This is a genomic window from Pseudomonas sp. GW822-FHT07A10 (assembly GCF_058798795.1).
This window is the reverse complement of sequence record NZ_JBXAKV010000020.1, coordinates 56,756-111,278: the sequence shown is the minus strand read 5'-3', so window position 1 is coordinate 111,278 and position 54,523 is coordinate 56,756. Positions and strand designations below refer to the sequence as shown.

Sequence of the window (54,523 nt, the reverse complement as noted above, 5' to 3'; positions counted from 1 at the left end):
AGGATTTCGATACGGCCAAGCTTTTCAGCGAAAAACATCTACTAAAAGCTTGACCGTGAACAGAGTATCTACAGGTTATGTGTTGGCCGTGAGGTCCGCGCATCCCTGTAGGAGCGAGGCTTGCCCGCGAAGGCGTCGTCACATTCAACACATTCGTTGACTGACATTCCGCTATCGCGGGCAAACCCGCTCCCACAGGATTTTGTGTGGTGCTTAAGATCTGCGCGCCCCCCTACCAACGCACGCCGCCACCTCCTTCGAAAGTAGCATTCGGTCACCGCGCCCTCCGTGCATTAATGGCTCTACCGGAATCGTCCGGCACAAGAAGAGGAATGACCCATGTGGCATAAACCCGCGTTTACCGATCTGCGCATTGGCTTCGAAGTGACGATGTATTTCGCCAACCGTTGATTGATCGCCCGGTCAGCCGTCACGTTGGCCGGGCCTGCTTTCTGGAGCCTGCCATGCACATCCGCGTTCTCGGTTCCGCCGCCGGCGGCGGTTTTCCGCAATGGAACTGCAACTGCCGCCAGTGCGCGGCGATGCGTCACGGCAACCTGCGTGCGCAACGCCGTACGCAGTCGTCCATTGCCCTGAGCGACGACGGTGTGGAATGGATACTCTGCAATGCTTCACCAGACATCCGCGCCCAACTCGAAAGCTTCCCGACGCTGCAACCGGCCCGCCGCGTGCGTGACACGGCGATTGCCGGCGTGGTCCTGCTGGACAGTCAGATCGACCATTGCACCGGCCTGTTGAGCCTGCGCGAAGGCTGCCCGCATTCGGTCTGGTGCACCGAGCGGGTGCATGAAGACCTGAGCAGCGGCTTCCCGTTGTTCACCATGCTCAAGCACTGGAACGGTGGTTTGCAGTGGCAACCGATCGAACTGGACCGTGAGCCGTTCAGCATCGCAGCCTGCCAACACCTGCAATTTCGCGCCATTCCATTGGTCAGCAACGCACCGCCGTATTCCCCCAACCGTGGCAACCCGCAGCCGGGGGACACCATCGGCCTGTTCATCGAAGACCTGCGCAACGGTGCATCGGTGTTCTATGCGCCGGGTCTGGGGCAGGTCGACGCCGAGGTATTGAGCTGGATGCAGCGCGCCGATTGCCTGCTGCTGGACGGCACGCTGTGGCGCGACGATGAAATGCGCGTATGCGAAGTCGGCCAGAGCCTGGGCCGCGAAATGGGCCACCTGCCGCAAAGCGGTCCCGGCGGGATGCTCGAAGTGCTGGAGGGCTTCAATCGCCAGCGCAAGGTGCTGATCCACATCAACAACACCAACCCGATCCTCGACGAAGACTCGGCCGAGCGGGCGTTGCTGGAACGGCGGGGGATTGAAGTGGCTTATGACGGCATGAGTATTGAGCTGTAGCGGATGGCCTCATCGCAGAACCCAACGGTTATTCCCCGGAGAACCGCAATGACTGACACTCCCATGACCCCCACTGAATTCGAAGCGGCCCTGCGCGCCAAAGGCGCCTATTACCACATCCACCACCCATTCCACCAAGCCATGTACGCCGGGCGCGCCACCCGCGAGCAGATCCAGGGTTGGGTCGCCAATCGCTTCTACTATCAGGTGAACATTCCCCTGAAGGACGCGGCAATCCTCGCCAACTGCCCGGACCGTGACGTGCGCCGGGAATGGCTGCAACGGATTCTCGACCATGACGGAGTCCCCGGCAGCGAAGGCGGCATCGAAGCCTGGTTGCGTCTGGGCGAAGCGGTGGGGCTGGATCGCGAACAAATTCTCTCGCAAGAGTTGGTGCTGCCGGGTGTGCGATTTGCCGTGGACGCCTACGTCAATTTCGCCCGCCGTGCTTGTTGGCAGGAAGCGGCCAGCAGTTCGCTGACCGAACTGTTCGCACCGCAGATCCATCAGTCTCGGCTCGACGCCTGGCCCAGCCATTACCCATGGATCGACCCGGCCGGTTACGACTATTTCCGTACGCGGCTGAGCCAGGCCCGGCGTGATGTCGAGCATGGTTTGCGCATCACCCTGGCGCATTACGTCACGGTCGAGGGCCAGCAGCGCATGCTGGAGATTCTGCAGTTCAAGCTTGATGTGCTGTGGAGCATGCTCGACGCGATGAGCATGGCCTATGAGCTGGACCGCCCGCCGTATCACACCGTCACCACCGATCGGGTCTGGCACCGGGGGATCGCCCTGTGAACGCGATCGAGCAGCAACCCGGCCCACCGTTGTGGCTGTTGGCGGAGCTGACCTATCGCTGCCCGCTGCAATGCCCGTATTGCTCCAACCCATTGGATTTCGCCCAACAGGGTGAGGAGTTGAGCACAGAAGAGTGGATCAGGGTGTTTCGCGAAGCCAGGGAGATGGGCGCCGCGCAACTGGGCTTTTCCGGTGGCGAGCCGTTGGTGCGCCAGGACTTGGCCGAGCTGATCAAGGCCGCGCGGGACATGGGTTACTACACCAACCTGATCACCTCGGGTATCGGCCTGACCGAACAGAAGGTCCGCGACTTCAAGGTCGCCGGGCTGGACCACATCCAGATCAGCTTTCAGGCCGCCGACGAAGCGGTCAACAACATGCTCGCTGGATCACGCAAGGCCTTCGCCCAGAAACTGGCCATGGCCCGAGCGGTAAAAGCCCAGGGCTACCCGATGGTGCTGAACTTCGTCACCCATCGGCACAACATCGACCAGATCGCGCAGATCATCGAACTGTGCCTGGAGCTGGAGGCGGATTTCGTCGAGTTGGCGACCTGCCAGTTCTATGGCTGGGCCGAACTCAACCGCGTCGGCCTGTTGCCGACCCGCGAACAATTACAGCGCGCCGAGCGCATCACCAACGACTATCGCCAGCGGCTTGAGGCCGAGGGCCACCCGTGCAAGTTGATCTTCGTCACCCCGGACTACTACGAAGAGCGCCCCAAGACCTGCATGAATGGCTGGGCCAACCTGTTTCTCGACATCACCCCGGACGGCACGGCGCTGCCTTGCCACAGCGCTCGCCAGTTACCGGTGCAGTTCCCCAATGTGCGCGAGCACAGCGTCGAACACATCTGGAACGACTCCTTCGGCTTCAATCGTTTTCGCGGCGATGACTGGATGAAAGAGCCGTGCCGTTCCTGCGATGAAAAACATAAGGACTTGGGCGGCTGCCGCTGCCAGGCATTCATGCTCACGGGGGACGCGAGCAACGCCGACCCGGTGTGCAGCAAGTCGCCGCACCACAGCGTCATCCTCAAGGCCCGGGACGAAGCCGATGCGCCGGGGCTGGGCATGGAACACCTGACCTTGCGCAATGAAAAGGCTTCGCGGCTGATCTATCGCGGATAAATTGCGAACGCGAAGCCCCCACCCCCGGTAGTTGCTACCCATTGGTCTGATTGCATTCGCAGCCGGATGCTTTAGTGTTGGCTTTACCTTTCAAAACAATAAAAACAGGCTTTCCAATGAGCCAGAATCTCAGTCAACTGCGTAAATTCGTTTCACCTGAAATCATCTTCGGTGCCGGCTGTCGGCATAACGTCGGCAACTACGCCAAGACTTTCGGTGCCCGCAAGGTGCTGGTGGTCAGCGACCCCGGGGTGATCGCCGCCGGTTGGGTCGCCGATGTCGAGGCCAGCCTGCAAGCCCAGGGCATCGATTACTTTGTGTACAGCGACGTTTCGCCCAACCCGCGGATCGAGGAAGTGATGCTCGGCGCCGAGCTGTACCGGGAGAATCACTGCGATGTGATCGTCGCGGTCGGCGGCGGCAGCCCGATGGATTGCGGCAAGGGCATCGGCATCGTCGTCGCCCACGGGCGCAACATCCTTGAATTCGAGGGCGTGGACACCCTGCGCATGCCCAGCCCGCCGCTGATTCTGATCCCGACCACCGCCGGCACGTCGGCCGATGTGTCGCAGTTCGTGATCATCTCCAATCAGCAAGAACGCATGAAATTCTCCATCGTCAGCAAGGCTGCGGTGCCGGACGTGTCGCTGATCGACCCGGAAACCACCTTGAGCATGGACCCGTTCCTGTCGGCCTGTACCGGCATCGACGCGTTGGTCCACGCCATCGAGGCCTTCGTTTCCACCGGCCACGGGCCGCTCACCGATCCCCATGCGCTGGAGGCGATGCGGCTGATCAACGGCAATCTGGTACAAATGATCGCCAACCCCGGCGATATCGCCCTGCGGGAAAAGATCATGCTCGGCAGCATGCAGGCCGGGCTGGCGTTTTCCAACGCGATTCTTGGCGCGGTGCACGCCATGTCCCACAGCCTCGGTGGATTCCTCGATCTGCCTCACGGTTTGTGCAACGCGGTGCTGGTGGAACACGTGGTGGCGTTCAACTACAGCTCGGCGCCGGAGCGCTTCAAGGTGATCGCCGAGACCTTCGGCATCGATTGTCGCGGCCTGAACCACCGGCAGATCTGCGGACGTCTGGTCGACCACTTGATCGCCCTCAAGCATGCCATCGGCTTCCACGAAACCCTGGGGCTGCACGGGGTCAGCACGGCAGACATTCCGTTCCTGTCGCAACATGCCATGGATGACCCCTGCATCCTTACCAACCCGCGCGAGTCCAGTCAGCGCGACGTCGAGGTCGTCTATGGCGAAGCCCTCTGACGAACAGCAACGGGCGCTGACCGGGTTACTCGGGCTGGGCAATCACTCGGCGCGCAAGAGTCATTACCCGGAACTGGCCGCGCGCCTGGATGAACTGGAGGCCGAGCGCAATCGCTACAAATGGTTGTTCGAAAACGCCGTGCACGGAATCTTCCAGGCCAGCCTGCAGGAAGGCATGCGCGCCGCCAACCCGGCGCTGGCGCGGATGCTTGGCTATCAGGACCCGCAGGAGGTGCTGTTTTCCCTGACGGACCTGGCGGGCACGCTGTTCGTCGGCGGCGCGCAAGAGCTGGAAGGCATCGGCGAAGTCCTCCAGCGTGAGCGCAGCCTGCTGGGCTATGAAACCCAGCTGCGGCGCAAGGACGGCACTGTCCTCGACGTGTTGATGAACCTGCTGCTCAAACCGGATCAGGAAGGCCTGGTGGAGGGGTTCGTCGCCGACATCACCGAACGAAAACAGGCCCAGGAGCGCTTGCAACAGCTCAATGATCAACTGGAGCAACGGGTCACCGCGCGCACCAATGAGTTGCTGGAAGCCGCCGAAGCCTTGCGCGACGCCCGTGATGCCGCCGAAGCGGCCAATCGCAGCAAGGACAAATACCTCGCCGCCGCCAGCCACGACTTGCTGCAACCGCTCAACGCCGCGCGTTTGTTGATCTCGACCTTGCGCGAACGGCATTTGCCCGACGTCGAACAGGTGCTGGTGGAGCGCACCCATCAGGCACTGGAAGGGGCCGAAGACCTGCTCACCGACCTGCTGGATATTTCCCGGCTCGATCAGGCTGCGGTGAAACCGGACATCGCCCTGTACCGCCTCGATGAATTGTTCGCGCCACTGGTCTCGGAGTTTCAGTCGGTGGCCGCGGCGACCGGGTTGAACCTGCGGGTGCACATGGGTGATTACGCGATTCATACCGACTTGCGCCTGATGACCCGCATTCTGCGCAACTTCCTCAGCAATGCCTGCCGCTACACCGACGACGGCAGCATCCTGCTGGGTGCCCGGCGCCGGGGCGACGTACTGCGAATCGAAGTCTGGGACACCGGGCGCGGGATCCCGGCGGATCGTCTCGATTCGATCTTCCTTGAATTTAACCAACTGGACGTTGGCCGCGCCGCCGATCGCAAGGGCGTGGGCCTGGGACTGGCGATTGTCGAACGCATCGCCAAGATCCTCGATTACCGGATTCAGGTGCATTCACTGCCGGGGCGCGGTTCGATGTTCAGCATCGAGGTGCCGATATCCCATGAGATTCCACTGCCGATCAGTCAGGCCGCACCGCAGCCGAGTACCGGCAACCCGTTGCCGGGCCGGCGCCTGTTGGTGCTGGACAACGAAGTCAGCATCCTTGAAAGCATGAGCGCGCTGCTCGGGCAGTGGGGCTGCGAGGTGGTTACCGCCACCGATGAGGCCACCGCGCTGGCGGCCTTGCAAGGGCAGGCGCCGGAACTGATTCTGGCGGACTACCACCTCGATCACGGGGTGGTGGGCTGTGAAGTGGTCCGGCATCTGCGCGAGCATTTCAGCCGGACGATACCGGCGGTGATCATCACCGCCGACCGCACCGATCAGTGTCGACGCTCGTTGCAGCGACTCGACGCGCCATTGCTGAACAAACCGGTGAAGCCCGGCAAGTTGCGTGCAGTGTTGAGTCAGTTGTTGGCGTAGCGAGCCGTTGAAAAGATCGCAGTCTGCGATCTTTTCATTCCAGTTTTGGCGGTGACTTGGCTCAGTGGTTGTACGCCGCCTCGGTGTTATCGATCAGCGGGTTCTTTTCGGTCAGCACGATCTGGGCAATCTGATCCTTGCGCATGAAGCTGACTTTCGGATGGGACTTGGCGTAATGGATAAAGCGCTCCACCGCCTCGATCATCGCCGGGGTGCCACCGATACGATCATGCAGGCTCACCGACATCATCCGCCGCCGGTTGGCGCCTTCGGCGTACAGGCGGTCGAATTCCAGCACCAATTGCCGGTAGAACTGTTGCGCCGAGAAGTGCCGGCCTTCAATCAACACGATATCGTTGTTGCGCAGGGTGTAAGGCACTACGGCGAATTTCTTGCCACGAACCAGCGTCACAAACGGCTCGTCGCGGCTGACGTCATCGATGTGATAGGTGAAGTTCAGATCCTGCAGCACTTTCAGGGTATTGGGGCTGCGCCGCAGCCAATTGGCGTTGTAGCCCACCGAGCGCTGGCCGGTGAGTTTCTGCACCGCCTCGACGCCGTCGCCGATGAAGGCCTTCTCTTGCTCGTAGCTCATGTTGTAGGAGTCGGCCCAGCGCATGCCATGGGCGGCGACTTCATGGCCACGGTCGGCGATCGCCCGCACCAGTTCGGGGTGTTTCAACGCCGCTTCGCCCACCACATGGGACGTGACCTTGATGCCGTTGCGGTCCCACAGGTCGAGCATCCGCCACAGGCCTTCCTTGTAGCCGTAGTCGAACCAGGTCTGTGCCGGCATGTCCGGGTAACCCTTGGGCAATGGAGTGCCGGAGAACGGACTTTCGGCACCGTCGGGCTGGCCGCCGGTTTCGAATTGCATGGAGAACGAAATCACCAGTTGCGAGCCATCCGGCCACGGGCGTTCCTGGGCGAACGCGAGGGACGGTAGCAGCAGGGCGGCGGCCAGCAGATTTTTCAGCCAGCGGGGGGAGCGTTGCCAATGGGCGGTGGTCATAGGGGGCACCTTTTGAGTTGAACAGTGCCGTGAGGGTGTCATTTGGCGCACCCCGGAAAAATCCGCCGCGAGCGAGAAGACTTTTAAACAGAATTTACGAATCCCGCCGAATACACAGTCCAGTGTGGGAGAAGTCCTGTGGCGAGGGGGCTTGCCCCCGTTGGGGCGCGAAGCGGCCCCTATTTTTTCCTGCATGTCGAGTTGTCTGAATTGCGACTGCTTCGCAGCCGAACGGGGGCAAGCCCCCTCGCCACAGGCTCGTGTTTGCAAGGGTGTGTTCTCCCCGTGATTTTGCGGCAAACTGACAACACTCCTTGAACCAAGGCCATCGAATGAATCACTACACCCCGCGCGACTGGCAGCCCCACGAGCGGCCCAGCCTGCCCGGATCGCCCTCGACGCCGTTGCACTCCAACCCCAGGCGGCTGGCCTACGCGCTGGTGGGTGTGTTGGTGGCATTGACCGGTGGTCTCGGCAACTCGCTGGTGGTCGCCAACCTTCCGTACCTGCAAGGCGCGCTGGGCGCGACCACCGCCGAGATGGCCTGGCTGCCGGCGGCCTTTGTCATGACCAACGTGTCGATGAACCTGCTGCTGGTGAAGTTTCGTCAGCAGTTCGGCCTGCGGGCGTTCACCGAAGTGTTCCTGATGCTCTATGCGCTGGTGACCTTCGGCCATTTGTTCGTCAACGACCTGAGTTCGGCGATCGCCGTGCGCGCGGCCCACGGCATGGTCGGCGCAGCGCTGAGTTCGTTGGGCCTGTATTACATGATCCAGGCCTTCCCGGCGAAATGGCGGATGAAGGCGCTGGTATTGGGCCTCGGCACCTCGCAACTGGCCTTGCCCATGGCGCGGTTGTTCTCCGAAGACCTGTTGCAAATCGCCGAATGGCGCGGGCTGTACCTGTTCGAACTGGGCATGGCGCTGTTGTCTTTGGGCTGCGTTTTTCTACTGAAACTGCCGCCGGGTGACCGTTTCAAGACCTTCGAAAAACTCGACTTCCTGACCTTCGCCATCCTCGCCAGTGGCGTGGCCTTGCTCTGCGCGGTGTTGTCTTTGGGGCGGATCGACTGGTGGCTCGAGGCGCAGTGGATCGGAGTGGCCTCGGCGGCTTCGATCGTGTTGATCCTCACGGGCCTGGCCATCGAGCACAATCGCAGCAACCCGATGCTGATGACCCGCTGGCTCGGCAGCGGGGCGATGATTCGCCTGGCCCTGGCGGTGATCCTGATCCGCATGGTGACGTCGGAGCAGTCCACCGGCGCGGTGGGGTTCATGCAAGCGCTGAACATGAGCAGTCAGCAGCTGCACAGCCTGTATGTGGTGATGTTGATCGGCAGTATCGCTGGCCTTGCCACCAGCGCCCTGACCATCGACCCCAAGCACCTGATCATGCCGCTGAACATCTCCTTGGCGCTGATGGCGGTCGGTTCGGTGATGGACAGTTATTCGAACAACCTGACCCGCCCGGAAAACCTGTATTTCAGTCAGTTTCTGCTGGCCTTCGGCGGGACGTTTTTCCTCGGGCCGACCATGGTCTACGGCATGCGCAACGTGCTGTCCAGCCCGCGCAACCTGGTGAGTTTCTCGGTGCTGTTCGGTATCTGCCAGAACCTCGGTGGCCTGATTGGCGCGGCACTGCTGGGGACGTTCCAGATCGCGCGCGAGAAGTTTCATTCCAGTCACATCGTCGAGCAGCTGACGTTGCTCGACCCGCGTGTGGCGGCGCGGGTCCAGAGCGGCGGCAACGCGGTCGGCTCGATAATTGCCGACCCGAGCCTGCGCAACCTGCAGGGCATCCGTAGCCTGGCCGTCGCCGCCACCCGCGAGGCCAATATCCTGGCCTACAACGACGTGTTCATGCTGATTGCCGTGATCGCGGTGCTGACCATGATCTGGATTTCCATTCGCGCCCTGTGGCTGATGAGCACTACCCAAGCCGTCGCCCCGGCGCCTGCCACTCCAACCAAACAATCCAGCGGTGCCACTTCTTCATGACCGAACCGACCACCACGACCACCAACACTATTGCCGCCACCCCCGAAGGCGTGACGCCGCCATCCTCGCCGGGCTCTGAACCGCGCTCGCTGGGGGTGCGGATCATCTCGTCCCTGGGCTTTGCGGCGATTGCTCTCGTCGGTGTACTGATCGTGTTGTACGCCTGGCAACTGCCACCGTTCAGCAGCGCGGTCGAGACTACGGAAAACGCCCTGGTGCGCGGGCAGGTGACGATCATCGGCCCGCAACTCAGCGGTTACGTGTACGAAGTGCCGGTGCAGGATTTCCAGTTCGTGAAGGCCGGCGATTTGCTGGTGCGTCTCGACGACCGCATCTACAAGCAGCGTCTCGATCAGTCCCTGGCGCAACTGGCGGTGCAGAAAGCCGCGCTGGCCAACGTGGTGCAGCAACGCAACAGCGCCGAGGCGACCATCAAGTTGCGTCAGGCCGCCGTCGCCGACGCCCAGGCGCAGTTGCGCAAAAGTGAAGCGGATTTGCGCCGCAACAAAGAGCTGGTCGGTGATGGCTCGGTGTCGAAACGCGAGCTGGACGTAACCCTGGCCGCCAACGCCCAGACCGTTGCCGCCGTGGCGCAAGCCCAGGCCAATCTGGACATCGCCCGCCAGGATCTGCAAACGGTGATCGTCAATCGCGGCTCGCTGGAAGCGGCGGTGGCCAGTGCTGAGGCGGCGGTGCAACTGGCGCGGATCGACCTGTCGAACACCCGCGTGGTGGCGCCGCGCGACGGTCAACTCGGGCAGATTGGCGTGCGCCTCGGCGCCTACGTCAACTCCGGGGCGCAGCTGATGGCGTTGGTGCCGAACCAGTTGTGGGTGATCGCCAACATGAAGGAAACCCAGATGGACAACGTGCGGGTCGGCCAGCCGGTGAGCTTCACCGTCGATGCGCTGAACCACCAGAAATTCCACGGGCGGGTGCAGCGGATTTCACCGGCCACAGGCTCCGAGTTCAGCTTGTTGCAGGCTGACAATGCCACTGGCAACTTCGTCAAGATTGCCCAGCGAGTGCCGGTGCGGATCAGCGTCGATGCCGATCAGGAGCAGAGTGAGCGGCTGCGGCCGGGGATGTCGGTGGTGGTGAGTATTGATACCGCTGCCGAAGGGGATCCCAGTACCCCTGACTAACGCATAACTCTTGTGGGGGGTGACCTGTGGCGAGGGGGCTTGCCCCCGTTTGAGTGCGTAGCACTCACAGGATTTTTGGTACAACAGAAACTTTGGGGCTGCTTCGCAACCCAACGGGGGCAAGCCCCCTCGCCACAGGGGGCTCCTACAGGTGGGGTGTGTTTCAGTTGGCGATCATCGGGGGCAGGGTGCCCAGCAGTGAAACCGCTGCTACCGCGCCGATCCCCAGTATCCATTCCAGCATGACGCTGGTGCGCAACAGCCCCGGACGCTGCTGGCAATCCTTGACCCGCAACCGATTGAACAGCGCCAACCCCAGCATCGCGATCACCAGCACAGCCTTGATCAACAGAATCAGCGCAAACCCGGACAGCAACGGTGTCGGCCAGAACACGCCGGTCAGTACACGCACGTTGATCAGGCCGGTCATCACCAACCCCGCCACCAACGCGTAACCGATCCCGCTGAAGCGTTGCAGTATTGCGCTCAAGGGATGATCGTCCGGTTGGCGCAGGATCATCACCAGCAACATCAACCCACCGAGCCAGGCGCCGACGCATGTCAGGTGAACAATCTGGTTGAGGATCAGCAGCCGGCCTTGCAGGCCATCGAGCATGGCGCCATGACCGACCGGGGCCAGGGTCGCCAGCAGCAGGCTGGCAAGGCTGATGCGCCAGGCCATGTTGGAACGCCAGGGCGTCAACAACAATGCCACGAGCAACAGATTGAGCAGCAGATGCCAGCGCCACACCTGACCGAAAAAGGTATTGCTCAGCACCAGGCCTAGCGTCGCCGGGTCGAATGCCGCCTCCGGGGAACTGGCCATGCTGGCGGTGATCTGCAGCAACCAGCCGACGCCGCTGAGCAACGCCACCACGCTGAGCCAGTGGGTCACTCGCGCCAGGGCCGTATCCAGCAACACCGTTTCGCGGCCCAACAGCAAAGGCCTGAACACCCAGGCCCCGAACAACATCAGCACCACGGTGAAATGCAGGAAGCGGCACAGCACCAGCGCATCGGTCATGAATTACTGACCCACCTTGAAGCGGTAGGCGCCTTCACTTTTATGGGTGTCGACCGACACGGCGTGCCATTCGACTTTGTAATCGCCTGCGGCCAACGGCGCTGCCGGGGTGACGACCAGGGTTTTCTTGTCGCTGCCTTCGGTGACGAGGCTTTTTACCGGTACGTCGGCACCGTCCTTGCTGATTTTCACTTTGGTGAACGTTGCTTCAACCCCTTCGGAAAACACCAGGCGCAGTTCCGTTGGCGCCTGCACGGTGCTGTCGGCCGCCGGGGTCTGGCTTTTCAGATGGGCGTGGGCAAACACCGATGAGGCGGCGAGCAGCGAGCCGAGCAGGGCAGCGGTGGTCAGGGCGTTCTTGATCAGCATCGTGAAGACCTCAGCGGCAGGTTCAAAGTGGCGGGCAGTTTACCTGCCGCAGGGCCGCTGTACGAAGTTTCGTTTTCCCCTGTCGCCGCGACGTAGAGCGGATGCTAGTCTTGAGCAACGCTGTTGTCAGGGAGCCCTCATGGGCAATCACAAGATCGAGATTCGTCGCAGTAACGTCGAAAAAATCCTGTTGGCGGCCGAAAAGGTCTTCGCCGAAAAAGGCTTCGGCAGCACCGCGATGGCCGACATCGCCGCCGAAGTGCAACTGCCGCGCTCCAACCTGCATTACTACTTCAGCACCAAGAGCGAGCTGTACAGCGCGGTGCTCCTGGGTTTGCTGGAGGTCTGGAAGCAGGACGCCCTGTGCTTCGAGATGTTCGACGACCCGCGCGTGGTGCTCAGCAGCTACATCCGCGCCAAGATGAACCATTCCCGCAGCCGGCCGTACGGTTCGAAAGTCTGGGCCAACGAAATCATCCACGGCGCGCCGACCCTCGGTGAGAAGCTGGACGCGAGTCTGTACGACTGGGCCAAGATGAAGGAAGCGAAAATTCGCCAGTGGGTGGAAGACAAACGCATCCTGCCGGTGGAGCCTTCCAGCCTGTTGTACATGATCTGGGCCTCGACCCAGCACTACGCCGACTTCGATCATCAGGTGAACATCCTGAATGATCATCAGCCGTTGTCGGACATGCAGTTCGAACGGGCGGTGCAGACGGTGACCAGTGTGATCTTGCGCGGGATCGGGTTGGAGCCGTAACCAGATCATTCCCACGCAGAGCGTGGGAATGATCGGCGATCAAACCACAACGTGATACGGATTGCGGGGATCATGGTTCCAATCCAGAAACGGCTTGCCCGTATCCACCGGCACCATCTCGATGCAATCCTGCACCGGACAAGTGATCTGGCACAGGTTGCAGCCCACGCACTCCTCATCGATCACTTGATATTTATGCGTGCCATCGGCCTGTTTGAGGCTGGCAATCGCCTGGTGCGAGGTGTCTTCGCAAGCGATGTGGCAGCGACCGCAACCGATGCACGCCTCCTGATCGATTTTCGCAATCACCTGATAGTTGATGTCCAGGTACTTCCAGTCCGTGGTATTGCCCACTGCGCGCCCGGAAAAATCCGACACGCTGGCGTAACCCTGACTGTCCATCCAGCGTGACAAACCGTCCTTCATCTCCTCGACAATCCGGAAACCATGCAGCATCGCCGCCGTGCACACCTGCACCGAACCGCTGCCCAGGGCAATGAATTCCGCCGCATCGCGCCAACTGCCGATGCCGCCAATGCCGCTGATCGGCAAGCCCTGGGTCTGCGGGTCGCGGGCGATCTCGGCGACCATGTTCAACGCAATCGGCTTCACTGCCGAGCCGCAATAACCGCCATGGGTGCTTTGGCTGCCGACGGCGGGATTGGCGACCATGCGCTCCAGATTGACGCTGGTGATCGAGTTGATGGTGTTGATCAACGACACCGCATCGGCGCCGCCACGGTGGGCGGCACGGGCGGCGACGCGGATGTCGGTGATGTTCGGCGTGAGCTTGACGATCACCGGCAACGAGCAATAGGTCTTGCACCAGCGAGTGACTTGTTCGACGTATTCCGGCACCTGGCCGACCGCCGCGCCCATGCCCCGTTCCGGCATGCCGTGGGGGCAACCGAAATTCAGCTCGATGCCATCGGCGCCGGTGGCTTCCACCAGCGGCAGGATATTTTTCCACGACTCTTCGACGCAGGGCACCATCAGCGACACGATCAGTGCGCGGTCCGGCCAGTCCTTTTTGACCTGGGTAATTTCCCGCAGGTTGATTTCCAGGGAGCGGTCGGTGATCAGCTCGATGTTGTTGAAGCCCATCACTTCACGGTTAGCCCCGAAGTGCGCCGAGTAGCGTGACGACACGTTGACCGCCGCCGGGTCTTCCCCCAGGGTTTTCCAGACCACGCCACCCCAGCCGGCCTCGAACGCACGGACCACGTTGTAGGCTTTGTCGGTCGGCGGCGCGGAAGCGAGCCAGAACGGGTTGGGGGCCTTGATGCCGGCGAAGACTATCGAGAGATCGGCCATTTACGCAGCCTCCACGTTGAGCATGAGTTGAGCGTTGATCGCCTCGGCGGCCAGCTTGCCGTGCTGCACGGCTTGCACGGTGAGGTCCTGATCGAGGCTGGTGCAGTCGCCACCGGCATACACGCCGGGAATGCTGGTGCGCAGCTGTTCATCGACCAGGATGCGATCACCCTGACGCTTGAGTTCACGGGCCAGCGGGTCGGCGAGGGCGTCGGTGTCGAAGGCTTGACCGATGGCTTTGAAGATCGCGTCGGCGGCCAGTTCGAAAGTTTCGCCGGTGGTTTGCAGGCGACCTTCCTCCAAGCGGGTGCGGGCGAAGCGCATGCCGCGCACGTTGCCCTGATCGTCGAGCAGCACCTCTTCGGGTTGTGCCCAGGTCAGCAGGCGCACCTGATTGGCCTTGGCGATGTCCTGTTCGTGAGCGGTAGCGCCCATGTCCGCGACACCACGGCGGTACACCAGATTGACGTCCCGGGCACCGAGGCGGGCCATTTGCACGGCCATGTCGATGGCGGTGTTGCCGGCACCGAGGACGATGCAGCGCTCGGCCAGCGGCAGTTGCGTCAGGTCATCGGCTTGGCGCAGTTCGCGGATGTAGTCGGTGGCGGGGAGCAGGCCGGGGGCATCCTCGTTGGGCAGGCCCAATTGTTTGCTGGCGGCCAGGCCGAGGCCGAGGAACACCGCGTCGAATTGCTGATGCAGTTCGCTCAGAGTCAGGTTGTCGCCGAGTTTCTGCCCGTGGCGAATCTCGATCCCGCCAATTCCCATCAGGAACTCAAGCTCCTTCTGCGCGTAATCGTCCACCAGCTTGTACTTGGCGATCCCGTATTCGTTGAGGCCGCCGGCCTTTTCCCGGGCCTCGAAAATCACCACGTCATGGCCGTGCATGGCGCTGCGGTGCGCGCAGGACAAACCGGCCGGGCCGGCACCCACCACGGCGATGCGCTTGCCGGTTGCGGCGGCGCGCTGGAACGGGTGTTCGCTGAAGTGTGCGTTGTCCACGGCATAGCGTTGCAGCAGGCCGATCAGTACCGGCGCGCATTCCTGGGCGTTGTTGCGCACGCAGGCTTGCTCGCAGAGGATTTCCGTCGGACAGACCCGGGCACAACTGCCACCGAGGATGTTGGCCGAGAGGATCTTCTGCGCCGCACCTTGCACGTTTTCCTGATGGATATTGCGGATGAACGATGGAATGTCGATGTCGCTTGGGCACGCGTTCACGCACGGCGCGTCGTAGCAATACAGGCAGCGCGAGGCTTCCAGATGCGCCTGACGCTCGTTGAGCGGCGGCGCCAGGTCGGTGAAATGGCCGGCGAGGGCGGCCGCGTCCTCATGGGGATGCGGGAGGTGGTTCAAAGTCTTGATCACGGTGTTGGCCTCACGGTTAATTGAGGTACTGCCTCTGGTGGGCATTGGTTTTGTGTTGTCTGGGCCGGCTTCTTCGCGGGCAAGCCTCGCTCCTACAGGGGAACGCATTCCAAATGTAGGAGCGAGGCTTGCCCTCGAAGGCCGAAGGCCTCGATTTCAGCGTTTCACTGCGGTCGGCTTGTGCAACTCAGCCCGCTTGCTCAGCAAATCAAACACCGCCGGATACGCCGGCCGTTCGATATACCGGCCCGCGCCACGCTCGGCGCGCAAATCACCATCGGCCCACACCACACGGCCCTGGCTGACGGTGTGACTCGGTACGCCACGCACGGTCTTGCCTTCGAAGATGTTGAAGTCGACCTGCTGGTGGTGAGTCTTGGCTGAAATCGTCCGCGTGCCTTCCGGGTCCCACAGCACCAGATCGGCATCGGCCCCGACACGAATCGCCCCTTTGCGCGGGTAGAGGTTGAAGATCTTCGCGGTGTTGGTGGAGGTGAGGGCAACGAAGTGCTGCATCGACAAACGCCCGGTGTTCACCCCTTCATCCCAAAGCACCGCCATGCGGTCTTCGATACCGGCGGTGCCATTGGGAATCTTGCTGAAATCGTCACGGCCAGCGGCTTTTTGCTCGGCGCAGAAACAGCAGTGGTCGGTGGCGGTGGTGTGCAGGTTGCCCGCTTGCAGGCCATGCCAAAGGGCTTCTTGATGACCGCGTGGACGGAAGGGCGGGCTCATCACGTAACCGGCGGCGGTCTGCCAGTCCGGGTGTTGGTAAACGCTGTCGTCCAGCAGCAGATGCCCGGCCAGCACTTCGCCGTAGACCGGTTGGCCCTTGGCGCGGGCATAGGTGATTTCGTCGAGGGCTTCCTTGGTCGAGACGTGGACCAGGTACAGCGGCGTGCCCAACGTTTCGGCAATGCGGATCGCCCGGCTCGCGGCTTCACCTTCCACCTGCGAAGGCCGCGACAGCGGATGCGCTTCCGGCCCGGTGATGCCCTGGGCCATCAACTTGCGTTGCAGGTGATAGACCAGCTCGCCGTTTTCCGCGTGTACGGTCGGCACCGCGCCCAATTCCAGACAACGCTCGAAACTCGCCACCAGCGTATCGTCGGCGGCCATGATCGCGTTCTTGTAAGCCATGAAATGCTTGAAGCTGTTGACCCCATGCTGGCTGACCAGCTCGGCCATTTCCTCGCGGACTTGCTCGCTCCACCAGGTGATGGCGACGTGAAAGCCATAGTCAGACGCCGACTTCTCGGCCCAGCCGCGCCATTGATGAAAGGCCTCCATCAATGATTGTTGTGGGTTGGGTATCACGAAGTCGATGATCGACGTGGTGCCACCGGCCAATCCCGCCGCGGTGCCGCTGAAAAAGTCTTCGCTGGCCACCGTGCCCATGAAGGGCAGTTGCATGTGGGTGTGCGGATCGATGCCGCCGGGCATCAGGTATTGGCCGCTGCCGTCGAGCACTTGCGCATCGGCGGGAACATCGAGGTTTTCACCGATGGCTTTGATCACGCCGTCAGCGCAATAGACGTCGGCGCGATAACTTTCATCATGGGTAATAACGGTGGCGCCACGGATCAACAGAGACATTCCGAGTTCCTCGCAGGCATGACCGACTATTGCCGGTTCTAGATGTTTTATATGAAGCAGACGCCAATCGGTGTATTCCTGTCAGCGCTGTCAAGAATAGACGCTAGCTGCAGTTTGTGGATTGAGCAAGAATATTTTTTATAAGCTTATTACTGTTTTAACTGTTTGATAAATAACGATAAAAAGTGAAAATCACCAAAATGGTGAGGCCGCTCACCATTTTGACGCACTTGACAGGTTGGAAATATGGTCAAGATTTTCTATGTGAAATCAGCCGGTTGAGGATGGTCTATGGTTGATGCGCAACCTTTCAAAAAAAGATCGACGCACCAGATTGAGTCCTGACTGTTCGGACAACTTGCCTGGCATTCGGCCTGAGTGACAGGGCAACTGACCGGGGACTCGCTAGTTGGATAAATAAAGCTGATTAACATCAGTTGGTTAGCAAAGTTTTATGGCACTGCCCGAGGCGCAAGCGGGGCACCCGGCACGTTTATTGATGCCGCCGCTGGCACCGTGGCCGGTCCGTAAAAGTTGTCAGTTTCTCCGGCCATCGTCCGGCTCGCGCGCATTGCGCCAGCCTCTGATGAGCAAAAATAATCAAAAGAACAGTGGAGCGGCCATGCAACAGATCAGATCGCAAGTGACCGAGCGCGACGGCTTGTTTGAGCTCGAAGCCGGCAGCGATGTCCTCGACAGTCCCCGATACAACCACGACATGGCACCGACCAAGGTGCGCGAACGAACCTGGAACAAATGGCACATCACCGCATTGTGGGTCGGCATGGCGATCTGCGTGCCGACTTACACCCTCGGCGGTGTGCTCACGGCCTACTTCGGCCTGACCGTGGGCGAAGCGCTGCTGGCGATTCTGTTCGCCAATATCATCGTGCTGATCCCGCTGACCCTGAATGCCTTCCCCGGCACCAAGTACGGCATTCCGTTTCCGGTATTGCTGCGCTCGTCCTTCGGCATTCTCGGTTCCAACATCCCGTGCCTGATCCGTGCCCTGGTAGCGTGCGGCTGGTTCGGCATCCAGACCATGTTCGGCGGGCTGGCGATTCACCTGTTTCTCGGCTCGGTGTTCGATGGCTGGAAGGCCCTTGGCGGTACCGGCGAGGTGATCGGCTTCATGCTGTTCTGGGCCTTGAACCTGTGGGTGGTGATTCGTGGCGCGGACTCGATCAAATGGTTGGAAACCCTCTCGGCGCCGTTGTTGGTGCTGGTGGGCGTGGGGCTGTTGGTGTGGGCCATGCCGAATGTATCGATGACCGAGTTGCTGGCGATCCCGGCCAAGCGTCCGGAAGGGGCCGGCGTGGCCAGTTATTTCGCCGCCGGGCTGACCGCCATGGTCGGCTTCTGGGCCACGTTGTCGCTGAACATCCCGGACTTCAGCCGCTACGCGAAAAGCCAGAAGGACCAGATCGTCGGGCAGATCATCGGTTTACCCCTGACCATGTTCCTGTTCGCCTCCCTCGGCGTGGTGATGACGGCCGCGTCGGTCAAACTGGTGGGTGTCACTGTCTCTGATCCGGTCACCCTGATCGGCCATATCCAGAGCCCGGTCTGGGTCGCACTGGCCATGGCGCTGATCATCATCGCCACCTTGTCCACCAACACCGCGGCCAACATCGTGTCGCCGACCAACGATTTCCAGAACGTTGCGCCCAAGTACATCAACCGCACCACGGCGGTGATGCTCACGGGGGTGGTCGGGTTGGCGCTGATGGCCCATGAACTGCTGAAAAAGCTCGGGCTGATTGTCTCGGATCTAAGCCTGGAGACGGTGTATTCCAACTGGCTGCTCGGCTATTCGAGCCTGCTGGGGCCGATCGCCGGGATCATGGTGGTGGACTATTTCCTGATCAAGAAACAGCAACTGGATTTGGCCGGCCTCTATCGTGACGACGTGTATCCGGCGTGGAACTGGTTCGGCTTCATTGCATTCGGCGTGCCGGTGGTGTTGACGCTGCTGTCGCTGGGCAGCGATGCCTTCAGCTGGTTCTACAGCTACGGCTGGTTCACCGGCTCGGCCCTTGGCGGGCTGATTTACTACGGGTTGTGTTCGATGCGGCCGAGCCCGTCTGTTGCGAAATCTACAGTTTGATCGTTCCCACGCTCTGCGTGGCAACGCAGCCCGGGACGCTCCGCGTCCCAGAATCGGACGCAGAGCGTCCATGGATGAATTCCCACGCAGAGCGTGGGAACTAGAAGAACTGAGGAGATCACCATGAACGCTGCTGTAGACGTTCTGCAATCCACCCATCAGCACATCAATCGCGACCGTCTGTGGCAGTCGCTCATGGACCTGGCCAAGCTCGGCGCGACGGTCAAGGGCGGTGTCTGCCGGCTGGCCCTGACTGACCTCGACCGCCAGGCGCGCGATATCTTCGTGAAGTGGTGCGAGGAGGCCGGTTGCACCGTCAGCATCGACGCTGTCGGCAACATCTTCGCCCGTCGTCCGGGGCGCAATCCGAACCTGCCACCGGTGATGACCGGCAGCCACATCGACACTCAGCCCACCGGCGGCAAGTTCGACGGTTGCTTCGGCGTGCTGGCCGGGGTCGAAGTCTTACGCACCCTCAACGACCTCGGCGTGGAAACCGAAGCGCCGCTGGAAGTGGTGGTCTGGACCAACGAGGAAGGCTCACGCTTCGCCCCGTGCATGATGGGCTCCGGCGTGTTCGCGGAAAAATTCACCCTCGAGGAGACCCTGGCCAAGGTCGATGCCGAGGGCGTGACCGTCGGCGAAGCCTTGAACGCCATCGGTTACGCCGGGCCGCGCAAGGTCAGTGGTCATGCCGTGGGAGCGTATTTCGAGGCGCACATCGAGCAAGGCCCGATTCTTGAGGACGAACACAAAACCATCGGCGTGGTGATGGGGGCCCTCGGGCAGAAATGGTTCGACCTGAAACTGCGCGGCGTCGAAGCCCACGCCGGCCCGACGCCAATGCACTTGCGCAAGGACGCGCTGGTCGGCGCCGCGGTGATCGTCGGCGCAGTCAATCGCGCAGCCCTCGGTCATCAACCCCACGCCTGCGGCACCGTCGGCTGCCTGCAAGCCTATCCCGGCTCGCGCAACGTGATTCCCGGCGAAGTGCGCATGACCCTGGACTTCCGTCATCTGGAACCGGCGCGACTCGACTCAATGATCGCCGAAGTCCGCGAGGTCATCGAAACCACCTGCGAGCAACACGGCCTGAGCTTCGAACTGACACCCACCGCCGACTTCCCGCCGCTGTATTTCGACAAGGGCTGCGTCGAAGCGGTACGCGGTGCTGCTCAAGGGCTCGGTTTGTCGCACATGGACATCGTCAGTGGAGCAGGGCACGACGCAATCTTCCTCGCCGAACTCGGCCCGGCCGGGATGATCTTCGTGCCTTGTGAAGGTGGCATCAGCCACAACGAAATCGAAAACGCCGCGCCGGATGATCTGGCCGCCGGGTGCGCCGTGTTGTTGCGGGCGATGCTGGCGGCGTCGCAGGCGATTGCCAGTGGTAAGCAGGCGGCTTGACCACTGGCCTGGCGGGGATGCTCAACGGCGGGTTTGCAGCGCCTTGAACATCAGTATCCCCGCCAGCATGGCGATGGCGAACACCCAGGCCTGCCAGTGCCCCGTCGGCAACAACACCAGTGCCGGGCCGGGGCAGATGCCGGCAATACCCCAACCGATGCCGAAGAGCAGGCTGCCACCGATCAGGCGTCGGTCCAGCTCACGGCTGACCGGCAATTGCATAGGCGCACCCAGCAAGGACGTCGGTTGTTTCATGGCCCAGTGAAACGGCCCCCAAGCCACGGCAATGGCGCCGATCATGACCAGCGCCAGTGAGGGATCCCACAGGCCGGCAATGTCCAGAAAACCCAGCACTTTGGCCGGGTTCGCCATGCCGGCCAGCAACAGGCCGACGCCGAACAGCAGGCCGGCGAGGAAAGCGGTCAGTTTGCGCATGTTCAATACCCCAGCAGATGACGCAGGACGAACACGGTCACGAAGCCTGAGAACATGAAACTCAATGTCGCGGCAATGGAGCGTGGTGACAGGCGCGAGATACCGCACACGCCGTGGCCACTGGTGCAGCCGGAGCCATAACGAGTGCCGATGCCGACGCACAATCCGGCGACGATCAGCCCCACCGTACCGGTTTTGAATTCGATGGCCGGCCACACATGAAACAGCGCCCACACCAACGGTGCCGCCAACAGTCCAAGCAGGAACAGGGCTTTTTCACCTCGTCCTGAATCATTTCGCTCAAGCAGGCTGCCCAACAACCCGCTGATCCCGGCAACTCGCCCGTTGGCCACCACCATTACGCTGGCGGCGAGGCCAATCAGCGCTCCTCCCGCGAGGGCAGACCAGGGGGTGAAGTGAAGAGAATCAAACACCATGGCAACTCTCCGTATAGACAAAAAGCGGCACTAAACCACTCTTTCCGTATTGAGCATAGGGCTACTTTGGGAGGCCGCGGGTGCCGGGCTTTGCACTATCACAAACGCCTGCGGTCGTAATCTTCACTGGGCAGCGCGCAAAAGTGCCGCCGCAATTGTGGAGTTCCAATGAGCCAGGACGTCCTGAGCACTGAAACCAATCGCCGCCAGTTGCAGCAGATCATCGCCGGCCTGTCTGATGGGGTGATTCTGCTGGAGCTCGACCAGACCATTCTCTGGGCCAATGACGCCGCGCTGGCCATGCACGGTGTCAGCGAGATTGGCGAGTTGGGGGCCAATGCCGGGGAGTACGCCAAACGTTTTGCCTTGCGTTATCGCAACAATCATCCGGTAGCGATCGAGAACTATCCGATCAGCCGCGTGGCCCGTGGCGAGACGTTCAGCGATGTGATGGTGGAGGTGACGCAGCTGGAAAATGAAGAGCGCACCTGGGTTCACAGCGTGCGCAGTATGGTGCTGGCGGACCGTGCCGGTGAGCCGGAGTCGTTGGTGCTGATCATGAACGACGTCACCGACTGGGCCAGCGCCGAGCAGCGTTTCGAAAAGACCTTCAATGCCAACCCGGCCCCGGCAGTGATCTGCCGTCTCAGCGATTTACGTTACATCAAGGTCAACCAGGGCTTCGTGGAAATGACTGGCTATGCCCGTGATCAGGTGATCGGCGCTTCGGCTTATGAGCTGGATGTGCTGGAGCGCGCCGAGAACAAGGACTTGGCCAAGCAGCGTTTGCGTGACGGCGCCACCATTCCGCAGATGCAGGCCGAGCTGCGATTGGCCGACGGTGGCAGCAAGCAAGTGATCGTTGCCGGGCAACCGCTTGAGCTCAACGACGAAGCTTGCATGCTGTTTTCCTTCGTCGACATGGAGCTTCGGCACAAGGCCGAAATCGCCCTGCGCCAGAGCGAGGAACGGTTCGCCAAAGCGTTTCGCCTCACTCCGGTGCCGATCCTGGTGTGCCGCGCCGCCGACCAAGTGGTGATGGACGTCAACGAAGCCTTCCTCGAGTCCCTCGCATTTCCCAATGATGAAGTGCTCGGCAAGACCGTGGCGCAACTCGGTTTCATTGATGAAGCGGGCGCTCGCACTCGACTGTTTACAGCTCTGGAGAAGACGGGGCGGGTGGATCGTGTCGATGTCAGGGTGCGCAGGAAGGATGCCGGGCTGATTGATTGTGCGGTCTCGGCGGACACCGTGAACATTCAGGATGGCTCTTGTTACCTGCTGGTGTTGATGGACATCACCGAGCGCAAACGCACCGAGCTGGAGTTGGTGTCGGCGATCGAAGAGGTGATGAAAGATGCGTCCTGGTTCAGCCGCACGCTGATCGAAAAACTGGCCAATGTGAAGAACGTCAATTCGCCGCAGTTACTCAGTGTGTCGTTCACCGACCTGACCACCCGGGAGCGCGATGTGCTCGGCCTGATCTGTGAAGGCCTGGCCGACAAGGAGATTGCTGCGCGTCTGAAGCTGGCACCCAATACGGTGCGCAATCATGTGTCGACGGTGTATTCCAAACTCGATGTGCATAGCCGTAGCGAGGCGATTGTCTGGGCTCGCGAGCGAGGTCTGTTCTCCGGCGTGAAGCGGATCAAGGGGCAACGTTAAGGTGCAAATGCACTAGTGCGGGTGGTGCAATTTCATGTATTGATCATATGGGGCTTTTTCTAGGCTGTCGGGGTGCGAGACGTGGCTTGGGCCCGGTATCGCGTCCTCTTCGATGCAGCTGAAGGAACAACCTCATGGGTGCGAAAAGAACAAGCGGGCAGTCGGCTTTACGCTGTCGCCAAGGTGAGTCGGGATGAGTTATCTGGTGCAATTGCGTATGCAGTTGGAGCGGAGCTTTTTGCCGTTGGCCTGTGAGTGTGCGCTTGCCGGGGATAATTCGTTGACGGTGAAGCTTTACCATCCGGCGACAGGGCAGGTGGATCTGGTGGTCAGCGGGTTGAACGTGGCGACGCTCCGGACGCCGGAGGCAGTGGCGGCGTTGATTGAAGAGCTGCGCTATGAGCTTGAAAGCAGTGGCTTGAATCGATCCTCCGCTCTTTAGGCGTCATATCCCGCAGGCCAGCGGTAATGCAGTGGTTACTGTCTTTCTGGCATTGGCGGGTAGCTAAGCTATAAGGAATGCGAGGGTATTTCTTTTCTGTGACAGGGCCGCGGGTTCGCGGGGTGGTTTTCGAGTCGCGGAAAATGTCGATTACTTACCGCGGGTCAGCCTATGAACAGTTTTGGGAAATGTGCTTTTTCACCACTGTCGCTCGCACTTTGCGTGGCGATTCTGGGTGGTTGCGCCAGTCCGCCGCCTCCACCCCCGGCCGTACCACCACCGACACCGGTTCGTACCTGTTCGACCACCGAAAGCACCGATGTACAGGGTGATATGAGGGCTGAAGGGCAGGTGACCCGAACCACGACCCTGACCCGTTGCGTCACTCAGTAAACCGGGTCTGGTGTACCGCCAGTAGCACGTGCAACTGGCGGTGTATGACCTGAGCGTCGGTTCAGACTTCCTCGATCCTGACCCACCGCGACTCCCGTGCCGCCAGACGAATCGCCGTCGCCAGGCGTTCGACTTCCCACGCCTGCTCGAAATCGGTCCCGTCCTGGCCGAGACCGGCCAGCGCCATCACCAACTCATGCACTTCAAGGGTCTTGAGTTCGTTGTAACCCAACTGGTGCCCCGGCGCCGGGCTGAAGGCGGCGTAACCCGGCAAATCCGGCCCCGCCAGCAGCCGTTGGAAACCGCCTTGCCCGGCACGATACAACCGCAGTTCATTCAAGCGTTCCTGATCGAACGCCAGGGTGCCTTGGGTGCCGCTGATTTCAAAACTCAGGTGATTCTTGTAACCGTGTTTGAGCCAGCTACTGCTGAACGTCCCTCGTGCGCCGTTGGCGAACCGCAGCAACGCGTGGACCTGATCGTCGACCGCGACCTCGCGTCGTTCCTGACCACCCGCCGTCACGGGGCGTTGCGCATGCACGGTCTGGGTATCCGCGCACACCGCCTCGACGTCGCCCAGTAGATGACGGGCCATGGCCAGCAAGTGACTGCCCAGGTCCGCCAGGGCGCCGCCGGCGTAATTGGCGTCGCAGCGCCAGGACCAGGGTGAAACGGGATCGGCCATGAAGTCTTCGCTGAACTCGCCCTGGAAACTGATGATCTGCCCCAGCGCGCCGTTTTGAATCAAATCCCGAGCCAGGCCGATGATCGGGTTGTGCTGATAGTTGTAACCCACCCGCGTCACCACGCCTGCGGCTTTGGCTGCAAGGTGCATGGTACTGGCCTGCTGGAGGCTGACCGCCAGCGGCTTTTCGCAATACACCGGTTTACCGGCGGCGATGGCAGCCATGGCCATGGGGTAGTGCAGATGATTGGGGGTGGTGATGGCGATCAGGTTGACCTTGGGGTCATCGATCAGCTGTTGCCAGTCGCTGTGAGCAGCATCGAAGCCCCAGGCGTCGGCGCAGTGGCGGGCGCGCTGCGGGTCGGCGTCGGCAAGGGCGGCGAGTTTGAGCTTCAGCGGCAATTCAAAAACAGCGCTGACATTGCGAAAGGCCAGGGCGTGGGCGCGGCCCATGAAACCTGTGCCGATGAGTCCGATACCGAGTTCGCGCATAGCCGGGGTCCTTTGGATTTTTATTTTCAGGAGGGCTATTTATGGAATAAAAATTCGTAACATGCAATAAAGTGGAATAAATATTCTTTTTCTTGGCGAGGTCAGGAAGCGCTGAGAATGGCTACACCGCCTTGCGTCATTGCCTACAACAACGCCGGAATCTGCTGGCTTGTGCGTCTTGCTAGCGGCCTCTATCGTTTCCAGGTGTGCAGATCAGCCACAAATCGCGGGCTTTGATGACGGGACAGACACCACAGATGTGTTGGCCACTAATTAATCAAGTTTGAGCAATGCAACCAAGCTCGAATAGCGGTGGCTATGTCGAAGGATCTCGAAAAAACGGCCTATGTTTTTGTTGATGGTGACCGTCATGAAGCAAAGGTTGTACGTGATTCTGCAGGATTCCAGCACGGCGGCATTGTCCGGCTAACGAATGGCAAATTCGCAAGCCGCGTCACCGAATATCTGTGTTGAAATCCAGCACCCACGTGGCACCGTCAAAGTGAACTGGCCAACTGAAAATGCTGCTGCCTGCGTAACCTTTCTCCGAGACCTGCTGAGATGATTCGCATCGACTCCATCTGGCTCGCCACGGAGCCGATGGACATGCGCGCGAGTACCGGGCCATAGTTGGCAACCTATCGCGTTACGCAAGGCTTTATGCAAGGAGGCATAATAATGACATCCATAAATTTCCATTTCATCGACGCGCGCGGCGCGCTTATCGATCACCGTGATTGGCTTCACACCCGCCTGTTAGAAACCTACGCAAAAGCAAGTGCGTTGATGCCGTTGCGCCCACTTGATGTGATAGTGAAAGCTGGCACTCATGTCATTCCAGAAAAGGGGCATCTAGGATATGCGTCGGAACCAGGTCTTATTTTTTTGACCGTAGATCCTGCAAGTGACATTTTCAGAGCAAACCAAGACGCGTCGCTCGAACGAATGTTTGCACATGAACTTCACCATGCCGCCCGATGGGATGGGCCAGGTTATGGATCATCATTAGGTGAAGCGCTTGTTTCGGAGGGGCTGGCGGGCGCTTTTGCACAGGAAATCTGTGGTGGTTTACCTGAACCATGGGAGCGCCTCGATGTGTCTGACATTCGACGCCATATCGGAATGGCGGAAAGCTACTGGAGTCGCAAGGATTATGGTCACGACGCGTGGTTCTTTGGTGCATCTGACCTCCCAAGATGGTTGGGCTATTCCCTTGGATTTCAGCTCGTAAAACGATTCCTGTTGGAGCATGAGGGCAGTACATCTTCTAGTCTCGTGGAGATAGAGGCACAAGCGTTTCGTGGAGTGCTCGCAGTTATCTAAAACGTTCGGGCTTAGGTCATCAAGATGGCCCCGCCAGTCATTGCTTGCCAAGGCAATGACACTACGCAAGACGGGATTGCCGGGCGCGTACGCCGTAATCGACCCTATGCGTGGAGAGCTGGCTGATAGCGTATGCCCGGACTTCAGCGCGATGAGTTTTTCGCACCAGACTCAGCAGTTTCACGCCCGGATTTCGTCGGTAGGGATGACACCATCGCGGCTCCACGCAGCGCATTTATAGCGAATGCAATTCCACTCTTCGTAATCCACCCACCTAGGCATGTAGAGGTCATTGCTTATACGTGAGTTTCTGCACTTGCCCTGTAACACTTTTCAGGCCTGATTTCGGTAATTCAAGCGTATGGAACTCAACGCCCATTGAGTCAGCGTGGTGTCGCTTAAGCAAGTAGAGCATGTCGCCAGACTCTGCTACCTGGCATCCCTCGTACTGGTCGAGATTTGCGTAAACCACTTGGCGAACAATACATTCTGAAGCGAGTTCCAGCGCCGCCGCCCGTCCTGCGTTCGATGGCACCCGCACCAAGAGATACCAAGCAGACATCAGCAGAAGCGCGAGTATGCAAATGGAGCCGACAACCACAAACGCGCCTCGATTTTCAACAGCCCGGTCGCGCATGTTGGCCATCCATTTCGGCACTATGACGGGCTTGCCCGTGTCGTTTCCTGGTTTCTCAAAAAGTACCAAAAGAAGGGTTACTGTTCCGACCAGAGCCATTGCGAACACCAGAGCTGCAAGGAAGGACCCAAACCCGGCGGCTCCGTAGGCCACGAACTGCTGCGCGCTGATGCTCACCCGATCAATCGGCACATCCAGTGTTAGATAAAATTTCTCCAGGTGTGCAAAACCGCTAAGGGTAAAAGCTCCCACCATGCTCGCTATAAACAGGGCTGCGTCGATACGCAGATGCTTTCTGAAGCTGCGGAGGCTTTCCTCTCTTGTGATGCGGTCCGTCAAAATGTTGATCTCCTTAAAGTAGTCAGGCTGAGCGTTGCCCCACGAGTATCATGGGGGACTTCCTGATGGTCGAGTTGAAGCCATTTCTCAGACGCTATGACCGGCCATCAAATCAGCTGCTGAGTAGACTTTCCATATCTGATTTTGTAGTGGGCGCGAGCATAACTGGCTGGCAGCATTGATGCCGAGTGGCGGTTCATGGCTGTGGATTCAACTGGTCGACACGAAGTTATTCAGCGATCACACCTTCTCAGCTTGTAACGGCTAGCGTCGTTGGTCGATCCCGCTATCATGCATGGCATAGGTCACGAATGTAGATAACGCTATGCCAAAATTGTCATTCGCCGTCAGAATTTTGTTCGCATGCTGCCTTTTCATCGCAACCGCTAATCACATTCGTGCAGACGTTTCGCATGGGTTGCTCTGGGACTACGGATACGGGCCTAACGCTTACTTGGCTAGCCGTATTTTCTGGGGGGCGCTTACGTTTTTTGACCCGCTCGCAGCACTGCTACTTTTCATCAGGCCAAGAGCCGGAATCGTGCTTACGGTAGCGATTATTTTGGTAGACGTAACCCATAACACTTTTTATGTTGCATTGAAGCAGCAGTGGCTGGAGCCGTTCTACCTGTCCCAGATAGCTTTCCTTATCATAGTATTCTTACTCTCACCCATCGCTTGGAATCGCCCTATTCGAGGCGTAGCGCTCACCAATCCAGTCCGAATGTGATTCGCTCCATTTATGAAGTAGGAACTCTTCGATCTCACGCGGCTGCCTACGCATCGGGCGAGTGAAGTTGCTGACCTTCCGCCAAATAATTGGGCAATCAAATCACAGGATTAAAGGGAATTAACGATGGAAATAGATCACATTTTTATTTGTGTGAGTGATGACGGGCGAGGCGCTGATGCTCTGAAAGCCCTCGGGCTCGCTGAAGGGACGCCAAACGTACACCCAGGCCAAGGCACTGCCAATAGAAGGTTCTTCTTCCGAAATTCTTTCATTGAGCTTTTACATCTCACCGATGAATCAGAAGCTCAAAGTCAGTTAACGGCGCCAACCCAACTCTTTGACCGACTCAAGTGCGCAGATGGAGTCGCCGCGCCCTTTGGAATTTGCTTCAGACCATCCACCGTAGGCGAGAAGCCAATATTTCCGGTCTGGGAATATCGACCTGTTTACTTACCAGCTGCCCTGAAAGTCGACGTGGGGCATGCGCCTGTATCCGAACCGATGTGGTTTTTTCTTTCGTTTGCCAAGAGACCAGATGAGGCTCCGATTGAGCGAGCGCAGCCGTTTGAACATCCCAACGGCTTTCGCGACATTACATCTGTGCGAGTTACCACCCCCAACAGCCAAGCTTTTTCTACCCCTGCGAACTGCGCAAATCAGCTGAAAGGATTTGAAATTGTTCATGGTGATGAGCATCTGGTCGTATTGGAAATCGATCATGGCGCAAGTGGCCAGACACACGATTTCCGTCCTGGGTTGCCGATGATTATGAACTGGTGATGGATTGGCCTAACTATTCAGCCGACATCTCGTTCTGATCCCAACGCTGGGGGCGCTGGTGTGTACGTCATTGAAGTTTAGATTCAGCAGCGCGGTTGGCCGGGAGCTTATGAGTACGCCCCCCCAAAACCGATATGGCTCTGCGAAGTTGCTGCCACATAGATGGAAATAGGCTTAGCTCCGTAGAGCGTTTTTTGGCTCAGTGCGTGCTGTGCTGTGGACTAGAATGAGAACCTCACTCATTTGGATAGGGACGGATGTGAATGGAAGCGTTAGCCACTTTTGCTACTAAGAATTTCAAACCAACAGGCCTGAGCCCAACCCCCGAGATTACTACCTCCTTACCAGTGTCTATCAGCACCATGGAGAAATTCTACTCGGGTGCTATCGACGGTGTTTCCTCAACAGTTTTTACTGCGGCGTTCGATCAGACGACCAGGACGGGCAGTTACATCGCTATTGAGAGCTTAAAAGGTGCGGTGAATGGAAAAGAAGGCGCCTTCAATTTCATCCACTCTGCCTCCACAACCGGCACTGATCGGGCAGATGAATTTTTCTGCATAGTCGGAGGCAGTGGTACAGGTGATTTGAGAGGGATATCGGGATCAGGAGGGATCAAAGTCGATACCGATGGCACGCACCATATTTGGTTGAATTACCAACTCGAATAGGTCAGAAGTAAGTTTTGAGGTAATGCCGCAGAGGACCCCGTTGCCCTAGATGTTGCATCAGGGTGGGTGTCTTCACCGGATGCTTACGCTGGATTTGACTGGGAAGCCGGTTGAGTTTGTGCAGGGGGAATAGAGTCGTTCCTGGGTCCAGTCCCACGAATACAAACCATTACCCGACACCCGATGTATTTCAGAAACAGATGAGAGTCTTCCACGAGAGTCCTCCGATCAAACACCAAAGGCAGCCCTGAGGCTGCCTTTGGTTTATTCGCAAAACCGAATCAGGACAGGAACCCGCCATCCACATTCAGCGAAACCCCGGTCGTATAGCTGGAAGCATCACTTGCCAGATACAACACCGCACCAGCCATTTCACTCGGATCTGCCACGCGCTTGAGTGGAATCTGCTGCAATGCGGTGTTCAAAATTGCCTCGTTCTTCACCAGCGCCGATGCAAACTTGGTGTCGGTCAAACCCGGCAGCAAGGCGTTGCAGCGAATGCCGAACTGCGCGCATTCCTTGGCGAACACTTTGGTCATGTTGATCACCGCTGCCTTGGTCACCGAGTAGATGCCCTGGAAAATACCCGGTGAGATGCCGTTGATCGAGGCGACGTTGATGATGCTGCCACCGCCGTGTTCGCGCATCAGCTTGCCGGCTTCCACCGACATGAAGAAGTAGCCGCGAATGTTCACGTCGACAGTTTTCTGGAAGGCGCTGAGGTCGGTGTCCAGCACGTTGCAGAACTGCGGGTTGGTCGCGGCGTTATTGACCAGGATGTCCAGGCGCCCGAATTGTTCGCGGATGGCGGCGAATACCTGGGTGATCTGTTCCATCTCACCGATGTGGCAGGCAATGGCGGTGGCCTTACCGCCGGCGGCGATGATCGCGTCGGCGACGTGCTGGCAGCCGTCGAGCTTGCGGCTCGAAACGATCACGTGGGCACCTTGCTGCGCCAGCAGTTTGGCGATGGCTTCACCGATGCCGCGACTGGCACCTGAGACGAAAGCGATCTTGCCGTCGAGGTCGAACAACTGAGTCTTGGACATGATTTTTCCTTGTTATGGGGCCTGATCAGAGGCTGGATTTCTGAATGACCTGCAAGCTCATCTGCTCCAGCAGTTTGTTCATGTGAATGAACTGTGCGAAGCGTTTGTCCTGGGTCTGACCATGGAAGAAGCGGTAGTAGATCTGCTGCACGATGCCGGCCAGACGGAACAGGCCATAGGTGTAGTAGAAGTCGAAATTGTCGATCTGGATGCCGGCGCGCTCGGCGTAGTAATCGACGAATTCGCGGCGGGTCAGCATGCCGGGGGCGTGGCTTGGCTGGCGGCGCATCAGTTGCACCGGTGCCGGGTCGTCGGCTTCGATCCAGTAGGCGAGGGTGTTGCCCAGGTCCATCAGCGGGTCACCGAGGGTGGTCAGCTCCCAATCCAGCACACCGATGATCTGCATCGGGTTGTTCGGGTCGAGGATCACGTTGTCGAAGCGGTAATCGTTGTGGACGATGCTCGACGTCGGGTGATCGGCTGGCATCTTGTCGTTGAGCCAGGCCTTTACCGTTTCCCACTTCGGCGCGTCAGGGGTCAGGGCCTTTTCGTAGCGCTCGCTCCAGCCTTTGATTTGCCGCGCGACATAACCTTCGGGCTTGCCGAGATCACCCAGGCCATAAGCCTTGTAGTCGACCCGGTGCAATTCGACGAACTTGTCGATGAAGCTCTTGCACAGGGTTTCGGTCTTCGCTGAATCAAGACCCAGTTCCGGTGGCAGTTCGGAGCGCAGGATGATGCCCTTTACCCGTTCCATCACATAGAACTCGGCGCCGATCACCGATTCGTCAGTGCAGTGCACATAGGCTTTGGGGCAGTAGGGAAAACCGTCCCGCAGTTGATTGAGGATGCGAAATTCGCGGCCCATGTCGTGGGCGGACTTGGCTTTGTGGCCGAACGGCGGCCGACGCAGGACGAATTCCTGTTCGGGGTATTCCAGCAGGTAAGTCAGGTTCGACGCACCGCCCGGAAACTGGCTGATCACAGGCAAGCCACTCAGGCCCGGAATGTGCGCCTTGAGGTACGGATCGATCAGGCTGGCATCGAGTTCTTCGCCAGAGCGGATACGGGTGGACTGGTCAGTAAGCGCCATGCTTATCCCTTCTGCTTATTTTGGAGGCCAGACATCATTGGCTAATCTAATGGCGCGCCGGGGTGGCCACAAGCGCGGCACGGTCTTATAGGTTAGCGTGTTGCCGGATAATCAGCGTTCCTGATGTGCGCGAACAGGCGCGGCGGGCTATGGTTCAGGGAGCGTCGCTTCCAGGAAGGAGATTCGACATGGGCTGTCCGCAAGTTTGCGCCACCGCGACCCTGCAATGCAGTTTCGGCGCGGCGCCGGCGGTACTCAACGTGCTGCCAGTGAACCGCACAATGACCGGGGGCATGCCGGCGGCGAACATCATGGACCACATTCCGTTGGTGAACGTCATGCCGTTCGGCACGTGCATGAGCATGGCCAACCCGATGGTCGCGGCCGCCACTGCCGCGGCGCTTGGCGTGCTGACACCGATGCCGTGCATCCCGGCCACCGCCACCCCATGGATCCCTGGCGGCGCGCCGACCCTGCTGCTGGGCGGCATGCCGGCCATCGATGCCAACAGCACCTTGATGTGCAACTGGGCCGGAGTGATCAAAATCGTGATGCCGGGGCAAATGCAGATGCTGATTCCCTGATCGCCCACAACAGAGCTTAGGCCTGCTCGGGATCGCTCCAGCGCCTGAACCACCAGCGCACTCGTGAGATCGGCTTGCCGTCGGCGTCCAATGGTCGTCCGTCGCTGGCGAAGCCCTGTTCCGGTTCCAGCAATTGACCGTTGAGATACCGGGCTTCGACGGCCGGCTTGCCGTTCGGATGAAAGCGTTGATAGCGCCCGTCGCGCACGCCGTCGCGGTAGAACTCGACCTCCGCCAGTTGCCCATCGGGAAAGTAATTGAACGCCTCGCCATGCAGCAGCCCCCGGTGGTAAGTCGCCTTGCGCTGCAGACTGCCTTCGGGGGCGTAGAAACTGGCAACCCCCTGCAGCTTGTCACGCATAAACGGCAACTGCGCCGAGACCTTGCCATTGGGGTGGTAGAGCAGGGAGGTGCCTTGCAGCTCGCCCTGGCTGTAGTGCAAATCAGCCTGCGCGCGCCCGTCATCCTTGATGTGCAGCGCACCGTCGAGCTGGCCATCGAGCAAGCGCCCTTTGAGCTGTTTATCGTTCTGCTGCAAATCCAGCGGCGTGATGGCCATGGCTTCTCCTCGTCAGTTGACCTGCACCAGACCCCCCTTGATGGTCAGCATGCCGCCACCATCCACGGTCTGCGAAGCTGCACCCTTGTTGGTCAGGCTGATCCCGGCATCGTTGGTCATCGTCGTGCCGGCCTTGTTCTCCAATGAGGTACCAGCCTGATTGCTCATAGAGGTGCCGGCCTTCTGGCTGATCGACGTACTGGCCTCGGCCGCCAGATCGGCGCCGCTCTTGATCGAAAAACTGCCACCGCTTTGCAGGGTCAGGGTGCCGGTCACTTTGATGGTCAGGTTGCCGTCCACCGTCAGGCTGTAATCGCCGGTGACCTTGTGCGTGTAATTGCCACCGGTGCTGTGAGTCTGGTCAGCGCCCACGGTCACCGTGCGACTGTCCTTCACATCGAGCGTGTCGCTGCCGGTCTGGATGGTCACACTGCGTTTGCCTTTCTCCAGGGTCACGGTCTCGTCGCCTTCTTTCACCGTGCGAGTGCGGGCGTTCTGCACGGTCAGGGTTTCATCGTGGCCGACAATGGCGCTAGTGTCGTTGAGCACGTTGATCTTCAGGTCTTTCTGCGCTTGCAAAAACACCTCTTCGGCGTCTTTCTTGTCCTCGAAGCGCAACTCGTTGAAACCGCCGCCGCCCTTGGACGATTGGGTCTTGATTCCTGACTGGGTCTGATTCGCCGGCAGCGCATAGGGCAGGGCGTTGTCGCCGTTGTAGACGCAGCCGGTTACCAGCGGTCGATCCGGATCGCCATCGATAAAGGTCACGATCACTTCCTGGCCGATGCGCGGCACGAACTGCATGCCGAAGCCCTTGCCGCTCCAGGGCAATACAACTCGCACCCAACAGGAACTGGTTTCGTCGTTCTTGCCGTCGCGGTCCCAAGGGAACTGCAACTTGATCCGGCCGTATTCGTCGGTCCAGATTTCTTCGCCCGACTTGCCGACGACAATGGCGGTCTGGGTGTGCATCCGTGGTTTGGGCGTGGTCCGCGCCGGGCGAAATGGCGTGGCTTTGGGGATCGCTTCAAAGCGGTTGCGATAGCTTTCGTGACTGGCTTCGTGGGTGACCGCCGTCACCACCCAATCGATGTTCAGACTCGCATCATCATGGCCCGCAAGGGTGAACCAATGCCCCGGCACCAACCAGCGGCAGTCGCTTTCTCCAACGAAACGCTTCTCCTGACTGCGCAAGCCGTCGACCCGCTGCTTGGTCAATGCATCGCCGCGCGCCTTGGCGTTGTAGCCGCCCGGATGTTCGTACATCGACCGCGGCCCGGCCACCGCTTCGGCCTGGCCGTACAGCGATGTGGTCGGGGTGGTGAATTCATAATCCGTCGACCGATACACCCCAGCCACCGCCTGCACACAGACCTGCCCGGAGCGAATGCCATGCAATTCACGCTCGCCCAACTGCTGACCGAGATAGCTCACTTTGGGCCCATTGGGGATCTGCACGAACGCATCGTTACTGTCACCCAGCACCAACGTGTGCTTGCCGTCTTCATGGGTGAAAAACCAGAAAATCCCTTCTTCCTCCAGCAACCGCGAGACGAACGCAAAATCGGTTTCGCCGTACTGCACGCAGTATTCGCGCGGGGTGTAGCTGCCGGTGAGTGAGAGCTTGAAGTCGGTAAAGGCGTGGGCCTTGAAAATGGTGGTGACGATGTCTGAAGTGCTGAGGTTCTGGAACACGCGATTGTTGCTGGCCAGGGTCAGCCACCAGAGCCATGGCTTTAACACAAGCTGATAGCGTTCGGCGGTGGCGTCGGCGGGGAGTTGGCGGATTTCGGCGACCAGTGCGTCCAACGGGCGAGTCAGGGCGTCGTTGTGCAGGGTGGCGGTGACGTGGGTGGCGACGGCAGTGGTCAGGGTGAGCGAGGCGCCGTCGTTGAGGCCGTTGAGGATTTGCGAGCCGAGCTGGTTGAGGGCCTCTTCGCCGGAAAGGGATTCAGGGTACAGCGCCGACAGTGAGGCGGCGGTGAGGGAGAGGCTGGTGTTGCTGTCGGTCGTGCGGGGCATTGAATGGCCTCGGTTGGCGGATAAAGGGAGGGCTTACCACTTGAACTTGCCGCCTCTTTCATGGATCGCAGCCTGGTTATCGCTGACCCACCCATCCATCTCTCGGTCATTTCCGTAAACGTAGCTGTACATCACTACCGAATTTGCGACATAGGGACTGAGTTGCGGCCCGCAAAGAGGGCAGGGGCTGAGTTCGATATAGATACGGGTGACGAAGTTGCCGTAATCACCGTCCGGCAGTGCGACGCTATTGATCGCCTGGACCAACGCACTGATTTCCGCATGCCCGCGCAGGGTCGTGACGACTTTTTTGGTCGTGGTGGTGTAGTTTCCGAGGAGGTCCAGTTTCAGGGCGCTGTCGCCGAATTTGTACATCAGTACGCTACGCGAGGCGTCGAAATGTTCGACCACGGCGAAACAGGTTCCATGAGACGCTCCCGAGCCTGCCAGGGCGCGACGGGCTGAAGAGGACTCATGGCAAATACTGGCCAGGTCGGGAATGGTCGCGCCATTCGTGGCGTGGTTGGCGGCCAGCCAGGTGGCGTACAGGGGATTTGCCCCTGACATGGCCACATTGCCGCCTGCGTAACGACCGACTTTATGGACTTCCGTCATGTCTATCTCCTGTTGAAAACCCCCGTCAGGTCGCTCCACTCATGTTAGTGATATCCCCTTGTTGCGCCAGAACAGTTTCCACTCAGTTGTAGTGGTTACGTATCCAACGCAGTTGACGATGTGCTGTTCGGTTCCCCATTTTTTGTCAAAGTGCAATAGTTGCGCATCAAGGTCATGATTTAATTCAGCCAGTCTTTTGTAGATCAGATTCGCACAATTGATAATGGTAGCTACTTGTGGGTCGCTCAACCCCCGCACGTTCTCGGGGCGCGTCCTGAAATACACGATCAGCGCCACTGCCAGGTTGGCGGCAAAGGGTGACAGGTCCGTCGTTTGGGCAATATAAATGGCCAGTTGGGTGCGATTGCTGGTGTTGAAGTTGATGTCCCATTCGAAGTCGATATCGTGGGAGGAGATATGGTTGGCATCAGGGTTCGCCGAGCCTCTAGGTAGATCTTTCCTCTCACTTGTTGTTAATCGGGGTGTAATGAAGACAGCTTTTCTTCCTCCCCTGACGGGGCTGGCCGGTACGTATTCGTTCAGGGCTTCTATGCCTGCCATGACCATGGCAATCCCCTCTGGGGGCTTGGCTGCATCGGGAAGTGTTTTGTTGATCTCCCTGTATGCGGCCAGCGTACTAATAAGTCGGCCTTCATCGCCATGTACCTGCAGCGCACTTCCTCCAAACCCGCCTGCACTACTCATTGCCGAGCCAACCACCATTAATGAACGGTCTTCAGTTCCGATAGCTAATAATGAGGGTGTTGAACTTATGGCTCGGTTTCTGTCGTAAAACGCCACAAGACTGTCGATAAGATCAGGCGCCAATACGCCTCTGACTCCTTGTGTGAGTGTGTGTTCGGCGCCCAGAGCATAAATCAGAAGGTCGACATACGTTACAACGTCATGCCCATCTTGCCGTTCGAAAGTCAGTCGAATTTTTGTTGAACTTTCTACGTTCTCTACTTTCTTGAGTTTATAAACATGCCGACGCGCTTCATAAACTTCTTCTACGGTATTGTTTCTGTCGCCCGCCGGGAACGCTTCGTTGAACCTGACCTTGGCATTCCAGGCATCTTTATCTCTGCCCGGGCGAGTGAACCAGCAAATCACATCCATTTTCCGCATGTCAGCCAATTCTACAGCCCACGCCGCAGTCGCAGACCCACCGTACACGGCCACAGTGGTTTTTTCAGGAGGAAGACTGAGCGGAGTTCTCCAGTCCGGGGACATGAAGTCATTGCCTTTGATAATGCGTCCGCCAAAGCTTGCGATCTCTTCTTCCGACATGACTCCCGCTTCGGTAGCGAGTGGCCTGGCCGGCCCAGGTCCCGGCGCGAAAATGACCCTGTCGCAGGTAATGATGCCGCCGATTTCACCTTCGACATGAGTGGTAAGCAAGTACTTCGATCCCTCTTTGGTGATTCGAGAAACATACGAATCAGGAAGTTGGGCGCAAGAATGTTGAGTCAGGTAATACTGGATGGTTCTTGAAAATTGGCCTGCGGTCAGGAAACCCCGTTCCGACAGTTGCGGCGGGGTAAATCCTCTGTCTTCTCGCCCATGGCCCAGAAGGTTTCCGGTCAGGAGTTGAGCGGGTTGTCCCATGGCGTGAGCGTGACTCATTTTTTGCCAGAGATCGGCGCCACCTACCACGCCAACAGTACCTAATGTTTGACTGACGGATTTTAAGTACTGTTTTACGGACAGGAGATAGGCGGCTGCCGAAATACCTGTGCCGATAACGATGGTGATTGGCATGACTGGCTCCTTGCTATCGTTTATTCAGCTGCTCTTTGGCTGCATTGACGCGATGGAAGACTCCCGACGGGATTCACTCCAACACCCACTCCGCCAACTTCCCCGTCACCTGCGTCATCAACACATTCTCAACATCCCTCGCACCCGCCGCACTGCACTTGGCCAACACCGCCTGCACAATCCCGGCATCGAACTCAAACTGTTTCCCGGTCGCGGCCTTGTACCGGCCGCGCAATTTCTCCAGCTTCGCCAACACAATTCCTTCCAGCGTCGCTTCATCCAGCGGTCGATACGCCACCACCGTCATGCGCGCCAGAAACGCCGGGCGAAAGGCTTTCAGCAGCACGTGATGCAGCGCTTCGTTGAAGGCATCGGTGCCCAGTTGCGCGGTCGGTGTATCGAGCAGCAACTCAGCCCCGACGTTGCTGGTGGCCAGCATCACGGTGTTTTTGAAGTCCACCACCAGCCCGGTGCCGTCTTCCATGACCCCTTTGTCGAAGACGTTGTAGAAAGCTTCGAGCACGTCCGGGTGGGCCTTTTCGATTTCGTCGAGCAACACCACCGAATAGGGTTTGCGCCGCACTGCTTCGGTGAGTACACCGCCGCTGCCGTAGCCGACGTAGCCGGGCGGGGCGCCTTTGAGTTGGCTGACGGTGTGGGCTTCCTGGTATTCGGAAAGGTTGATGCTGATCAGGTTGCGTTCGCCGCCATACAGCGCGTCGGCCAGGGCGTAAGCGGTTTCGGTTTTGCCGACGCCGGTGGGGCCGACCAGCAGGAACACGCCGACCGGTTTTTGCGGGTCGGTGAGGCCGGCACGGTAGGCTTGCAGGCGTTGGGCGATGGTGTTCAGCGCGGTGCTCTGGCCCATCACCCGCAGGCCCATGCGCTGGCCGAGGGTGCGTACGGCATGGGCTTCGTCGGCGAGCATCTTGCCCACCGGGATGCCGGTCCAGCCGGCGATCACCGCGGCCACGGTTTTGCCGTCGACCTGCTCCGGCACCAGCGGATCGTCCTGGCGAATGGCGTCCAGACCGGCCTCCAGGCGCACCAGTTCGGCGGCCAGATGATCGATGCAGCTGTCGGTGGCTTCGTCCGGTTTTTCGTTGTCGGCGCGTTCGCTCAAGGTGAGTAATTCGCGACGGGTTTCCAGCAGTTCGCGCACGGCGATCCGTTCTTCGTTCCAGCGGGTTTCCAGTTCGCGAATGGCCTGCACGTTACCCACGGATTCGGTTTCCAGCAGGGTGATGCGTTCACGGTGATCAAGCCCGGTGGCCTGTTCGCGGCGCAGGCGTTCGACTTCCTCCTTGAGGCTTTGCTGGCGGTGACGCAGGCTTTCCAGCGGTGGCGGCACGTCATGCTGGCCGAGGGCGACCCGGGCACACGCGGTGTCGAGCACGCTGATGGCCTTGTCCGGTAACTGGCGCCCGGAAATGTAGCGGTGGGACAGTTTCACCGCTTCGTGGATCGCCGCGTCGAGCACCTGCACACCGTGATGCTGTTCCAGTTTCGCAGCCACGCCACGGAGCATTTCCACAGCGGTGATTTCGTCCGGTTCCTCGACTTGCACCAACTGAAATCGCCGGGCCAGGGCCGGGTCTTTTTCAAAGTATTTTTTGTACTCAAGCCAGGTGGTCGCGGCCAGGGTGCGCAACTCGCCACGGGCCAGCGCCGGTTTCAGCAGGTTGGCCGCGTCGCTGCCGCCTTCCGCGCCGCCAGCACCAATCAGGGTGTGGGCTTCGTCGATGAACAGAATGATCGGTTTGTCGGCGCTGCGCACCGCGTCGATCACGCCTTTGAGCCGCTGCTCGAACTCGCCTTTGACCCCGGCACCGGCCTGCAACAAACCGAGATCGAGTACCCGCAGGCTGACTTCCTGCAATGACGGTGGTACATCGCCGGCGGCAATGCGCAAGGCCAGGCCTTCGACCACCGCCGTTTTGCCCACCCCCGGTGCGCCGACCAGGATCGGGTTGTTCTGCCGACGTCGGAGCAGGATGTCGATGCACTGTCGAATCTCACCGTCGCGGCCGACGATGGGGTCGATGCGCCCGGCGTGGGCATCGGCGGTCAGGTCCTGGGTGAACTGGTCGAGCACTGAATCCTGTTTCGGTTGCGGATGGCTGGCACTGACCGGCCGCGTGCCACCAACGTGTTCGCGTGAGTTTTCGGTCCACTCCAGCAAATTGCTGCGCAAGGCTTCCCGTGGAATTTTCAACAGCGATGAGGCGCTATTGAGCAGCAGGCTGCGACGTTCATCACGGTCGAGCAGGGCCAGTAGCAGCAAACCGGAGCGGATGCTCTCCAGGCCAAGCACACTGGCCTGAACCACCGCGTCTTCAAGCAGGCCGATGGTGTGCGCCGAGAGCGCCGGGGTGCGGGTGCTGCCGGATTTGAACAGTTCCAGGGCCTTGTTGATTTCCGCCGTCAGGGCATCGCGCTCCAGCCCGAAACGCGGCAGCAGCCAGGCGAAGTCGCCGCCCTCGATGTCCAGCAACTCCAGCAGCAAGTGTTCGATTTCGACGTAATGATGACCCCGTTGCAGGCAGCGCTGCGCGGCCCGTTCGAGGGCGCGGCGGTTGTCCGGGTTGAGGCGTCCGATCAGGCTGGCCAGTTCCATGTTCAGGTGATCTCCAGCTGACGAAGGCGGGTTTCGATCCGTTGCACGGCAAGGCTGGTCTGGCGTTGCAGGCCGCCGTTCCAACTGAGCAGGGGCGGGGCCTGGCGACCGAGTTTCATCGGACTGGCACCGCGCACCAACAGCACCAGTGTGCAATCCAGGTCGGGGCCGAAATACAGCGCGCTGAGACTGGCCAGCGCCGGATGGGCTTCACCGTCCGGCAGAAACCGCGCCGCCTGCGCCGAGGTCAGCGGGCCGAGGGTCAGGCGGATGCCGGCGTGTTCATCCCAGACCCGAGTGCCGGCCACCGCGTTGCGGCCCAGTTGCAGGTTGCGCCCGCCCGGTTGCAGGCGACTGCGACTGGCCGGTGGGATTTCCCGCCAGGCACCCTCATAGGCGCTGAGTTCTACCGGCAGTTCGAAGTGCTCGCGCACGATCGCGGCGAAGCCGGCCAGGGAGCGACGACCGTCGGCAAATAGCGCGCTGCACGCCAGTACCGCAGAGTCGGGTACGGCTTGGCGTTCCTGCAAGGCTTTGGGCAACAGCCCGGTCAGCGCCCGCAGTTGCGCCTGCACCGGCGACGCGCCGGGGGCGGTGAAGCCGACGGCGATCCGGTGTTTGCGCATCACCTTGTACAGCAGGCTGAGCAAGCGATGCTGGAACAGATCGAGGAACTCGGCCGGGGCATAGTCCTTGGCGCGGGCCCGTTGTTGCAGCCATTCCTGATAGGCGTAGGGCAGGGGGCCGTCCGGTCCGCCGAGGCCGAACACTGGCGTCGTGAGCGTCGGTGGCTGGTCAGCTTCCTGAGTCAGGCTTTCGATTTCGCTGGCGGAAAACAGCGGCGTCAATGGCCCGCGCAGGCGCAAGGCTTCCGCTTGGGGGGCGGTGCCGCTGCCCAGGGATTCGGCTTGCGGGTGTTCGCGCTCCAGCAGCAACAATGCTTGCAGCAATTGGAACGCCTGCGGATCGCGCCGCAGCTTCTGACTCAGGCTCAGAGGGACAGCGGCATGCCGGCTTGGGGTTGCCATGTCTTGACCTCCTTGTCTGACTGGACCAGAACCGTGCGCACGAAGCGATTGGCCGTGGCATAGAGTGAAAAGAACTGCGCCAGCACCGCGGAAAACAACACCGCGCTGCTGCCGACGAAATGCTGCGGATCGAGTTGCAGCTGAACCTCCAGCCCATTGCGCCAGCCGCGCCAGGCGTCTTCACCAACATGGGCGATCACCCGTTCGCAGCCGAGGCTTAACAAACCGTCGATTTGCCGCAAGGCGCTGGCCTCGTCACGCAGGTTGTGCAACTGCAGGATTTCCTTGAGGGCATCCAGCGCTTGCGGCCCCTCGACCAGTGACAAATGATTGAGGGTCAGTTGCGACACCAGCCGCCAACGGGATTCGCCATCCAGTCGCGGCAAACTCTGCGGGCTCGGCGGGTTGCGCAAACGGGCCCAGGCCACCGGCCCCGGTCGTTCGAAACCCAGGGGCGTGCCGGCCGGCAGGCTCTGGGCCAGATGCCGGTTGGTGCACAGCAGTTCGGCGGTGAGGCTGTATTCGCTGGCCTCGGTCAGCGGATCGAGCCGGGTGTCCACCAGGCTCACCATCAGGTCGGTGCCCAGCCGATTCGGGGTCATGCCGCTGACCCGTCGCGCATGCCAATAGCACTGTTTGTCGCCGCCGATATGCTGGCTGCCGTAATACGCCGGTACCCGTTGCACGCCCTGGCTTGAGCTGGCGCGCATGGCGCGGATGCTGTGGATCTCGACGCTGTTTTCCCGGTGACTGTCGGCGACCAGGCGATACTCGCTGCGGGTGCCGTCCGGGCGCAGGGGCTCCGAGGTTCGTGGAAACAGGTTGATCACCGGTGCGCAGCCCAGGGCGAAGTCGCTGGCCTGAAGGTGCAGGCGGTTGGCCGGGGCACGGTCAAACACGATGTACAGGTACAGCGTCTGGCTGTCGCTGGCGGCGCCGGCCAATGGAATGTCGAAGAAGTTGAATTTGTCCGGGAATGCAAAGTACTCGGCGAGCAGGCGCATGCCCGGATGCACACCATCCTCGTCCGGCAACAGCACTTCGTCGCTGGCAAAACCGACGATCTGCGGCAGCCCGGCCAGCATGACCGGCACGCTGCCGACCGGTCCGGCCAGCACCTTCACCGCGTGGGCACCGAGCAGGTCATACAGGCAGGCGTTGATCACCGGCGAGGCGGCCAAGTGCACGCGCAATTGTTTGATGGCCAGCGTCGCCCACTGGCTTTCACCGAGGCAACGCAGGCTCAGGCGCAGGGCCGAACGCGCCTGCGCCACACCGGTCAGGGCCTGGGCTTCGTCGCTGCCCAGCAGCAGCGCTTCGTTGATTTCCACCGGCCACAATCGAACCGCGGCGCTGGTGCGAAAGTGGATGCTCTCGCCTTTGCTGGTGGTCACGAACAGTGGTGTGTCCCGTGGCAATGGATAACCATCGTTCAAGTTGCCCTTGCTCGGGTCCGGCTCGAACTGCACGATCGCGCAGGACGGCAACGGCCGCATGGCCAACGGGTAAAGCTGTTCGAGCAAGGCGTCGCTGAACTCGGCATAGTCGTCATCGAGCCGCCGTTGCAAGCGTGCCGCGAGCAGGGCGAAACCTTCAAGTAGCCGCTCGACATGCGGGTCGGGGCATTCACCGGGGGACAGTTCCAGGCGTCTGGCGACCTTGGGATATCGCTCGGCAAAAATGCTCCCGGCGTGGCGCAGCCAGGTCAGTTCGCGTTGGTAGTAATCGAGCAGTTGCGGGTCAATCGAGTCGCTCATGACGCACCTCAAGGCCATGGCTGGCCTTCTCGATGACAAATGCCACGGGCCAGTGCTGCTGGCCGCTGCGCAACTCGCCCAGTAGCCGAATGCTCAGTTGCTGCGGATGGCCGGGGACCGGATTGACCTGGACCTCGCCCAGTTGCAGGCGCGGTTCGAAATGGCTGATGGCCTCGCGGATTTCCCGTGCCAACTGACGACGGTCATCGCTGCGCTGCTGTTGCAAGGCGGTCCAGTCAGCGATGCCGTAGTCGAGAATGCTCGGCGGGGAGGTCAGCGGACGTGAGCCGCGTCGGGTGTTGAACAGGCGCAGCAACTCCGTGTGCACCGAGTCGAGCAGCCCCTGGCGATCGAACACCTGCACGGTGTCGACCTCGCTGGCGGCGAGGCGCTCGAACAACGGTGGGAGCATGCCGGTGCCTGCCATGGCCGACGCGTCCGCTTACTTGACGAGCTTGTTGGCGGCCATGTCCCAGGTCGAGGCGGCCGTGCCTTCCTTGGTGCCGTCGTCTTTCTGGGCGGTGAGCTCCCACTTGATCTTGGTGAAGTTCAGGGAAATGGTTTCCACCGGTTTGCCACCCGTGCCGCCGCTGACGCTGACGTTGGACAGCACCACGTTGGTCAGGGTGTAGATGATGAACGGCATCAACTGACCGCTGCCTTCGGCGGCGTTACGGCCGATGGTGATCTTGGCTTCGGGGATCGGTTTGCCGGCGCAGCAATATTCGTTGAGGGAAGGCGTCGAGCTGTCGACGAACTTGGTCAGGGTGAACTCGCCGATGTGCGGCTTGCCGGAGGTGCGCTCCGAGTTACTGACGTCGTTGGTCACCTGCATGGCCACGTTGTGGCTGTAGGACATGACTTCGATCTTGTCCTTGTAACCCTCGAGCAAGCTATCGCCTTTGATGTCGCCGCCGAGGTCGAGAATGATTGCATCCATCGCATGAAACTCCTGAAGAAATTCAATTTAGACACGTGAACGGTTGCCGAACCCTTAACCTGTGGCGAGGGGGCTTGCCCCCGTTGGGCTGCGCAGCAGACCTAAAAGCAAGGGCCGCTGCGCGCCCCAACGGCGGCAAGCCCCCTCGCCACAGAGGTTTCACCGACTTTAGGCGGCTACCGGTGGCGGCAGGGTCGCGACCAGGCGGATCGACGCGGTCAGTTCCTCAAGCTGGAAGTGCGGCCGCAGGAACACCGTGGCTTTGTAGGCTCCCGGCTTGCCGGCGACTTCGGTCACGTCGACCCGGGCTTCACGCAACGGGTACTGCGCCTTGATCTCTTGCGGCGCGTTGTCGTTGATCAGCACGTAGTCGGCGATCCAGTTGTTGAGGTAGGTCTGCACGTTGTCGCGGGTCATGAAGCTGCCGACTTTGTCGCGCATGATCACCTTCAGGTAGTGCGCGAAACGCGAGGCCGCGAGCACGTACGGCAGCATCGCCGAAATCCGCGCGTTGGCATTCGCCTCGTTGGTGTTGTAGAGCTTGGACTTGTTGGTGGTCTGGCCGCCGAAGAACACCGCCACGTCGCTATTTTTCTTGTGGCACAGGGCGATGAAGCCGAGGTCGTTGAGTTCTTTCTCGCGACGGTCGGTGATCGCCACTTCGGTCGGGCATTTGAGCGACAGGTCGCCGGAGGTTGTACGGAAGGTATGGGCCGGCAGGCCTTCCACCGCACCGCCGCCTTCGGCACCGCGAATCGCCGCGCACCAGCCGTATTTGGCGAAGGCCTCGGTGATCCGTTGCGACAAGGCCCACGCGGCATTGCCCCACAGGTATTTGCCGTGGTCACTGCCATTGACGTCTTCGACGTAGTTGATGCCTTCCACCGGCGACGTGTCGGGACCGTAAGGCAGGCGCAGCAGGAAGTGCGGCAGCACCAGCGACACGTAGCGCGAATCTTCGCTTTCACGGAACGAGCGCCACTTGATCAGCTCCTGGCTCTCGAACACTTTCGACAGATCCCGTGGCACGGCCAGTTCAGTGAAGCTGTTCATGTCGAACAACCGAGGGCTCGCGGCGGCAATGAATGGCGCATGGGCGGCCGCCGCGACGTTCGACAGTTTCTCCAGCAGGCCGATGTCCTGCGGGTGCCGACCGAAGGTGTAGTCACCCACCAGCAGGCTGAACGGATGGCCACCGAAGGTGCCGTATTCCTCTTCGTAGATCTTCTTGAACAGCGCGCTCTGGTCGAACTCGACGGCTTTTTCCAGGTCGTTCTGCAGCTCTTTCTGGGTCACGTTGAGCAGGCGCAATTTCAGCCGGGAACTGGTCTCGGTGTTCTTAACCAACAAGTGCAGGCCGCGCCAGGAAGCTTCGAGTTTCTGCAGGTCCGGGTGGTGCAGCACTTCGTTCAGTTGAGCGCTGATCAGCTCGTCGATCTGGCTGATGCGGTCGTTGATCATCGCCACGGTGTCCTTGTCGACGGCCATGCCCTCATCGAGGACCTGGGTGGCGAATTCCGCGAGCATGTCGCGGGCGTAATCCTGTTGGCTGTCGTCATGGGCCATGCGGCCTTTGGCGATTATTTCATCGAGCAAGGACAAGGTCTCGGTCGTACTGTCACTGGCTTGGGTCTGGGCGGCGGATGAGGCGGGCATGGCAAAATTCTCCCTGGGTGGATGAGCGATCAGGCTTGCGGTTCAGCCGGTGCTTCGCTGTCGCCAGCAGGAGCGGGAGCGGCGGTGTCCGGACGAGCCGATTTGATCTCTTGCAGTCCCTCGGTGTTGGCAATGACGTCACGCAGCAGCTTGTCCAGATCATCGTTGCCATCGAGTTTGGTCAGCAGGTCGCGCAGACGCTGGCGAGCTTCGAACAGGCGCCGCAGGGGCGTGACTTGCTCGACCACCTTGACCGGATCGAAGTCATCGATGTGTTTGAAGTTGAGCTCGATGTTGAGCTTGCTGTCGTCGCCGCTGAGGGTGTTGTTGACCTGCAAGGTGGCGCGCGGGCCGATCGAGGCGAGGACTTCATTGAAGTTGTCGCGGTCGATTTCGGTGAAACGCCGTTCATTCAATTTCGGGAGTGGTTCGAGAGGCTTGCCGGAGAGGTCGGCAAGAATACCGACAACCAATGGCAATTCTTTCTTCTCGATCGCGTTGCCGATTTCGACGTCGTAGGTGATTTGCACACGGGGTGGGCGAACCCTGTCTAGCTTGTGCTGAGTACTTTCTGCCATGGTGGCTGACTCCGATGCATGAGGCGGGTGCAATGCATCGGGAGGCCCGTTTCATCGCATTCCCTTACTGGACCGTAGGTTAGAAAGGGAGGGCAGAGGACCTGTCATTCCTTTGACGAACCTTCCACATTCGTCGTGCCGACCGAACTACCCAAGACGCTAGAACAGGTCTATAAAAAAGCAAACGAAAAACGTTTTTGGACCGTGTCGAGAAAAGGAAAATTCATTTTGTACGCACGTCTTTTTTCTTTGCTTGTGCTCCTGTCGTTCGCCGGGTGTTCGTTGTTCGGGCCTCGCGTCGATCTCGATAGCCTGACGCTGGACGTCGCGCCCCGCGCCAACGACGACACGCCGATAGCGGTGGACTTCATTGCGGTGAACGACACGGATCTGCTCAAGCAATTGTCGGGCATCACCGCCCGCCAGTGGTTCGCCGAACGTGAGCAGTATCAGCGCGACTACCGACAGCTGATGACGGTCTGGGGACTGGAGCTGGTTCCGGGTCAATTCATCGACAAACAACCCTTCCCGCTGGGGGGCGAGCGGGCGGCTGGACTTTTAGTCTTCGCCAGCTATACCACTCCCGGAGCACACCGGTTGCGGCTGGACGATCAAAGCAACGCCTGGCTCAAGTTCGACAGTCGCGAGATGACACTGGTCAGCGACCACCCGAACTGAACACAAAATTGTGGCGAGGGGGCTCTGTGGCGAGGGGGCTTGTCGGAACGCAGCACCGCCCCGTTTGAGTGCGTAGCACTCACAAGATTGTTGGTGCATCAGCGATTTTGGGGCTGCTTCGCAACCCAACGGGGGCAAGCCCCCTCGCCACAGGATTGCTCCCACAGGGGCTGATGTTCAAGTCAGGCACCACATGAGGTCGAAAGGAGTCGTATGAGTCTGCTTCCTGACGCGGTTTGCTGGCATGAGGGCATGCAGTTGCTGCCCCAGCATTTTCAGTTGCAAGGGCTGCGGGCCGAGGCGTTGGTAGCGCATTTCGCCCAAGCATGTAATCCGTGGTTCTGGGGCGTGACCCGCGTTGAATTCGATCCCTCGGCACTGAGCGCCGGGCTGGTGCGCCTGCTCAATTTGCAGGCGACGTTGCCGGACGGTTTGCCGGTCAATTTGCAGGCCGGTGTCGGGCCGATGCTGGAGCTCGACGTCAGTGAGGCGATCGATGCCACGGACAATGCCACCGTCACCGTTTACCTGGCGGTCAGCCCGCTGTGGCGTGCCGGTCAGTTGCTGCCGCTCAAGGGGCGATTGCAGTCGGTGGTCGGCGATGCGCTGCCGGATCTCACCAGCGGCGAGTACCCTGAATCGATCACGGTGTGGCGTCCGAATCCGCGTTTGTGCACGCAACTGAACAAGGCCGATTCGGTCTGCTTGCCGCTGCTGAGGATTCGCAAGGAAGGTGGCGGCTTTCTTGCGTTGCCTTACACACCGCCGACGCCGTGCCTGTTGCCCGAGTCGGTGGTGGGCCGGCGCGTGGCGGGACTGTGCGCCAGGGCGCGGGAGAAATGCATGTTCCTCGCCGGTCGTTTGCGCCAGGCGCAGCAGGCCGGCAATCAGGACGATGCGATGGAAATTCGGCGTCAGTTGACGGCGCTGTGGGCGCGACTGCCGGAAGTCGAAGGTCTGCTGAACAGTCGCGTGGCCACGCCGCAGGCGCTGTATGGCTTGCTGCTCGGGTTGGCCGGAGCCTGGTCGGCGCTCGATCCATTGGCGGGTGTTCCGGCGTTCGCCCCGCTGGATTTTCTGGAGTTGCAGCGCGGCTACGAAGCGGTGCTCGACTGGCTGGAAAAGACCCTCGAACTGATCCGCGCCGGCTATCGCAGCCTGGCGTTCGAGCGCAACGAACAATCCTTCTCGATTCAATTGCCCGACGACCAGCCGAGCCAACGGCTGGTCATCGGTTTGCGCATGCCCAATGGCGCCAGCGAGCAGGCCGCCAGCGAATGGCTGAGCGGCGCGATCATCGCCTCGCAGCCGCACATCCCGTTGCTCAGCCGCCAGCGCATGAGCGGTTTGTCCCATCAGGCCATGAGTCGCAATGAGCAAGTGGCCTACGGCGTCGGTGACGATACGCGGTTGTTCGTGGTGACGGCCGAAGGCCAATGGTTCGACGGGCAGTTGCCGTTACTGATTGCCGCACCGGCTTCCAGGCTGGCCAGCAGTCCATGGCAAGTGGTGTTGTTTGTGGCCCAGGCGAGTGAGAGTGCTTGATCGAGGAAGGAACGTCATATGTCTGAGGGGAATGCCGGGACAGGTACACGAGGCCTGAACGAAGCGCCGCTGAGCAGCGCTTTTCGCCAGGCCTGGCAGCAATGGTCCCAGGACTGGAGCCAGTTGCCCAAGGACAGCGAAGACGAAGCGCTGGTGGAAGCGGTGGTCGAACTCTCCACGCAAATCTCCCAACGCCTCTGGCGAACGGCCTTCGCCAAAGTCGGTGACGCCGCCACTGAACAAGTCAAAGCGCTGGTCTATGCCTTTGTCGCGCTGGTCGATGAAACCTTGCTGTTCACGTCGTGGCCGGGCCAGTCCACTTGGCAGGAAAAACCCCTGGAATCGCGAATGTACGCCAGCCGTCAGGCCGGCGAACGTATACCGTTGGCGATCAAGGAACTGCTGGATGAGCAGCTTCCCACCACGCGCGATCTGGCCAATGTCTATTTGCAGTGCCTGGTACTGGGTTTTCAAGGGCGTCTGCGGGGCGAACAGAATCAGGCCCAGCATGAAAAATGGCGCCTGGCGCTGTTCACCTTTGCCTGGCAGCACGAGGCGGGTTATGCCGACGTCAGTGCCCGGCTCGAACAACCTTCAGCGGTGACGCCGCTGCAATTGCCGGTGCGTCTTTCGTTGCCCGATGGCTTTCGCCTGGGGTTGGGAATTCTTGCCGTGGTCCTGCTGCTGACCGGGTTGGGGCAGTTGTTCTGGCGTGACATTCGCCAGGAGCTCGAACCGGTCTTGCAACTGACCGATTCGGTGGCCACCTCGGAGCAAGACTCATGAGCACGCTGGGGATTATCGGCCTGATCATCGTCGTGCTGTTGGTGCTGGCGATTGTCGCCGTGGCGGTCTGGTGGTTGCGCACGCAAAGCGGCGCGGCGATCCGCAGTTTTTACCTGGCGGTGCGGCAGATGGAGCAGGAGCAGGGCACCCGGGATCGCTACCAGATTCCCTGGCTGCTGTTGCTCGGCAACGAGACTCAGGGCACGCAGTTGTGCACCCAGTGGCGCTTGCAGCCCACCGACAAACCAAGCTGGTTCGGTCGCTGGTGGTCGGACCCCGAAGGTGCCGTATTGGTGGTGCCCCAGGCGCTGTTTTTGCCGGATGAAGGCATGCACCTGCAACGGGGTGGCTGGTGGCGCTTGCTGGGGTTGATCCTGCGCTTGCGCAGTCAGCGTCCGCTGGACGGCGTGATCTGGACGGTGCCGATCAGTCGGCTGGGCAATGCCGAGCAGGCGGCGGCCCTCGGCCTGGCGGCGCGTCGACGTTTTATCGATCTATTGCAGCGCTTCGGTTTGAGCCTGCCGGTGTACGTGGTCGTTACCGGCATGGAAGAGTTGCCGGGTTTTCAGGAGTTGATTAGCGCGCTGCCGGTCGAGGCGCGCGAACGTACGCTCGGTTGGTCCTCACCCTACGGGCCTGATGCGGTGTGGCAGGCGCAATGGAGCGATCAGGCGCTGGATCAGGTCAATCGGGCCCTGGCGGAATCGATCATCGAAATCGGCGCTTTGTCCGGGCAGTTGAGCGTCGATCTGTACGGCTTGCCGGAACGCTTCGAAGCCTTGCGGCGCAATCTGCAATCCTTGCTGGAACCGGTTTTCCAGGGTAATGCGCAAGGCGAGGCGCCACGTTTTCGCGGTGTCTATTTCACCGCCAACCAGCCCTCGGACGACAGCGCCGACGGGTTTTCGGCCTACGACACCGGCTTGCAGCAGAGCGCTTTCGCCCGGCAACTGTGGCAGCGGCGGATGGTTGCCGAACGCGGTCTGGCTCAGGTGGTGCCGCGTCTGTTACGCCTGCGTCAGCGCTGGCAGCGCGTGACCGGTGGGGTGGCGCTGGTGGTCGCGCTGCTCTGGGGCGCTGGCATGCTGTGGGTGTGGCAGGACTCGGAAAAGGATGCCCATGAGTTGTCGCGCCTGATGCAAGGGGCGCAGAAAAATTACGTGGCGGTCACGGATGAATCTCATCGGCGGGAGGCGACCCGGCGCAACGTCCAGGGTTTCTGGCGGGTGCTGGAGAAGGCGCAGCGCTGGCGCTTCACCTCGGTGGTGTTTCCGACCTCCTGGTTCTCCTCGCTGGATGCGCAGTTGGAGAACGAATTGCGCCTGACCGCACATAGTCACTTGTTGTTGCCGCTGCGCGATCTGTTGAGCGCGGATCTGGCGCAACTCAAGACCATTCGCAACACCGAACGACGGGGCAACGTCGAAAGCGAAGACCCGGCCCAATGGCAAAACTACGTCAAGGCCACGGAGCTGGTCGAGCGTGCGGTGAGTCTGGAGCAGCAGAACCAGTGGTTCAGTCAGGCGCTGAACAACACCAAGGCGCCGCTCGAAGACCTGGTGTTGCTGAGCAACAACGCCCTGTCGCTGAACCTCAACGCTGGCACGTTGCACCGCGCCGGTTTTTACAACCGGGCGCTGCTGGATGTCGACAACAGTGAGTTGAAGCCACTTGACCTGACCGTCGAGCGCGCGCAGATCGAGGAAAACTTCCTCGGGCTCATGGAGCGCTGGCTGGACCAGTATTTCCTTGCCGATAACTTTGTCCGCCAGGCCGGTTATCTGAGATTGCACCTGGAGCGGCTGGAGGCCGGCAGCGGCAATTCCCTCACCGAGCTGGAAGATCTGCGGGCGTTGATCGACGACCTGCAAGCGCTGGTCGGCTTGACCAACTCGGCGTGGAGCCGGGGCAAGGGACAGGATCTGGTGCCCGGCTACCGGGCGATGATGGACAAGGTGCGCCAAAGCACATTGCTTGGCCCGCAGGTCGAACAGCAACTGGATCAACAGGCGTCGAAGTTGCAGCAGAGCTTTCGTGACCAGTGGATCACCCAGGCCGGGGCCAGGGACAATTTGCTGATTCAGCAAGGCAGCGGGCAACTGGTCTTGCAGGAGCATGTGGTGCAGTTGAACAACGCGGTGCAGGCACTGTTCAAGCGTGATTTCGTCGCCATCGCCTTGCAGGCGGATCAGTCCGACGTCCCGGATGGACAGGGGCGCGGTGTTGATGGCGACGACCTCGACAGTGCGCTGAACTACTTCGCCAGTTACAAGAGTTATGCCGCCGAAGAGCTGCCGCGCATCCCCCCGGCGTATCGTGGCGCGTTGCTGCAAGCGGCCGAAGGCGCGGTGGTCAAGGCCATGTTGTCGAGCCTGCGCGAGCACAATGCGCAGGTCCACAGTGGTGTCTTCAATGTGCAGGCCTCTCAGGCGATTGCCTTGCAAAAGGCCTTTGTCGAGGTGCGCCGCAGCGATCTGGCCACACGTTTGCAAACCGCTTTGAACCGCCGCGCCCTGGCCGACATCGTCAGTGGCCTCGATGAAATCGTCGCCCAGCCTCTGTTCAGCGGGCGCACCGAAATCAGCCAGTGGGACGGCTCGAAGAACTTCGGCCTGCAACTGTACGGCGCCAATGACGTGCAGGATCTGAAACTGAGCCTCAAGCAGCAGTTCAACACCATGCTCGGCATCACCGAACGCCGCACTTCGGCGCTGGAATGGCTGAAAGTCCAGCAACAGAACCTCTCGGCGCTGGATTACGAACGGGTGACGCAGTTCAGTGCGCTCAACGATGAACTGCTCAAATACAAAGAACAGAACCCCGCCAGTTCGCCAGCGCAGATCGAGCAGTTGGTGAGCCGCGACTTCATCGAAATGGACGTCGCGTCCTGCGGCCAGATTCTGCAAACCGCCAATCTGTCGGGCGGGCGCGGAACCTTGGCATTGCGCGCCGTGGATCTGCAACAAACCGCCATGCAACGCTGCCAGTTCCTGCAACAGCAGCAGGCGGCGGCGGCCTGGAATGAGCTGGCCAATTATTTCAACCAGTACCTGGCAGAGCGCTTTCCGTTTGCCAATGGCTTGCAGGCCAGCGACGCCGACCCGGCCCGGGTCCAGCATTTGCTGGAGCTGATCGACAAGCGTTTGCCGGTGGCGCAGGCCGGATTGGCTCTGAGCCAGACCCCGGAACGCCTGGCCGCCGAGGACTTTCTCAATCGTCTGAAGCAAGCCAGTACCTGGCTGGGGCCGATGTTCGTGCGCGACAAGAGCGGCGTGCTGGGGGTGGAGATGGATGTGCGCTGGCGCACCGATCGGGAGGAAGAGCGTGGCGCCGATCAGGTGATTGCCTGGGGCTTGAACGCCGGCAATCAACAGATCAGTTACCCCGGCGAGGCTCAGCAGAACCTGCGCTGGATGGTCGGCCAACCAGTCCGGCTGACCTTGCGTTGGGCCAGAAATGGCTATCAACGTCCGGCCAACGATCCGTTGCAGCCGAGCCTGGTAGTGCGGGATCTAGAAGCGGGTTGGGAGTACAGCGGTCCATGGTCGCTGTTGCGCTTGATGCGTTCGCACATGTCGGTGCAACGCCAACCCAGCATGGACTACACGGATTTTCCGTTGACCTTGCGCCTGCCCGTGACCACGCAGGCCAGCGCAGCGGAGCAAACCCTGATGTTTGTGCGCCTGTCGTTGATGACCCAGGGCTCGAAATTGCCGTTGTCCATCCAGCCCTTGCCGACCCGGGCTCCGCGTTCACCGTTCCTGGTGACGCGCTCAACCGCGGCGATTGAATCCCATGAGGAGGAGGGCCTGTGAATCAACCATCAACACCGTTGCCGGAACTGATTGCGCAACTGCTCGAACCGATCAGCAAGGAGGCGCCTTGTGGTCAGGATTTGCGTTATGAACCCGAGTTCGACCGGTTGCGCGAATTGCGCCGCGAGGATGACACCAGTTTGCCGACGGGGGTGTGGCAGTCGTCGATCAAGCGCGCCCAGTGGCCGGAGCTGGAAAAACTGGCCACGAGCCTGCTGCTCGAACGCAGCAAGGATTTGATGCTCAGCGCCTGGCTGGGGGAGGCCTGGCTGCATCAGGACGGGCTCGATGGGTTGCCGGGCAGCCTGGCGCTGGTGGCCGGGTTGTGCGAACGCTATCCCGAACACCTGCACCCACAGGCTGAGGATGGCGACCTGTCGTGGCGAGTGATACCGCTGGAATGGTTGGCTCGACGCTACGCTGAAGTGTTGCTGACCCGAGTGCCATTGTTCGAACCGCACAACCACGAATTCGATGGGTTCTGTCTGGACGCCTGGCGCCGGTTGCAGTTGCAACAGGTGCAGGGCAGCGACAGTAAAGCGGCCAAGACCTCGGCCGAGAACGCGCGCAACGAACAGAAAAAAATCACCGAACAGATTCGCGCCACACCGTTGTCATTCTGGTTGCGCAGCCAGGGCAGTCTGCTGCTCAGCCAGCAGCACTTGCAGCGGCTGGAGGTGTGGAGCGACGCTTTTCTCGGAAATCAGGCCCCAGGCTTCAAGGCGCTGCAGGACGTGATCGACGCATTGTTGACGCTGGTTCAGGAGTTTATCGCCATGCATCCACGAAAACCGACCCCGGCGCCTCCGGTCGAAACGCCAGTGGTGGCTGCATCGAGCCCCAGCCCGACCGCCGCGCCTGAAGTCCTTGCAGTGCCCCAGGTGTTCAGCGAACCGGCGAATCGTGAAGAGGCGTACCGGCAGTTGCTGCTGATCGCCGAGTACCTGGCGCGCACCGAACCCCACAGCCCGGTGCCCTATCTGATCAAGCGGGGAGTGGAGTGGGGCAACAAACCCCTGAGCGAGCTGCTGGGCGAACTGATCAGCGCCGATGCCGAATCCCGACGACTCTGGACACTGTTGGGCGTTCTTTAGTGATTGAGTCGGGTGGTTGTCGACGGTGGCGGCAACGCAATGGGCGTCAGTACCGGTTGACCGGAAAAAAACGCCGTCAGGTTTTTGCCGGCCAGTTCGACGGTGCCTTGGGTGGCCTCCGGGGACAATCCGGCGACATGCGGCGTCAGAATCACGTTGGCCAGCCCCTTGAGGGCGTCCGGTACCTGGGGTTCGTGGTCGAAGACATCCAGCGCAGCACCGGCGATCCGCCGCTGTTCGAGCGCGGTGATCAGGTCTGCCGTGACAACCACACTGGCTCGGGCGATGTTGACGAGGAATCCGTTGGGCCCCAGGGCGTCGAGCACTTGCCGGTTGATCAGGTGTTGGGTGCCGATCCCGCCCGGGGTGGCAACTATCAGAAAGTCTGATTGGCGTGCCAGCTCGGTAGGCGTCGAGCAATAGCTGTACGGCACATCGCTGCGATGCTGGCGGTTGTGGTAACTCACTCTCATATCGAAGCCGTTGGCGGCACGTTTGGCGATAGCGAGGCCAACGGCACCGAGGCCGAGAATGCCTATGTGTTTGCCGGCCAGCGAAGGACGCATGATTTTCGGCCACTCGCCCCGACGGACGGCAGCATCTGCCCGAGGGATGTCACGAACCAGTGCCAGCAGCAACGCCATGGCGTGATCGGCAACGGAGGAGGCATTGACGCCGGCGCCGTTGGTGACAGTGATGCCCCGGTTGACGGCGGCCTGCAGGTCGACGTGTTCGTAACCGGCGCCGATCACGCAAATGATCTTGAGGTTGGGCAGGGCGGCGATTTCATTGGCATACAGGCCCAACGGGCCACGCGTCAGCACCGCATCGATCTGGCTGCCCTGGCGGGCAATGGCGGCAGCGCGCTCGGCCGGGGTTGGGGCCAGGATCAAATGAAACCCTTGATGTTCGAGAATCGGCAGGTATTCATTGATGGTTTCAACCAGTACCAGAAC

47 protein-coding genes (1 of these 47 only partly in view) are annotated in these 54,523 nt (G+C 60.4%); 23 read left to right on the top strand and 24 right to left on the bottom strand.

What is annotated here, in order from left to right:
* Positions 1 to 339 precede the first annotated feature (339 nt).
* From pqqA to AC1RL4_RS26510, 6 genes are all read left to right on the top strand, one after another.
* Entirely contained in the window at positions 340 to 411 is a 72-nt protein-coding gene (pqqA, locus tag AC1RL4_RS26535) for a pyrroloquinoline quinone precursor peptide PqqA (RefSeq protein ID WP_081499480.1), read from the top strand.
* A 53-nt stretch (positions 412 to 464) separates the two neighbouring features.
* Positions 465 to 1,379 (top strand): pyrroloquinoline quinone biosynthesis protein PqqB, encoded by a 915-nt coding sequence (pqqB, locus tag AC1RL4_RS26530; protein WP_018929701.1) that lies wholly within the window; start codon positions 465 to 467, stop codon positions 1,377 to 1,379.
* A gap of 48 nt (positions 1,380 to 1,427) precedes the next feature.
* Positions 1,428 to 2,180 (top strand): pyrroloquinoline-quinone synthase PqqC, encoded by a 753-nt coding sequence (pqqC, locus tag AC1RL4_RS26525; RefSeq protein ID WP_230172498.1) that lies wholly within the window; start codon positions 1,428 to 1,430, stop codon positions 2,178 to 2,180.
* Positions 2,177 to 3,310 carry a pyrroloquinoline quinone biosynthesis protein PqqE gene (gene pqqE, locus AC1RL4_RS26520; protein ID WP_019579391.1) on the top strand — a complete coding sequence of 378 codons (1,134 nt, stop codon included), beginning with the start codon at positions 2,177 to 2,179 and terminating at the stop codon, positions 3,308 to 3,310. The genes pqqC and pqqE overlap by 4 nt, the downstream gene beginning before the upstream one ends.
* A 116-nt stretch (positions 3,311 to 3,426) precedes the next feature.
* Positions 3,427 to 4,590 carry an alcohol dehydrogenase-like regulatory protein ErcA gene (gene ercA / locus AC1RL4_RS26515; protein ID WP_230172500.1) on the top strand — a complete coding sequence of 388 codons (1,164 nt, stop codon included), beginning with the start codon at positions 3,427 to 3,429 and terminating at the stop codon, positions 4,588 to 4,590.
* Positions 4,574 to 6,259, top strand: coding sequence for a PAS domain-containing hybrid sensor histidine kinase/response regulator (locus AC1RL4_RS26510; RefSeq protein ID WP_028940422.1), 1,686 nt, complete (start codon positions 4,574 to 4,576; stop codon positions 6,257 to 6,259). The genes ercA and AC1RL4_RS26510 overlap by 17 nt, the downstream gene beginning before the upstream one ends.
* Before the next feature lie 61 nt (positions 6,260 to 6,320).
* Here the strand turns inward: AC1RL4_RS26510 and AC1RL4_RS26505 are convergent, their stop codons facing one another.
* The gene (locus AC1RL4_RS26505; protein WP_230172502.1) at positions 6,321 to 7,271 is read right to left on the bottom strand and encodes a polysaccharide deacetylase family protein; all 951 of its coding nucleotides are present in this window, start codon (positions 7,269 to 7,271) and stop codon (positions 6,321 to 6,323) included.
* A gap of 332 nt (positions 7,272 to 7,603) precedes the next feature.
* Between AC1RL4_RS26505 and AC1RL4_RS26500 the strand changes: the two genes are divergently transcribed.
* Complete coding sequence (locus tag AC1RL4_RS26500) at positions 7,604 to 9,268, top strand: MFS transporter (protein ID WP_019579388.1); 1,665 nt, start codon at positions 7,604 to 7,606, stop codon at positions 9,266 to 9,268.
* The gene (locus AC1RL4_RS26495; protein WP_019579387.1) at positions 9,265 to 10,413 is read left to right on the top strand and encodes an HlyD family secretion protein; all 1,149 of its coding nucleotides are present in this window, start codon (positions 9,265 to 9,267) and stop codon (positions 10,411 to 10,413) included. The genes AC1RL4_RS26500 and AC1RL4_RS26495 overlap by 4 nt, the downstream gene beginning before the upstream one ends.
* A gap of 163 nt (positions 10,414 to 10,576) precedes the next feature.
* Here AC1RL4_RS26495 and copD read toward each other — a convergent pair whose 3' ends face one another.
* Together copD and copC are read right to left on the bottom strand one after the other, a co-directional pair.
* On the bottom strand, positions 10,577 to 11,437 hold the full coding sequence (gene copD, locus AC1RL4_RS26490) for a copper homeostasis membrane protein CopD (protein ID WP_230172506.1): 861 nt from the start codon (positions 11,435 to 11,437) through the stop codon (positions 10,577 to 10,579).
* Positions 11,438 to 11,440: 3 nt separating this feature from the next.
* Positions 11,441 to 11,806, bottom strand: a complete 366-nt coding sequence (gene copC, locus AC1RL4_RS26485) for a copper homeostasis periplasmic binding protein CopC (protein WP_018929687.1) — start codon at positions 11,804 to 11,806, stop codon at positions 11,441 to 11,443.
* Positions 11,807 to 11,945: 139 nt separating this feature from the next.
* On the opposite strand from copC, the gene AC1RL4_RS26480 reads away from it, so the two are divergent.
* Entirely contained in the window at positions 11,946 to 12,566 is a 621-nt protein-coding gene (locus tag AC1RL4_RS26480; protein WP_007937670.1) for a TetR/AcrR family transcriptional regulator, read from the top strand.
* A gap of 39 nt (positions 12,567 to 12,605) precedes the next feature.
* Here the strand turns inward: AC1RL4_RS26480 and preA are convergent, their stop codons facing one another.
* The 3 genes from preA to hydA form a co-directional block, all read right to left on the bottom strand.
* On the bottom strand, positions 12,606 to 13,880 hold the full coding sequence (gene preA / locus AC1RL4_RS26475) for an NAD-dependent dihydropyrimidine dehydrogenase subunit PreA (RefSeq protein ID WP_019579384.1): 1,275 nt from the start codon (positions 13,878 to 13,880) through the stop codon (positions 12,606 to 12,608).
* The gene (locus tag AC1RL4_RS26470) at positions 13,881 to 15,248 is read right to left on the bottom strand and encodes an NAD(P)-dependent oxidoreductase (protein WP_026331706.1); all 1,368 of its coding nucleotides are present in this window, start codon (positions 15,246 to 15,248) and stop codon (positions 13,881 to 13,883) included. It lies immediately after the preceding gene.
* Positions 15,249 to 15,404: 156 nt separating this feature from the next.
* A complete protein-coding gene (gene hydA, locus AC1RL4_RS26465) occupies positions 15,405 to 16,844 on the bottom strand; it encodes a dihydropyrimidinase (RefSeq protein ID WP_018929684.1) in 1,440 nt (479 codons plus the stop codon).
* 622 nt (positions 16,845 to 17,466) lie between these two features.
* Between hydA and AC1RL4_RS26460 the strand changes: the two genes are divergently transcribed.
* Together AC1RL4_RS26460 and AC1RL4_RS26455 are read left to right on the top strand one after the other, a co-directional pair.
* A complete protein-coding gene (locus tag AC1RL4_RS26460) occupies positions 17,467 to 18,951 on the top strand; it encodes an NCS1 family nucleobase:cation symporter-1 (RefSeq protein ID WP_230172507.1) in 1,485 nt (494 codons plus the stop codon).
* A gap of 123 nt (positions 18,952 to 19,074) precedes the next feature.
* Positions 19,075 to 20,358, top strand: a complete 1,284-nt coding sequence (locus tag AC1RL4_RS26455; RefSeq protein ID WP_019579380.1) for a Zn-dependent hydrolase — start codon at positions 19,075 to 19,077, stop codon at positions 20,356 to 20,358.
* Between the two features lie 21 nt (positions 20,359 to 20,379).
* Here AC1RL4_RS26455 and AC1RL4_RS26450 read toward each other — a convergent pair whose 3' ends face one another.
* Both AC1RL4_RS26450 and AC1RL4_RS26445 read right to left on the bottom strand, forming a co-directional pair.
* Complete coding sequence (locus AC1RL4_RS26450) at positions 20,380 to 20,793, bottom strand: DUF6691 family protein (RefSeq protein ID WP_230172509.1); 414 nt, start codon at positions 20,791 to 20,793, stop codon at positions 20,380 to 20,382.
* Between the two features lie 2 nt (positions 20,794 to 20,795).
* Positions 20,796 to 21,230 (bottom strand): YeeE/YedE family protein, encoded by a 435-nt coding sequence (locus tag AC1RL4_RS26445; protein ID WP_096480067.1) that lies wholly within the window; start codon positions 21,228 to 21,230, stop codon positions 20,796 to 20,798.
* 168 nt (positions 21,231 to 21,398) lie between these two features.
* Here AC1RL4_RS26445 and AC1RL4_RS26440 point away from each other — a divergent pair, with 168 nt between their 5' ends.
* Both AC1RL4_RS26440 and AC1RL4_RS26435 read left to right on the top strand, forming a co-directional pair.
* Positions 21,399 to 22,895 carry a helix-turn-helix transcriptional regulator gene (locus AC1RL4_RS26440; RefSeq protein WP_230172510.1) on the top strand — a complete coding sequence of 499 codons (1,497 nt, stop codon included), beginning with the start codon at positions 21,399 to 21,401 and terminating at the stop codon, positions 22,893 to 22,895.
* 193 nt (positions 22,896 to 23,088) lie between these two features.
* Positions 23,089 to 23,337: a DUF1652 domain-containing protein gene (locus AC1RL4_RS26435; protein ID WP_019579377.1), complete on the top strand. Its 249-nt coding sequence runs from the start codon at positions 23,089 to 23,091 to the stop codon at positions 23,335 to 23,337.
* Between the two features lie 454 nt (positions 23,338 to 23,791).
* Here the strand turns inward: AC1RL4_RS26435 and AC1RL4_RS26430 are convergent, their stop codons facing one another.
* A complete protein-coding gene (locus AC1RL4_RS26430; protein WP_028940428.1) occupies positions 23,792 to 24,907 on the bottom strand; it encodes a Gfo/Idh/MocA family protein in 1,116 nt (371 codons plus the stop codon).
* Positions 24,908 to 25,225: 318 nt separating this feature from the next.
* On the opposite strand from AC1RL4_RS26430, the gene AC1RL4_RS26425 reads away from it, so the two are divergent.
* Both AC1RL4_RS26425 and AC1RL4_RS26420 read left to right on the top strand, forming a co-directional pair.
* Positions 25,226 to 25,381, top strand: a complete 156-nt coding sequence (locus AC1RL4_RS26425; RefSeq protein WP_204123788.1) for a hypothetical protein — start codon at positions 25,226 to 25,228, stop codon at positions 25,379 to 25,381.
* A 204-nt stretch (positions 25,382 to 25,585) separates the two neighbouring features.
* Positions 25,586 to 26,230: a DUF2268 domain-containing putative Zn-dependent protease gene (locus AC1RL4_RS26420; RefSeq protein WP_204123787.1), complete on the top strand. Its 645-nt coding sequence runs from the start codon at positions 25,586 to 25,588 to the stop codon at positions 26,228 to 26,230.
* 289 nt (positions 26,231 to 26,519) lie between these two features.
* Here AC1RL4_RS26420 and AC1RL4_RS26415 read toward each other — a convergent pair whose 3' ends face one another.
* Positions 26,520 to 27,206, bottom strand: a complete 687-nt coding sequence (locus tag AC1RL4_RS26415; RefSeq protein ID WP_204123786.1) for a hypothetical protein — start codon at positions 27,204 to 27,206, stop codon at positions 26,520 to 26,522.
* A gap of 856 nt (positions 27,207 to 28,062) precedes the next feature.
* On the opposite strand from AC1RL4_RS26415, the gene AC1RL4_RS26410 reads away from it, so the two are divergent.
* A complete protein-coding gene (locus AC1RL4_RS26410) occupies positions 28,063 to 28,719 on the top strand; it encodes a VOC family protein (RefSeq protein WP_204123785.1) in 657 nt (218 codons plus the stop codon).
* 263 nt (positions 28,720 to 28,982) lie between these two features.
* Positions 28,983 to 29,390, top strand: coding sequence for a DUF3224 domain-containing protein (locus AC1RL4_RS26405; RefSeq protein ID WP_230172513.1), 408 nt, complete (start codon positions 28,983 to 28,985; stop codon positions 29,388 to 29,390).
* A gap of 281 nt (positions 29,391 to 29,671) precedes the next feature.
* On the opposite strand, the gene AC1RL4_RS26400 is transcribed toward AC1RL4_RS26405, so the two are convergent.
* Both AC1RL4_RS26400 and AC1RL4_RS26395 read right to left on the bottom strand, forming a co-directional pair.
* Positions 29,672 to 30,439: an SDR family oxidoreductase gene (locus AC1RL4_RS26400; protein ID WP_018929676.1), complete on the bottom strand. Its 768-nt coding sequence runs from the start codon at positions 30,437 to 30,439 to the stop codon at positions 29,672 to 29,674.
* 25 nt (positions 30,440 to 30,464) lie between these two features.
* Entirely contained in the window at positions 30,465 to 31,532 is a 1,068-nt protein-coding gene (locus AC1RL4_RS26395) for a phosphotransferase family protein (RefSeq protein ID WP_019648915.1), read from the bottom strand.
* A gap of 188 nt (positions 31,533 to 31,720) precedes the next feature.
* Here AC1RL4_RS26395 and AC1RL4_RS26390 point away from each other — a divergent pair, with 188 nt between their 5' ends.
* Positions 31,721 to 32,116 carry a DUF4280 domain-containing protein gene (locus AC1RL4_RS26390; protein ID WP_018929674.1) on the top strand — a complete coding sequence of 132 codons (396 nt, stop codon included), beginning with the start codon at positions 31,721 to 31,723 and terminating at the stop codon, positions 32,114 to 32,116.
* 16 nt (positions 32,117 to 32,132) lie between these two features.
* On the opposite strand, the gene AC1RL4_RS26385 is transcribed toward AC1RL4_RS26390, so the two are convergent.
* The 11 genes from AC1RL4_RS26385 to tssB all read right to left on the bottom strand — a co-directional run bounded on the left by AC1RL4_RS26385 (position 32,133) and on the right by tssB (position 45,649).
* Positions 32,133 to 32,675, bottom strand: coding sequence for a toxin-antitoxin system YwqK family antitoxin (locus tag AC1RL4_RS26385; RefSeq protein WP_028940430.1), 543 nt, complete (start codon positions 32,673 to 32,675; stop codon positions 32,133 to 32,135).
* Positions 32,676 to 32,687: 12 nt separating this feature from the next.
* Positions 32,688 to 34,697 (bottom strand): type VI secretion system Vgr family protein, encoded by a 2,010-nt coding sequence (locus AC1RL4_RS26380; RefSeq protein WP_230172521.1) that lies wholly within the window; start codon positions 34,695 to 34,697, stop codon positions 32,688 to 32,690.
* A gap of 33 nt (positions 34,698 to 34,730) precedes the next feature.
* Entirely contained in the window at positions 34,731 to 35,312 is a 582-nt protein-coding gene (locus AC1RL4_RS26375) for a hypothetical protein (protein ID WP_096480072.1), read from the bottom strand.
* A 39-nt stretch (positions 35,313 to 35,351) separates the two neighbouring features.
* Positions 35,352 to 37,073, bottom strand: coding sequence for an NAD(P)/FAD-dependent oxidoreductase (locus tag AC1RL4_RS26370; protein WP_230172522.1), 1,722 nt, complete (start codon positions 37,071 to 37,073; stop codon positions 35,352 to 35,354).
* A gap of 73 nt (positions 37,074 to 37,146) precedes the next feature.
* Positions 37,147 to 39,690, bottom strand: a complete 2,544-nt coding sequence (gene tssH / locus AC1RL4_RS26365) for a type VI secretion system ATPase TssH (protein WP_230172524.1) — start codon at positions 39,688 to 39,690, stop codon at positions 37,147 to 37,149.
* A gap of 2 nt (positions 39,691 to 39,692) precedes the next feature.
* Complete coding sequence (gene tssG, locus AC1RL4_RS26360) at positions 39,693 to 40,718, bottom strand: type VI secretion system baseplate subunit TssG (protein WP_019579361.1); 1,026 nt, start codon at positions 40,716 to 40,718, stop codon at positions 39,693 to 39,695.
* Positions 40,682 to 42,475, bottom strand: coding sequence for a type VI secretion system baseplate subunit TssF (gene tssF / locus AC1RL4_RS26355; protein ID WP_019579360.1), 1,794 nt, complete (start codon positions 42,473 to 42,475; stop codon positions 40,682 to 40,684). Before tssF ends, tssG begins: the two co-directional genes overlap by 37 nt.
* The gene (gene tssE / locus AC1RL4_RS26350; protein ID WP_019579359.1) at positions 42,459 to 42,902 is read right to left on the bottom strand and encodes a type VI secretion system baseplate subunit TssE; all 444 of its coding nucleotides are present in this window, start codon (positions 42,900 to 42,902) and stop codon (positions 42,459 to 42,461) included. The genes tssF and tssE overlap by 17 nt, the downstream gene beginning before the upstream one ends.
* Positions 42,903 to 42,917: 15 nt before the next feature.
* Complete coding sequence (locus AC1RL4_RS26345; protein ID WP_007937704.1) at positions 42,918 to 43,415, bottom strand: Hcp family type VI secretion system effector; 498 nt, start codon at positions 43,413 to 43,415, stop codon at positions 42,918 to 42,920.
* A 168-nt stretch (positions 43,416 to 43,583) separates the two neighbouring features.
* Positions 43,584 to 45,071, bottom strand: coding sequence for a type VI secretion system contractile sheath large subunit (gene tssC, locus AC1RL4_RS26340; protein WP_349747298.1), 1,488 nt, complete (start codon positions 45,069 to 45,071; stop codon positions 43,584 to 43,586).
* Between the two features lie 29 nt (positions 45,072 to 45,100).
* A complete protein-coding gene (gene tssB / locus AC1RL4_RS26335) occupies positions 45,101 to 45,649 on the bottom strand; it encodes a type VI secretion system contractile sheath small subunit (RefSeq protein WP_026331704.1) in 549 nt (182 codons plus the stop codon).
* Positions 45,650 to 45,877: 228 nt separating this feature from the next.
* Between tssB and AC1RL4_RS26330 the strand changes: the two genes are divergently transcribed.
* The 5 genes from AC1RL4_RS26330 (at position 45,878) to tssA (ending at position 53,567) form a co-directional block, all read left to right on the top strand.
* A complete protein-coding gene (locus AC1RL4_RS26330) occupies positions 45,878 to 46,327 on the top strand; it encodes a type VI secretion protein (RefSeq protein WP_230172529.1) in 450 nt (149 codons plus the stop codon).
* Positions 46,328 to 46,540: 213 nt separating this feature from the next.
* Positions 46,541 to 47,872 carry a type VI secretion system baseplate subunit TssK gene (gene tssK / locus AC1RL4_RS26325; RefSeq protein WP_019579355.1) on the top strand — a complete coding sequence of 444 codons (1,332 nt, stop codon included), beginning with the start codon at positions 46,541 to 46,543 and terminating at the stop codon, positions 47,870 to 47,872.
* An 18-nt stretch (positions 47,873 to 47,890) separates the two neighbouring features.
* A complete protein-coding gene (locus AC1RL4_RS26320; RefSeq protein ID WP_230172530.1) occupies positions 47,891 to 48,658 on the top strand; it encodes a DotU family type IV/VI secretion system protein in 768 nt (255 codons plus the stop codon).
* Positions 48,655 to 52,473 (top strand): type VI secretion system protein, encoded by a 3,819-nt coding sequence (locus AC1RL4_RS26315; protein ID WP_230172532.1) that lies wholly within the window; start codon positions 48,655 to 48,657, stop codon positions 52,471 to 52,473. The genes AC1RL4_RS26320 and AC1RL4_RS26315 overlap by 4 nt, the downstream gene beginning before the upstream one ends.
* Complete coding sequence (tssA, locus tag AC1RL4_RS26310) at positions 52,470 to 53,567, top strand: type VI secretion system protein TssA (RefSeq protein ID WP_018929657.1); 1,098 nt, start codon at positions 52,470 to 52,472, stop codon at positions 53,565 to 53,567. The genes AC1RL4_RS26315 and tssA overlap by 4 nt, the downstream gene beginning before the upstream one ends.
* Here the strand turns inward: tssA and AC1RL4_RS26305 are convergent.
* On the bottom strand, positions 53,564 to 54,523 hold the 3' portion of the coding sequence (locus AC1RL4_RS26305; protein WP_018929656.1) for a 2-hydroxyacid dehydrogenase. 12 nt of this gene lie beyond the right edge of the window; the window shows 960 of its 972 coding nt (coding positions 13-972); the start codon falls outside the window, past its right edge; its stop codon occupies positions 53,564 to 53,566. The genes tssA and AC1RL4_RS26305 overlap by 4 nt on opposite strands.

Excerpts from the sequence above, each read along its gene's own strand:
- pqqB (WP_018929701.1), top strand. The coding sequence starts at position 465 with ATGCACATCCGCGTTCTCGGTTCCGCCGCCGGCGGCGGTTTTCCGCAA.
- pqqC (WP_230172498.1), top strand. The coding sequence starts at position 1,428 with ATGACTGACACTCCCATGACCCCCACTGAATTCGAAGCGGCCCTGCGC.
- ercA (WP_230172500.1), top strand. The coding sequence starts at position 3,427 with ATGAGCCAGAATCTCAGTCAACTGCGTAAATTCGTTTCACCTGAAATC.
- AC1RL4_RS26510 (WP_028940422.1), top strand. The coding sequence starts at position 4,574 with ATGGCGAAGCCCTCTGACGAACAGCAACGGGCGCTGACCGGGTTACTC.
- AC1RL4_RS26505 (WP_230172502.1), bottom strand. The coding sequence starts at position 7,271 with ATGACCACCGCCCATTGGCAACGCTCCCCCCGCTGGCTGAAAAATCTG.
- AC1RL4_RS26500 (WP_019579388.1), top strand. The coding sequence starts at position 7,604 with ATGAATCACTACACCCCGCGCGACTGGCAGCCCCACGAGCGGCCCAGC.
- AC1RL4_RS26495 (WP_019579387.1), top strand. The coding sequence starts at position 9,265 with ATGACCGAACCGACCACCACGACCACCAACACTATTGCCGCCACCCCC.
- copD (WP_230172506.1), bottom strand. The coding sequence starts at position 11,437 with ATGACCGATGCGCTGGTGCTGTGCCGCTTCCTGCATTTCACCGTGGTG.
- copC (WP_018929687.1), bottom strand. The coding sequence starts at position 11,806 with ATGCTGATCAAGAACGCCCTGACCACCGCTGCCCTGCTCGGCTCGCTG.
- AC1RL4_RS26480 (WP_007937670.1), top strand. The coding sequence starts at position 11,946 with ATGGGCAATCACAAGATCGAGATTCGTCGCAGTAACGTCGAAAAAATC.
- preA (WP_019579384.1), bottom strand. The coding sequence starts at position 13,880 with ATGGCCGATCTCTCGATAGTCTTCGCCGGCATCAAGGCCCCCAACCCG.
- hydA (WP_018929684.1), bottom strand. The coding sequence starts at position 16,844 with ATGTCTCTGTTGATCCGTGGCGCCACCGTTATTACCCATGATGAAAGT.
- AC1RL4_RS26460 (WP_230172507.1), top strand. The coding sequence starts at position 17,467 with ATGCAACAGATCAGATCGCAAGTGACCGAGCGCGACGGCTTGTTTGAG.
- AC1RL4_RS26455 (WP_019579380.1), top strand. The coding sequence starts at position 19,075 with ATGAACGCTGCTGTAGACGTTCTGCAATCCACCCATCAGCACATCAAT.
- AC1RL4_RS26450 (WP_230172509.1), bottom strand. The coding sequence starts at position 20,793 with ATGCGCAAACTGACCGCTTTCCTCGCCGGCCTGCTGTTCGGCGTCGGC.
- AC1RL4_RS26445 (WP_096480067.1), bottom strand. The coding sequence starts at position 21,230 with ATGGTGTTTGATTCTCTTCACTTCACCCCCTGGTCTGCCCTCGCGGGA.
- AC1RL4_RS26440 (WP_230172510.1), top strand. The coding sequence starts at position 21,399 with ATGAGCCAGGACGTCCTGAGCACTGAAACCAATCGCCGCCAGTTGCAG.
- AC1RL4_RS26435 (WP_019579377.1), top strand. The coding sequence starts at position 23,089 with ATGAGTTATCTGGTGCAATTGCGTATGCAGTTGGAGCGGAGCTTTTTG.
- AC1RL4_RS26430 (WP_028940428.1), bottom strand. The coding sequence starts at position 24,907 with ATGCGCGAACTCGGTATCGGACTCATCGGCACAGGTTTCATGGGCCGC.
- AC1RL4_RS26425 (WP_204123788.1), top strand. The coding sequence starts at position 25,226 with ATGTCGAAGGATCTCGAAAAAACGGCCTATGTTTTTGTTGATGGTGAC.
- AC1RL4_RS26420 (WP_204123787.1), top strand. The coding sequence starts at position 25,586 with ATGACATCCATAAATTTCCATTTCATCGACGCGCGCGGCGCGCTTATC.
- AC1RL4_RS26410 (WP_204123785.1), top strand. The coding sequence starts at position 28,063 with ATGGAAATAGATCACATTTTTATTTGTGTGAGTGATGACGGGCGAGGC.
- AC1RL4_RS26405 (WP_230172513.1), top strand. The coding sequence starts at position 28,983 with ATGGAAGCGTTAGCCACTTTTGCTACTAAGAATTTCAAACCAACAGGC.
- AC1RL4_RS26400 (WP_018929676.1), bottom strand. The coding sequence starts at position 30,439 with ATGTCCAAGACTCAGTTGTTCGACCTCGACGGCAAGATCGCTTTCGTC.
- AC1RL4_RS26395 (WP_019648915.1), bottom strand. The coding sequence starts at position 31,532 with ATGGCGCTTACTGACCAGTCCACCCGTATCCGCTCTGGCGAAGAACTC.
- AC1RL4_RS26390 (WP_018929674.1), top strand. The coding sequence starts at position 31,721 with ATGGGCTGTCCGCAAGTTTGCGCCACCGCGACCCTGCAATGCAGTTTC.
- AC1RL4_RS26385 (WP_028940430.1), bottom strand. The coding sequence starts at position 32,675 with ATGGCCATCACGCCGCTGGATTTGCAGCAGAACGATAAACAGCTCAAA.
- AC1RL4_RS26380 (WP_230172521.1), bottom strand. The coding sequence starts at position 34,697 with ATGCCCCGCACGACCGACAGCAACACCAGCCTCTCCCTCACCGCCGCC.
- AC1RL4_RS26375 (WP_096480072.1), bottom strand. The coding sequence starts at position 35,312 with ATGACGGAAGTCCATAAAGTCGGTCGTTACGCAGGCGGCAATGTGGCC.
- AC1RL4_RS26370 (WP_230172522.1), bottom strand. The coding sequence starts at position 37,073 with ATGCCAATCACCATCGTTATCGGCACAGGTATTTCGGCAGCCGCCTAT.
- tssH (WP_230172524.1), bottom strand. The coding sequence starts at position 39,690 with ATGGAACTGGCCAGCCTGATCGGACGCCTCAACCCGGACAACCGCCGC.
- tssG (WP_019579361.1), bottom strand. The coding sequence starts at position 40,718 with ATGGCAACCCCAAGCCGGCATGCCGCTGTCCCTCTGAGCCTGAGTCAG.
- tssF (WP_019579360.1), bottom strand. The coding sequence starts at position 42,475 with ATGAGCGACTCGATTGACCCGCAACTGCTCGATTACTACCAACGCGAA.
- tssE (WP_019579359.1), bottom strand. The coding sequence starts at position 42,902 with ATGGCAGGCACCGGCATGCTCCCACCGTTGTTCGAGCGCCTCGCCGCC.
- AC1RL4_RS26345 (WP_007937704.1), bottom strand. The coding sequence starts at position 43,415 with ATGGATGCAATCATTCTCGACCTCGGCGGCGACATCAAAGGCGATAGC.
- tssC (WP_349747298.1), bottom strand. The coding sequence starts at position 45,071 with ATGCCCGCCTCATCCGCCGCCCAGACCCAAGCCAGTGACAGTACGACC.
- tssB (WP_026331704.1), bottom strand. The coding sequence starts at position 45,649 with ATGGCAGAAAGTACTCAGCACAAGCTAGACAGGGTTCGCCCACCCCGT.
- tssK (WP_019579355.1), top strand. The coding sequence starts at position 46,541 with ATGAGTCTGCTTCCTGACGCGGTTTGCTGGCATGAGGGCATGCAGTTG.
- AC1RL4_RS26320 (WP_230172530.1), top strand. The coding sequence starts at position 47,891 with ATGTCTGAGGGGAATGCCGGGACAGGTACACGAGGCCTGAACGAAGCG.
- AC1RL4_RS26315 (WP_230172532.1), top strand. The coding sequence starts at position 48,655 with ATGAGCACGCTGGGGATTATCGGCCTGATCATCGTCGTGCTGTTGGTG.